Genomic DNA, 54123 nt, shown 5'->3' on the forward strand with positions numbered 1-54123 from the left:
CATGGTATCTTCCAGGCTCAGCCCCTCATCGTCGATCTTACTTAACTTGTCGAAGCTCTTGTCGAGCATCTCCTGAAACATACCGGTATCGGAGATGGCATCCTGCATGGAGTGGCCGAGCTCGTTGGCCATGGCTGCAAGGTTGAGCTTCATCGCCTCCATCTGCTGTTCGTCCTGCGCAGCCAGATATTGGTGATAAAGGCGCTCGCAGGTAGTGAGGGAGCAGGTTCCCTGCAGTTTGATGGCTTGATCGATCGCCTGGTTGAGTTCGGGCATGCTGGCCGAGACATAGTTGTACCAGAGGTGGTAGTTGTCCGGCGTAGTTGGGATTTGGTACTTGATCATCAGGGGAACTGCCTGCTTGAGATAGGCGGCAGATTGGGCAAATGTGTCCTTACTCATGAGTTCTGTGTCTCATCATGCCAGCGAACTGAAGATAGTATGACAGAGAGATTGGCCAAAAGGCAGCCGATGGATGCCATTCGCCCCCCCCTCCGATATAATGGCACCGTTACCACCTACCCTAAGGCCTGCTTATGTCTCAAAAAGATCCTTTCCTCGAACGCGAGGCCGAAAAATACGATAACCCCATCGCCAGTCGCGAGTTGATCTTGGAACTCATCAAGGGCCATGAAAAGCCCATGTCCCGTGAAGAGTTGGCCAAGGTCCTCAAGCTGAAAGATGAAGAGCCGTTGGAAGCCTTGCGTCGTCGTCTGCGCGCCATGGAGCGTGATGGACAACTGGTATTCACTCGCAACCAATGTTATGCCCTGCCGGATCGCCTGAATCTGGTCAAAGGTTATGTAATCGGCCACAAGGATGGCTTCGGTTTTCTGCGTCCGGAAGGTGGTGGTCCGGATCTGTATCTGAACAACCGAGAGATGCAACGCCTGATACATGGCGATTACGTGCTGGTTCAGCCGACCGAGATCGACCGCAAGGGTCGTCAGGAAGCGCGTCTGGTGCGCCTGCTCAAGTCCCGTGAGGCAGACATTGTCGGCCGTTACTTCGTCGAGAATGGCGTTGGTTTCGTGGTGCCGGATGACAGCCGTATCGGCCAGGACATCATCATCCCGGAAGGGGAAAACAAAGGGGCTCGCCAGAGCCAGGTCGTGGTTGTGCGCATCAATCAACGCGCCACCTCCCGCATCAATGCCGTCGGCACCGTACTGGAAGTGCTGGGCGAGAACATGGCGCCGGGCATGGAGATCGAAATTGCCCTGCGTACCCACGGTATCCCGCACACTTGGCCGGAAGAGGTGACCAAAGAGGTTGCCGGTCTCGGCGAACAGGTGCCGGAGAAAGCCAAAGAGGGCCGCATCGACCTGCGCGCCCTGCCGCTGGTGACCATCGACGGCGAAGATGCCCGCGACTTCGATGACGCCGTCTTCTGTGAAGCCAAACGCGGTGGCGGCTGGCGCCTGTGGGTTGCCATTGCTGACGTCTCCGCTTACGTGAAGCCCGGCACGGCGCTGGATGCCGAAGCGTATCAGCGCGGCAACTCCGTCTACTTCCCCGAGTTCGTGGTGCCCATGCTGCCGGAGGTGCTCTCCAACGGCCTCTGCTCGCTCAACCCGCAGGTTGACCGTCTCTGCATGGTGTGCGAGATGACCATCTCCGCCGCTGGCCGCATGTCCGGCTACAAGTTCTACGAAGCGGTAATGAACTCTCACGCCCGTTTGACCTACACCAAGGTTGCCGCGATCCTCGATGGCGATCCCAAGCTGCGCCAGCAGTATGATCCGCTGGTGGGCCATATCGAGGAGCTCAACAACCTCTACAAGGCGCTCAAGCATGCCCGTCATCAGCGCGGTGCGGTGGAGTTCGAGAGCGAAGAGACCCGCTTCATCTTCAACGCCCAGCGCAAGATCGACCGCATCGTGCCACTGGTGCGCAACGACGCCCACAAGATCATAGAAGAGTGCATGATCCAGGCGAACGTGGCCGCGGCCCGTTATATCGAGAAGAACGAAGCGTCTGCCCTGTTCCGGGTCCATGACCGTCCGGGCGAAGAGCGTCTGACCGGTTTCCGCGATTTCCTGGCCGAACTGGGTCTGGAGCTCAAGGGCGGTCTCGAGCCCGAGCCGAAAGACTTTGCCGAGCTGGCTGTCAAGTTTGAGGGGCGACCTGATGCGGAGCTGCTCTCCACCATGCTGCTGCGCTCCATGCGTCAGGCCATCTATCAGGCCGACAACATCGGTCACTTCGGTCTGGCGTTGAAGTCCTACGCGCACTTCACCTCGCCAATCCGTCGCTACCCCGACCTCATCCTGCACCGCGCCATCAAGTACCAGACTGCCAAGGAGCAACAGGGCAACCTGCGCCACAAGTGGACCCCGAGCGGTGGTTATCACTACCAGCTGGAAGAAGTGGACCCGATGGGCGAGCACTGCTCCATGACCGAGCGCCGTGCCGACGATGCCACTCGCGACGTAGCTGACTGGCTCAAGTGCGAGTACATGCTGGATCACGTGGGTGACGAGTTTGACGGCGTCATCGCCAGCGTCACCGGCTTTGGCTTCTTCGTCCGTCTGGCGGAGATCCACATCGATGGTCTGGTGCACGTCAGCACCCTCACCAACGACTACTACCAGTTTGATCCCCTGCACATGCAGCTGATCGGCGAGAACTTCCGCCGGCGTTACCGTCTGGGCGACAAGGTGCGGGTCAAGGTGATGGGCGTCAATCTGGACGATCGCAAGATCGACTTCGTGATGGTGGAAGAGCCCCTCAAGATCACCGGCAAGAACGCCAAAGAGATGGCGCGCAAGCAGGCCGAGATCAAGAAAGAGAAGGCCAAGAGCGCCCAGCGCCACGAAAAACGTAAAGAGGGCAATGATCACGGCAAATCCGACAAGGGTGGCCGTGCCAAACCGAGCAACAGACGACCGAGCAAAAAAGCGCGCGATAAGGCCAAGGGGTAAGCCCTTCGGCAATGGCCTGTGGCCGGCGACTTGGGGCTAGGCTGTAACGGGCTGATGCCTCGGGTTATCTTCACCAGTGCCCGATACTCCTGAGATGAAAAAAATCCGAACCCTGTTACCGGGGTTCGGATTTTTTATGGTCAGCGAAAAGGGAGGGGCTCAGCCCTTCGGTGGAGATCGGCCTCGTGCCTATGGCGAGGGGCATACTCCCTGCGCGATGGCCACGCTATTGGCTGCTACGCGGCGCTCAGAAAGGTGGGTTTCCTATTTTTCTTACTTTGACTTGTTATATTCTTAGCCTCTTATTGTAGAGGCAATTGTGTCTCAATTACCACATCTCCATTTTCCCTAAACACTTTAAAAATTAATGATTTTTCGAGAATTTCAACATACCCAACTGCATTATTTGCATAGAACTTACAATCGGTTTCTGAAATTGGTTTGGTAAGTGAAAAGCCAGATGCACCATGTATGGATTTATCAAATCTTACATCGCTCTCGAACCATCTAATACTATTCATTAAAAAGCTTGTCGGCCAGAATAAAGACCCAGACACAAGTTGATGTATCGTTGTGCTTTGATCTTGATATTTTAGACTTGCTGAAAAATGCGAATGAATATCCCCTGACAAGAAAATGACGTTTTTAATGTCTTTGCTTATAATGTAATTCAATATTCGCTCTCGTTGGTTGGGGGCTTTTTTCCAGTTGTCAGCCTTGCTTGACTCTGAATGATTATCAGCCAAAAATGTTACAGAACTTGCCACCAATTTCACTCGATAATCAGAAGCTAAAAACCTTTTTAGTTCTTCTTCTTGCTCTGAAGAAATTAATCCTATATGCCCTCTCTCTTTTCTGGTATCCATAAGAAATAGCCCTACATCGTCAAACTCTACGCTAGCATAATGCCTTACGGGAACTTGGTTGTTAGACTGTCCCTTTACGAATGAAACACCTACCTGATCACTAGGCACTGTATCATATATGGGGCCATGAGATGCTTGATAAGAGTAAAAAGCGTTAATTCCGTTTATAAGTCGGTCCTTATTTTTGTTTAGCCAATGCAATCTTGAGTCGTCATAATCATCAGCTCCGTGTTTAAAGCCATCTTCTATTTCATGGTCATCCATAACCATGTAGTTTGGTACCACGGGCAATAGATTTTTAACATGCTCATTGCAAAAAAAATCTTCGTATAGTTTAGTGAAGTCGTCTTTTGATGAGTTGTTTGGTGTGGCCCATAATAACTTATCGTTATAAACTTGATCTCCCAGCCAAAGCATCATGTCCAATGGATTTTCTTGGTGTATTTTGTGAGCAGCTTTTAAAACCTTTCCAACACGACTATCATCATTGTTTCTTAAACAAGATCCGAAACAAAATCTAAATTGTTCAGATTTTTGGGTGCGAAAGCTATGAGTTTTAACTTCTTCCCAATTATCTAGGTCTCCTATTTCGTCTTCTGAGTAATCGGAAGCGTAAGCCATTTGATACTCATACTTGGTGTTTGATTCTAGATCAGTCAATTCGATAACACCTGTATAGTAAAAGTTCTTATTGAATCTAAACTGCATTGCTTTCTGCCAATTGCCACCACTTTTCCTAATCCTGATCCATCCGCAATTTGGCTTGTCGATATTATTGCACTCCTGAATTCCACACATAATTCTTGCAGTTGATGTTTTAACTAAGCCCAAAACGGGGCCAATCCTTGGGTTATTTAAATTCATTTTTTATCTCCAAGTTCCTAGAGAAATATAACGCTTCAATCAGCCGCCGCCAAAGGCGGTCAGCTGCATTGACTTGTTAGGTGTGACTGGCCACTTCTCTAGGTAAGCGTCCATTTTAAAGTTTTGTACACTGATTTTCACTAAACCCTCTGCTTCGCGCAATTGATTGTGGTCATGAAGAAATGCAACAAAATCCATTAAGGCGTTCCCTAAAAGTTTCAGCCTTGTCAGACAAAAATTACTTTTTGCATCTGACATGGCGCCATACAACAACTCTTCTAACCGCGAAACAGCGTCGGAAGAATCTCTGATACTAGTATATTTTCTTTTGAACTCTTGAAACACAATGCAGCCTATTTCTCCATCATCGGATCTCATCAAATATTGACCAATTTCAGATTGCATTAATTGAAAAACCGGCTTGTCTGTGGATATCTGAGTTTCAGAAAATTCCTGTAGCGACGTTTCAGCTAGCATACGTTCTACTCTTTTAAGATGATAATAGAATAGCTTGGTTTTCTCATCGTCATTAAATTCAAGCAACCTTACTCTCTCTTTCAGTATTTCTACCCAGCATAAGTAACGCGAAATAAAATACATTGTTCCAAGGAGGTAATGTTGCTTGGTCATTGGCCAGGCCCCGTACATTGGTTTTAAATCATCCTTCGCCTCAAGAACTTTGTTTTTTGACTTTGCTTGACGTTCGCATAAGTGCCAAAGCCTGTCTTGTGCATCTTCAGCCGACATCATTACAACTCTTGAATATTTGTTGACTGTAGCTTTTATTGAGGATGCTTCCTGAATTAGTAGTTTGTGGTCTTCAAGATCCTTTTTTAACCGATTATCTAGAAGTCCTTTGCCGAGGTATCCAAGAATAGCAACGGCCGTTGCTGTTCCGCCGAGTGATGTGAGAAATATCTCTAGAAAACCCATGCTGCTTTTCCTTACTTCACCTAACAGTGATTAGATAGAAGGCGGCACTAATCCGATAGCAGAGCCTTCCATATAACTCCGATCTGCCCTGATTTTTGCCATGAAAAAAATCAAATTAAATCAAAATATTACCAATCTACCTCTGATACTTGAATGTATTCGCTTGACCTTCTCTTTTTACTCTACCATTACCACTGTATAAAAAAACAGTTAAGGAGCCAACGATGGAGAGCACCACCAAACCCCGCCTGCGTGAACAGGTCAGGACAGCGATGCGTTTGCATCACTACAGCATCCGTACTGAAAAGTCCTACTGGTACTGGATCCGCAATTTCATACGTTTTAATCAACTGTGAAATTGGGACAGCTACCGTTTTGCTTCACTCGCTTATCCACTCCATCAGGCAAGGCTACCGCCCCTGAATTCCAGCCTTCAGTCTGCTGCTTTTTACCTGCGTGGTTTCGCTGGCCTGGCTCATAGGTGACTCCGACGAGGCTGTTGCTAAACGACTATATTAGCGTGTGATGCAGGAGAGGATCTCGGGATGTGGTGATTTTTTGAGCAAGCCCAATAAATTAATCATCTTGAGCTGTGTTGCAGTCGAACATCCACGACGAAAGGGCTGAAATTGGGACTGCGACCGTTTTGTGCACCGCGTAGCGAGCCCACTTCGTCACTGCTGGGCCGGGTCAGGTTCGCCATCAAGGATGATGGCGCAGCCGGATCAAGAGGCCTGTCATAGTTTCGCAGCTTAGCCGAGCAGCTTCCTTCTCCCTAGATGCCGGTCTCTCTGGTATGATGCGCCATCATTTAGCGACCGGTGACGAGACCTGCATCATGGTGGTCAGGCTGCCGGTACGGCCATTTTTCTTCGGGGCGCATTTATGCGACCCGACCTACGGATCTTGAACATGAGTACTGAACTGATCTACGGCATTCACGCTGTCACCGCGCTGCTGGAGCGCACCCCGGAGCGTTTCATCGAGGTATGGGCGCTGAAGGGGCGGGATGACGACCGGCTACAACCCCTGCTGACCGAGCTGGAGTCCCTCGGCCTCAAGGTGCAGAGCGTGAACCGCAAGACCCTTGATGACAAAGCGGAAGGCAACAATCACCAGGGCATCATGGCACGGGTGAAAGAGGCGCCGAAGTTGGCCGAGCACGATCTGGCCAGCCTGCTGGATGAGTTGGCGGCACAACAGAACCAGCCCTTCCTGCTGGTGCTGGATGGCGTGACCGATCCGCACAATCTCGGCGCCTGCCTGCGCAGCGCCGATGCTGCCGGGGCTCATGCTGTCATCGTGCCGCGGGACAAGGCTACGGGTCTCACCCCGATCGTGCGCAAGGTTGCCTGTGGCGCGGCCGAAGTGGTGCCGCTCATTCAGGTCACCAACCTGGCCCGCACCCTGCGCGAATTGCAGGAGCGCGGCGTCTGGATTGTCGGCACCGCTGGCGAGGCCGATCACGACCTCTATCAGGCCAAACTGACCGGCCCGATGGCGCTGGTGATGGGTGCCGAAGGTAAAGGTATGCGTCGCCTGACCCGCGAACATTGCGACGAGCTGGTGAGCATCCCGATGGCAGGGGCTGTATCCAGCCTCAACGTCTCGGTGGCAACCGGCGTTTGCCTGTTTGAAGCCGTGCGTCAGCGTCGCGGTTAATCATGCTGACTGACAGACCCCCCTTCGATTGGGCGCAGGTCGCAGATAAAGAGGAGGCCGCGCGCCTCCTCTCTTTTGCCCGCCCGCTGACCCTCAGCCCGAAAAGCTGCCTCTGGCACGCCGGCGACAGCCCGGATCTGCTGGTCAGGGTGGAGCAGGGGCTGCTGCGGGCCAAGCTGGTGCTGGAGGATGGCCGCGAGTACATCAAGGAGTTCTACTGGGAGGGGGACGAGTTTCTCGACTTCCACCACCTGCTTAGTGGCGAGCCAGCCCGCTACAGCGTGGAGGCGCTGGAACTCTGCCATCTGCAGCTGTTCAGTCTGGTCGACTTGCGCCAGCTGCCCGGTTGGCCGCGCTGGTATCAGCACCTGCTGGAGGTGCAGCTGCGCATCAAGGAGGAGAAGGAGCAGTTGCTGCTGACCGGCAGCCCGCAGGCGCGTTATCAGCACTTTCTCGACAGCTTTCCCGCACTCGATGCCAGAGTGCCGGATCACCAGATCGCCGCCTATCTCGGCATTACTCCCATCAGCCTGAGCCGCATTCGCAAACGGCTGAAAGAACTTAACAAAGGTTAATGCAGGGCGCTGGCGCCACGATTATGCTGGCAGGCCGAACTGATAAGGAGTTGCCGATGAACTGGATCCTGAAACCCTGGTCTGAACTGACCACTGACGAGTTGTATGAGTTGCTGGCGCTGCGGGCCGAGGTGTTCGTGGTGGAGCAGACCTGCCCCTTTCAGGATCTGGACGGGCTCGATCGCCGCGAAGGGGTCTTGCACCTGCTCGGATATCAGGGCGATCTGCTGGCCGCCTATGCGCGGATCATGGCGCCCGGCATCGGCGATGAGAGCGGTGCCGCCATCGGTCGGGTGGTGACCTCACCCAAGGCGCGTGGCGGTGGTCTCGGTCACCAGCTGATCGGCGAGGCGGTCAAGGCGTGTGAGGCGCGCTGGCCGACTCACAGTATCTGGCTGGGGGCGCAGGCTCATCTGCAAGGCTTCTACGGCCAACACGGTTTTGTGGCGGAAGGGGAAGGCTATCTCGAAGATGATATCCCCCATATGGGGATGCGCAGAGTGGTGGCATAACCACTCGTCAGAGTGATTCAGAATGCAGAAGGGCCATCCCGCGGGATGGCCCTTCTCTTTATCGCCAGGCGATCACTTCTTCTTTTTCTTCTTGGCGGACTTCTTCTTGTCGACCGGCTTTTTCTTCTTCACCGGTACCCGCGCCTCTTTGTGTTTCGGGCGCAGCTCGTCGATCACCCGGCGCTTGAGGCGCTCCTCGGTGTAGCGTTCGATCTTGGCGACCATCGCCATGTCGTGGGCCTCCACCAGGCTGATGGCGCATCCACGGTTGCCAGCGCGGCCGGTACGGCCAATCCGGTGGACGTAAACGTCGGCGCCGTAGGGCATGTCGTAGTTGATGACATGGCTGACGTTCGGCAGGTCGATGCCGCGGGCGGCGACGTCGGTGGCGATCAGGAAGGGCACTTCCCCTTCGTGGAACTTGCGGATCGACTCGATACGCTTGCTCTGCTCCATTTCGCCACGGATCCAGGCGCAGGAGATACCTGCAGCCTGCAGCTGGCCGGAGAGCTCCGCCAGACGCTCGCGGGTCTTGACGAAGATGATGGCTTTCTGGGTTTCCGGATCTTTCAGGATATGGGTCAGCAGCGCCAGCTTGTGGGCGGCGTCATCAGCCAGATGGATCCACTGGGTGATGGGGCGACGTTCGCTGCGGGGCGGTTCGGCGTGCAGCTCCACCGGATCCTTGAGGATCTCGTTGGCGAACTTCTCAAGGCCGGCCCCTTCCAGGGTGGCGGAGAAGAGCATGGTGTGCTTGCGGTAGCGCGCTTCGGCCACGATGCGGTTCACATCCTTGATAAAGCCCATGTCCAGCATGCGGTCCGCTTCATCCAGCACCAGCACTTCGATGTCGTGGCTCTCGAATTCCTCTTTCTCGATGTACTCGAGCAGACGGCCCGGGGTGGCGACCACGATGTCGGTGGTCTTGGTCAGGGCAGGCAGCTGCTCTTCATGGCTGACGCCGCCGATGATGGTCTCGATGCTGAGGTTGGTGTGAGCCGCCAGCGCTTTGGCGTGGGCAGTTACCTGCAACGCCAGCTCGCGGGTCGGGGTCAGGATCAGCATGCGGCAGGGGCCCGGCTTGCGGCGTGGGAAGTCCAGCAGGTGCTGGAGTGCCGGCAGCAGGAAAGAGGCGGTCTTGCCGGTACCGGTCGGAGCGGATGCCAGAATATCGCGGCCGTCCAGGGCTGGCTCCAGCACCATCTGCTGGATGGTGGTGGGGCGGGTGAATCCCATCTCGGCCAAGGCCCGGTTGAGGACTGGGTGCAGGTCGAAATCATCAAAGGACTGGCTCATGGCAATACTCGGTCATTAAGGAAACGGCAGATTATAGGCGATTATCTCGTCGGCTCCTATTGGTGAGTGTGTCTTAGCCGCTATAATCGCCCACCATTTTTGCAGATGACGGGGGCCAGATGGGACGTAGTCGCGGATTTACCTTCAAACAGTTCCATATCAATCACGATCGCTGCGCCATGAAGGTGGGCACCGATGGCATTTTGCTCGGGGCCTGGGCGCCGGTCGAACAGGCGCGTCGAGTGCTCGATATCGGCACCGGCAGCGGCCTGATCGCCCTGATGCTGGCCCAGCGCAGCAGATCTGACTGCCGTCTTGATGCGGTCGAGCTGGATATTAATGCGGCCAGCCAGGCGCGGGAGAATGCGGCGTCCTCTCCTTGGGCAGATCGGGTGACCATCATAGAGAGTGCCATTCAGGATTATCAGGCCGCCCCTTACGATCTTGTCGTCTCCAACCCTCCCTATTTCGTGGCAGGCCAGTCATTTAGCGATCCGGCGCGGGCGTTGGCCCGCCATACCGGCGCCCTCGACAGCCCCGCATTACTGGCGGCCTGCAATCGTTTGTTGAGCCCGAACGGGCAGGTGGCGCTGGTGCTGCCGACGGCGGTTGCCGATGAAATTTTATGCATTTCGGCGAATTATGATCTGCATGGCATTTGTTATACAGCTGTTATCACCAGAGAGGGTAAAGAGGCAAATCGTGTTTTATTGCTACTTGGCAGAGGATTAAACAGGTGTGAGAGGGGTGAAATTGTGATCCATTCTGCTGATGGGGCCTATTCCGACAGATATATCCAACTGACCAACCCCTTCTATTTGAAGATGTAAATTTCGTCTTGAACTATTTTTTCACGCCATTATGCTGGTTCCAGATCGAGCGCCCGCTCCAGACCAGCTAAAACCACTGGTTGCGATGAAAAAACATGCGGGGCTCTTTTTTTATACCCCCTGAACACACCCGGTCAGCGACCGATAAAAACTATAACAAGCAATAATTTACAAGACAGACGAGGTTGAACTTGACGAAATCACTCACATTGTCCGATGTACTCGGATTAGGGTTTATGACCTTCGCCTTCTACTTGGGCGCCGGTAACATCATTTTCCCGCCGTTGGCCGGTTACATGGCTGGTGAGCACCTCTCCCTGGCGATGTTTGGCTTCCTGGTCACTGCCGTGGGCCTGCCTCTGGTAACCATTCTGGCCGTGGCGAAAGCCGGTAACGGTTGGGCTGGCATGACCAAACTGCTGCCTGCCGGTGTTGCGACTGCGCTGGCCGTTGCCATCTATATCATCATAGGCCCGGCCTTTGCCGCGCCCCGTACCGGTCTGGTTGCCTACGAAATGGGCCTCAAGCCGTTCATCGGTGATATGGGGCAAGCGGGTCTGGCGGCCTATACCGTGATCTTCTTTGGTGTGGCCATTCTGGTCTCCATGAACCAGGGCAAGCTGATGGACGCCATCGGCAAATACCTGACTCCGGTACTGATGCTGCTGCTGCTGACTCTGGCGGTCGGGGTATTCGTAGCGCCGCAAGGCGCCATGCCTGACGCGTCCGGTGACTATCAGAACAGCCCCTTCGTGAAAGGGATCCTGGAAGGTTACAACACCATGGACACCCTGGCGTCCCTGATGTTTGGCGCCCTGATCGTCGATCTGCTGCGCCAGAAAGGCATCAACGATTACAAGAGCCAGTTCAAGTATCTGGCCATTGCCGGCCTCATCTCTGCCGTTGGTCTGAGCGTGGTGTACGTCTCCCTGTTCCAGCTGGGTAACACGGCAGCCGGTGTGGCGACGGATGTCAGCAATGGTGGCGCCATCGTCAACGCCTACGTACTGAGCCTGTTTGGTCAGCCGGGTCAGTTCATTCTGGCGGCCATCATCACTCTGGCGTGTTTTACCACTGCAGTCGGTCTGATCTCCGCCTGTTCCGATTTCTTCCACAATCTGACCGGCATGGCTTACAAGAAGCTGGTGGTGTTGCTGGGCGTTATCTGTGCCGTGGTGGCCAACGTGGGCCTGAGCCAGCTGATCAGCCTCTCCATTCCGGTGCTGGTTGCCATCTATCCGGTTGCCGTGGCGCTGGTGCTGGTCACCTTCCTGAAGGGTTACTTCGGCCGTCCCCGTCTGGTGTTCCGTGGCGTGTTGATGGTTGCCTTCCTGTTCGGGTGCCTGGATGGTCTGGGTGCTGCCGGCATGAAGATGGATGCGTTTGCCTTCCTGCCGCTGTTCGACAAGGGCCTCGCCTGGCTGATGCCGACCCTGCTGGCCTGCGTAGTTGGCGTGATGGTGCGTCCGACACAGATGGCTGCCGAAGCTGCCTGATCACGCCCGATGTGATATTGCCAAGAGCCTGCCCCGTGCAGGCTCTTTTGCTTTCCGTCACTCTGCATTGTGTTTTGCCGGGTTGTGATGGTCACTGCCGGTGACGCTTGCCTGTTCCGCGCTTTTGCTGCCTGTTCTCGCCTCTTTGCTCAATCTCTCTTTACATCATTTTGAGAATGGCAAACTTGTTGGTAATTAATTCTATTTGTTCAAATTGTTTCAATATATTAATTTGATATTGAGATTTGATTCCTTTTATTTATGCTGAGTGCGCAATTCTTGTCCGGTATCCGTACGAGAGAGAAGCAAGAGACATTGTTACCGGTTATCTGCCAGGCAGTGGGTGCAATCAATAACAAGCTGATAAGGCAGATGAGGTTGGGTTTGACGAAATCATTGAAGTTGTCCGACGTATTCGGACTGGGGTTTATGACGTTTGCCTTCTATCTGGGGGCTGGCAATATCATTTTTCCGCCGCTTGCGGGTTTTATGGCTGGTGAGCATCTGCTGGCCGCCATGTGCGGCTTTTTGCTAACGGCAGTGGGCTTGCCGCTGATCACCCTGATTGCGGTTGCCAAGGGGAGTTCGGGGGGCCGCGCGAGTGGCTGGACCGGAATGACCCGCTATCTGCCCGCCGGGGCGGCGACGGCGCTGGCCATCGCCATCTATATCATCATGGGGCCCGCCTTTGCCATTCCCCGCACCGGTCTGGTCGCGTACGAGATGGGGCTCAAGCCCTGGCTCGGCGATGCCGGTCATGAGGGGCTGCTGATCTACACCCTGAGTTTCTTTGCGCTGGTGATCATGGTGGCGCTCGATCGGGGCAAACTGCTCGATGCGGTTGGCAAGTACCTGACTCCCGCCCTGATGGCGATGCTGCTCATTCTGGCGGTCGGGGTCTTTATCGCGCCACAGGGTACCATGCCCGATGCCAGCGGTGACTACATCAGCGCTCCGCTCACCAAGGGGATGCTGGAGGGGTATAACACCATGGATACCCTGGCATCCCTGATGTTTGGCGCACTGATCATCGGGTTGCTGCGCCAGAAGGGGATCGAGGACTATCGCAGCCAGTTCAAATACCTCACCATTGCGGGCCTGATCTCGGCGGTCGGGTTGTCGGCGGTCTATCTCTCTCTTTTCCAGCTTGGCAACAGTGCCGGCGGAGTAGCGAGCGACATCAGCAACGGCGGTGCCATCGTCAATGCCTACGTCCTGAGCCTGTTTGGTCAGCCTGGGCAGCTTATTTTGGCGGCCATCATCACTCTGGCCTGTTTTACCAGTGCAGTAGGCCTACTCTGTGCCGGAGCCGATTATTTCCAAGGTTTGACTGGCTGGGCTTACCACAAGTGGGTGATGCTGCTGGGGGCACTCTGCGCGCTGGTGGCCAATGTGGGGCTGAGTGAGCTTATCAGTCTCTCCATCCCGGTGCTGGTAGCCATCTACCCGGTTGCCATTGCACTGGTGCTGGTGACCTTCCTCAAAGGGTGGTTTGCCCAGCCACGGCTGGCGTTTCGTGGCGTGCTGCTGGTCGCCTTCCTGTTTGGCTGTCTGGACGGACTGGGCGCTGCTGGTATGGCTATGGACGGCTTTGCCTTCCTGCCGCTGTTCGACAAGGGACTTGCCTGGCTGCTGCCAACTCTGCTGGCCTGCATCGTTGGCATCTTGATGCGACCAAACGGAAAGCTGGCTGCCGAAGCGGCTTGATTCAGGATCAACGAGATAGCAAAGAGGCCAGCATCTGCTGGCCTCTTCTGTTTCTGCCGGTTCCGTTACCGGATCAGATTTGCGGGCCTGCTGGCTTGGGTTTGCCATCCAGACCATACCAGTGGGTTTCTACCCGTCCGGCATGCCACTCGAAGGTGCCCCAGGGCTGTTTGGTTTCCCAGCGCGGGAAGTTGATGAGAACCCGGTTATCTTCGTACTTGTAGAGGGAGGTGCTGATCTGAATGTCCGACAGGATCAACAGTAGTGCCCAGCAGATGAAAATCCATTTCAATGCTTTCCACATAGGATTACTCGAAGCAAATTTCGATAGTGGCGCGACCGAAATCGGATTCGAACGGCATCATTATCTTGGTGCCATCGGCCCTGTGGGTGATGGTGTGGTTGGGGCCGGAGACGATGATGGGGGTCGCCATGTCAAACTCGTAGCCCTTCTCGCCCAGCATCCGCTTGGCACCGCCGGTCACCATGTTGGTGATTTCACCGACCATGTCGGTCACCTCTTCATTGATGGAGGCGGGAGCTTCCCCCAGCATGCGACGCATGATCTCCAGCGCCAGCCCCTTCTCGAAGCTGATGGAGAGGGAGCCGCGGGTCTGCGGGCCGACCATGCCGATCAGACCGGAGACGTCGCCGCGCGCCAGCTCATCCATCTTGCGTTTCGGTTTGCCCGGTTTTAGTTCCAGCTGTGCCATGGTCGAGAGCACATTGAGCAGAGATAGCAGGAACGGATTTACAAAATCAGCCTTCATGATGACTTCCTACAGTGGGCGTACAGCGAGCACATTGGCCATGTGCCTCTATTGTCTTATTGGTAATCGTAAAGCCATGCAAGTGGGCCTGCTCGGAAAACGCGCTATCTATTGCACTATCGTGAAGTTCGACCACATCCCCGCACTCGTCGCAGATCAGCAGCTGCATCGGGTGAGCGTGATCGAAGTGGCAGCAGAAGATAAACGCGTTGAGCGATTCCACTTTGTGAGCAAAGCCCTGTTCGAGCAAAAAATCGAGTGCCCGATAGACGGTTGGCGGCTTGGCATTGGCTTCGGTTTGTTGCAGCTGGGCCAACAAATCATAGGCGCTGATGGCGTTGCCGTGTGCCGCCAGCAGGCGAAATACCTGACGTCGGGTCGGGGTGAAGCGGATCCCTCGCTGTATACAGAGTCGCTCGGCTCGTTGTAAAAGTTGGTCTTGATTCATGATCGCGCAGATACCCTTTCTATTAGCCGGATACTATCACAGGGCCTCGCATGGCGCGGCGACAAAATTCATTTTCTGGGGCTGCTTCACGTTGTGATAAAATCCGCCCCTTTCTTTAGCCAACCCGGATGATTTTTATGCAGGCGCAGCGTTTTTCCATCGCCCCCATGCTGGACTGGACTGATCGGCATTGCCGTTACTTTCATCGACTGATGAGTCGCCAGACCTTGCTCTATACCGAAATGGTGACCACCGGTGCCATCATCCACGGCAAGGGGGATTATCTGGGTTACAGCGAGCAGGAGCATCCCATCTCCCTGCAGCTGGGGGGCAGCAATCCGGCCGATCTGGCGCGCTGTGCCAAGCTGGCCGAGGAGCGCGGCTATGACGAGGTGAACATCAACGTCGGCTGCCCCTCCGATCGGGTGCAAAACGGTCGCTTTGGCGCCTGCCTGATGGGCGAACCGGCGCTGGTGGCGGACTGCGTCAAGGCAATGCGCGATGTGGTCGATATTCCGGTGACGGTGAAGACCCGTATCGGCATCGACGATCAGGACTCCTACGAATTTCTGCAGACCTTTATCGAACAGGTGCGCGATGCCGGTTGCGATACCTTTATCGTCCATGCCCGCAAGGCGTGGCTGAGCGGCCTAAGCCCCAAGGAGAACCGCGAGATCCCGCCCCTCGATTATCCCCGCGTCTATCGGGTCAAGCAGGATTACCCGGAGCTGACCATTGCCCTCAACGGCGGCGTCACCTCCATGGAGCAGGCTCTCGAGCACCTGCAACACGTCGATGGCGTCATGATGGGGCGTGAAGCCTATCAGAACCCCTACATTCTGGCGCAGGTGGACAATCTGGTGTTCGGCCAGAACAACGCCGTGCCGAGCCGCCACGAGGTGGTGCGGATGATGCTGCCCTATATCGAGCAGGAGCTGGCCAAGGGCAACTACCTCTCCCATATGACCCGCCACATGCTGGGGCTGTTCCAGAACATGCAGGGGGCTCGCGCCTGGCGCCGTCACCTGAGCGAGAACGCCTACAAACCGGGCGCCGGTATTCAGGTGGTGCTGGATGCCATGGCCAAGGTGCCGGAGTTTGCCAGCAGCGAGACGGCCGAATAAGCCGCTTTGTCAGGGCAAGAACCACAAAAAGCGCGTCAATCGACGCGCTTTTGGTTTTTCTGGTCAGGGTCACCCTGATGTGTTGTCAGAAGCCGTACTGTAGTCGTGTATCTCTCCGGGGCGCGGAGTAAAACGTGGATCGCCATCTTTGTATTCACGAACAAGCTGCATGGTCTTGCAGAAGCTGGCCTGCTTGTCGTACTCCTGCCGGGCAAGATCGATGGCCCGCTCGGCCCGGCGCCGCTCCATCTTGTCAGACTTGCGATCGCTGAACTGTTGCTGCTGATGCAGCATCCAGCCGACAAACTCTTGCTGGCATTGGGATTCGCGATTGGCCTGCGCAGGCAGGGTCCACAACAACGAGAGCAGTATCAGGTAGCGCATGACTGAGTGGAGATTGAAGATTAATTGAACAGAAGGGGCGGCATTTTAGGCTGGAAATCATGGTGTGAACAGTATCAATAGCGAGGCCCTGCGGGGCCTCGCATCGTTGTGGCCGGTGTCAGTGTTTGATCAGATAGAGCTGGCGGCTGTAGGCCACATCCTCCGGGTTGTTGATGGGGTAGCCCTTGAGCCATGGCTTGATGAGTCGGGCATTGGTGTACTGGTAGATGGGGGCGATGGGGGCCTGATCCAGCAGGATCGCTTCCGCCTCGCCAAACAGCTTGCTGCGGCTGGCGGCATCCTGAGTGCTGGCCGCCTCTACCAGCAGCTGGTCATAACGGGCATTGGCAAAGCCTGCCATATTGCCGCTGTGACGGGAGCCCCACAGGCCGAGGAACGCTGAAGGGTCGTTGTAATCGGCGACCCAGGATGAGCGGATCACCTCGAACTGACCGCTCTGGCGGCTGTCGAGATAGGTTTTCCACTCCTGATTGGTCAGCTCGACCTCGGCGCCCAGCTTCTGCTTCCACATGCTGGCAATCGCCAGTGCCATCTTCTTGTGAATTTCCGCGGTGTTGTAGAGCAGGGTCAGCTTGAGCGGCTTGTCCGGGCCGTAACCGGCTTCCTTGAGCAGGGCCTTGGCCTTGCTGTCCAGCTCCGGCTGGCTGCTGGTGGAGAGCAGGTTGGCGGTTGGGGTAAAGCTGGCGGTCACATCCGGAGTGAAGTGATAAGCCGGTTTCTCGCCGGTACCGAGCACTTTGTCGGCGATCAGGGCGCGGTCGATGGTGTAGGAGAGCGCCTTGCGCACCCGCACATCGTTCAGTGGCGCCTCACGGGTATTGAAAGCGTAGTAGTAGGTACCGAGCTGATCCGGGGTGTAGACCTCATTCGGGATCTGTAGCTTCAGCTTGTCGTACTGATCCTTGGGGAAGGATTCGGTGATATGCAGATCGCCCGCCAGATAGCGGTTGGTGGCCGCGCTCTCCTGATTGATAGGCATGAAGATCACCTTGGTCAATACGGTATGGGCCCGATCCCAGTAATAAGGGTTGGGGGTCAGCTCCAGCTTCTCGTTGACCACCCGGTTGTTCAGCACAAAGGCACCGTTGCCCACCAGTTTGCCGGGGTGGGTCCACAGGTTGCCGTACTGCTCGATGCTGGCTTGATGGAGCGGCGACAGGCTGGGGTGGCTCAGCAGGTTCAGGAAGTAGGGCACCGGCTGGGAGAGGGTCACCTGCAGGGTGTGATCATCGAGGGCCTTGACCCCCAGCTCGCTGGCAGGCAATTTGCCAGCGACTATCTCGTCCACCTTGTCGAAACGGGCCAGTTGGGCAAACCAAGCGAAGGTGGCCGCCTCTTTCGGGTCGACCAGCTTGCGCCAGCCGTAGACGAAGTCGCCGGCCTTGACCGGATCGCCGTTGGACCAGCGCGCATCCGGGCGCAGATGGAAGGTAAAGAACTGGTTGCCCTTGTTCTCCCAGCTGGCCGCCACCCCGGCAACCGGTTTGCCATCCGGCCCCTGGGTCAACAGCCCCTCGAACAGATCCCGCAGTACCTGCAACTCCGGCAGGCCGACCAGCTTGAGCGGGCTCAGGCTCGCAGGTTCATCCTTGAGGTGGCGAACGACAATCTGCTCGGCGGCGAGTTGTGTTCCGGCGGGAATATCGGCAGCCTGGACAGCAGCACAGCCCAGCAGGGCCAGCAAGGGGGTCCATCCTTTCATGGGTCGGATCCTTCAAATAGTGTGAAGCGGGGAGAAAACTCGGCGAGAAAATATCGCCGACAGATGGGAAATCATGATATCCCGTTTGCTGGTCTGACCGCCAGCATTCGACTCTCACTCCCAATCGGGGTAGAAGAGCGTTCCCGGCGTCTGTGCAGTTCAATGTGGTGAGGAGTGTCAAACGATGAAAGCATGGTTATTGCTGGCCTGTGTGTTGAGCCAGGGTGCCTGGGCGTTGGCCCCGTGCCAGAGCGACACGGCGGTGGGCAACTGGTGCGAGATCGGCATCGATGCCTTGCACCCGACTCAGGGGGGCGTCGGCCAGATCCAGGTCGATGAGACCCAGGCCACATTGGCGGGCATGAGCGCAAAGCAGCTCGACAAGTTGATGAAAAAGAAAGAGATCCCCGTGGTGATTGCGCCGGATGGCAGCTACTGGCTGGTGGACAGACACCATCTCACCAAGGCGCTGTGGCAACAAGGAGTCAAGGATGCGCGGGTCAAGGTGATTGGCCGCCTGCAGGACAAAGCCAACTTCTGGAGTCAGATGCAGAACAACCACTGGGCCTGGCTCAAGGATGAGAAGGGACAGCCGCTGACCCCGGAGCAGTTACCGACCAGTATCGACAAGCTGCCTGATTATCCCTATCGCACCCTCGCCGGACTGCTGCAGAATGCGGGCTACTTTCGCAAGGACAAACAGGTCTATTTCGTCGAGTTTGCCTGGGCCAGCTGGCTCGGCAAGCAGATGCAGTGGATGCCGGTGGACAGCGCCAATCTGGCGGCCCGCCTGCAACAGGCCAAACGGCTCGCCTGCGGCAGCGATGCCAAAGAGCTACCCGGTTATCCCGGCAAGCAGTGCAGCCTCAACCAGTCCAAAAGCGCGCAATGAGTGGATGTGCGATGCCGGCACCCTGAGCATGCCGGAGATAAAAGAGGGCGACCCCGGGGTCGCCCTTATGCTGTCAGCTACTGGTTAGCGGTGGTCACTCATGGCGCTCCGCCCAGCGGACAGCCGCCTGCTCAAGCAGGGCGACGTCACCTTGCTGGATCAGCGGTAGCAGATCGTTGACCTGTTGATCCGGCCAATCCCACCAGGCGAGGGCCTGTAGCCGGGCAATCTCCTCCTCGCCAAAGCGCATCCGCACCACCCTGGCCGGGGTGCCCGCCACCATGGCATAGGACGGCACATCCTGATTGACCAGCGAACGGGCGGCGATGATGGCGCCGTCGCCGATGGTGACGCCAGGCATGATCATCGCCTCCATGCCGATCCAGACATCGTTGCCGATGCGGGTATCGCCAGCGGGGCGGTAGCTGCGCTTGAGCGCCGCCAGATCGGCGAACGGATAGGTGCTGATGAAGGACGTGTTGTGGGTGTGGTTGCCGCCCATGATGATCTTTACCCCGGCGGCAATCTGCACATAGTCGCCGATATGGAGCCGGTCGATATGCCAGAGCGGCTCCCAGCCGGTTTCCGGGCTGCGGCTGAAGGGATCGCCATGGAGGTAGCGCACTGCCACCTCTTCGAAGGGACCATCCCAGGCACCCGAGTAGTAGCTGTGCTGCCCCTTTAGGCAGATATTGGGGTTGGTCACCGTCAGGTGCAGGTATTCGACCTGCGACCAGTGTTGGCAGGTGTTCATGTTGGTACTCCTTTGCTGAATGGATCGGATGGGTTGCGTTCGCTTGAGCGCAGCTAATAGATCCAGACCAGCATGCGGGGCACGCAGAGCAGGGAGCAGCCCAGCATCTGCGGGAGTCGTGGTCGCATTGTGGGGCTCCAAAGAAGGGGGGCAAGGGCGCGATCATAAAGTCGGGCGCCGGGTTTGCCAAGGTTGCGCAGAGATCCTGCACTAACCCTCTGGTTGATATTTATTCTCAATTAGCCATGATAACACTCCCACCATGACGGATTCGGGAGAGCGAGATGACACCGCAAAGTTGGCAACGATACATGCTGGAGGCGGAGCGTGCCTGGCAGGCCGGTTCGCTGGGTGCAGCGATCTGCTTTTATCAGCAGGCGCTGGGGGATGTTTACGAGATGACCCAGGTGGAGTTGACCGAACTGGCCACCATGCGAGTCGCCACCTGCCACCGGCTGGCCGACTTCTGGCGGGCGATGGATGAGCCGACTTACGAGCTGCGCTACCTGAAGCTCGCCTCCGAGCTGGTGACGGCGCTGGTGCCACAATGCCCCAACCGGGAGTGCGAGGCACTGATCAGCGAGTTGGGTTGCTGTCGCGGCGCCCTGCTCGCCTTTCTCAAGCGTCACCCCAATCCGGAAATTGCCCGGCTGATCCAGCTGCAGGACAAGGTGCAGGGCTGCGAGCTGATCGGCCGTTTTCGACTCAACTGACTGGCGTTGAGCGGCAGCTCAGCTCCGCCGTTTGAGTGTCTGGGCGATCCGTTGTTGCGCCTCTTCCCCTTGCAGTGCCTGGGCGAAGGCGCGCGCCTCCAGATCGATGACAAAGTGCACCGCCTGTTTAAGCTCCTGTTTCAGCAGCGCCTTGCTCTTTTGTAGCGCTCTGGGCGGTTTGGCCGCCAGCTTCAGCCCCTGCTCGCGGGCAAAGGAGAGCACTCCATCGGCCGCCACCACCTTGTTGGCCAGCCCGAGACGTAGCGCTTCCTCGGCATCCATCGCCTCGGCCAGCAGCAACAGCTCGGCCGCCTTGAGGTGTCCCACTAGACGTGGCAGCAGCAGGCTGGAGGCGAACTCCGGCACCAGTCCCAACTCGACGAAAGGAAGCTGCAAGCGGGCATTATCCCCCAGATAGACCAGATCGCAGTGCAGCAGAATGGTGGTGCCAATCCCCACCGCCGGGCCGCCAACAGCGGCGATCACGGGTTTGGGGAAATCGGCCAGGGTGTGGAGGAACTGCAGTATGGGGTCGTCGGGTTCCAGCGAGCTCTTGCCCATAAAGTCGGCCAGATCATTGCCCGCGGTAAAGCAATCCTGCTGCCCCTGCAACAGCAGGACATGCACCTCCTCATCGGCTGCCGCCTCTCGCAGCGCTGCCACCAGTTGCTTATAGAGCTCGGTATTGAGGGCGTTGCGCTTGTCGGGGCGGTTGAGGGTCAGGGTGAGCAAGCCATCCTGCTGCTCGGCAATGAGAATGGGGGCCATGTCTAAATCCTTGTTATTGAAAGGTGCAAAAAAGGTTGCCGCTGGGGTAACCTTGGCGCCGTTTAACAACATCATAAAAGGATTTCAACCATGTTTAAACGTGCGTTTTATTCTCTGCTGGTTCTGGGGATGACTGCGCCAGCACTGGCCAAGGTCGAGGCCGTCGACGGCTATGTGCGCCTGTTGCCGCCGGGCTCCCCCAACACTGCCGCCTTTATGGTGCTCAAGAATGACGCCGACCAGCCGGTCAAGCTGGTGGCGGCGGCTTCTGCGGCGGCGGGGCGTGCCGAGCTGCACACTCATCTGCACGAAAATGGTGTGATGAAGATGCGTCAGGTCGAGAATATCGAGATCCCGGCCAAGGGCGAGGCGGTGCTGAAACCGGGCAGCCTGCACATCATGCTGTTTGAGGTGGGTACGCTCTCCGAGCAGACTCCTTTCCCGCTCACCCTCACCATGGACGATGGTCAGAAGCTGGAGCTGTCACTGCCGGTGAAGCCGATTGAGCCGATGGCAGAGATGAAGCATATGAAGCACTGACATTTGTCGTCGTTTGTTCAGGATTGACGCTGGGTATTTTGGCTGCACCGAGTAAAATAGTGCTCTTTTCCATGTATGCAAGAGGAAGTGACGTAATGAAAAAGACGCTGATTGCCGGTTTTGTGCTGGCTCTGTGCAGCCAGAGTGCCATGGCCGCTAATGACTGGCGTTTTGCCGCCGGTGCCGACGTATGGGCAGCCAAGGGCAGTGGTCAGGCTTATGGCACCAGTGCTGATGGCAGCTATGACGACAGCTACAACTGGAACGGCTATCTGCAACTGGAGCACGGCATCATCCTCCTGCCGAACGCCAAGTTTGAAGTCTCCGATTTCAGCACCTCCGGCGGCAACTTCAAGAACGACCTGACCGCCTACGATCTGAGCCTCTACTACCGTCTGTTCAACAACGATCTGTTCAAGATCGATCTGGGTATGACCGGTCGTCACTACGATGGCGAGCAGGTCTACTCCGGCCGCAAGGGTTATGACGAAGATACCCTGATGGCCTATGCCGGCAGTGAAGTGAAGATCCCGGGCACCGGCATCGCCTTCTTCGGCGATCTGCGCACTCACGATGCGGACAACTATGACTACCGTCTGGGTGGTTCCTACAAGTTCTCCTCCATGCCGATCAAGCTGCGCGCCGGTTGGCGTGAAGCCAAGGTCGACTTCGACAACGTTGACCAGCGTATCGATGGCTGGTTCATGGGCGGCGAATTCACTTTCTAATCTGACCGTCAACTGACGACGAAGAGCGATAATGGGCCACATCATAGTGACAGGTGCCGGTTCTGGTCTCGGCCGGGCGCTGACCATCGGGCTGGTTGAGCGGGGCCATCAGGTCTCCATGATGGGGCGCCGTTATCAGCGACTGCAGGAGCAGGAGCAACTGCTCGGCAGCGCGGTGATCGGCATCGCTGCCGATCTGGCGCACCATGAAGAGGTCGATGTCGCCTTCGCTGCTGCGGTGGAGTGGGGCGGCCTGCCCGACATGGTGATCCACTGTGCCGGGGTGGGCGAGTTTGGCCCGGTCGGTGTCTATACCGCCGAGCAGATCCGCCGGGTGGTGGAGAGCAACCTTATCTCCACCATTCTGGTGGCCCAGCAGACGGTGCGGCTTGTCGGTGAGAAAGGCGGAGTGCTGGCCAATGTACTCTCCTCCGCCGCTCAGGTGGGCAAGGCCAACGAGAGTCTCTACTGCGCCTCCAAATGGGGGATGCGCGGCTTTCTGGAGTCGTTGCGCGCCGAGCTGAAAGGCTCGCCACTGCGGCTGGTCAACCTCTACCCGAGCGGGATCCGCAGCGAATTCTGGGATAACTCGGATCACGTGGACCCGAGCGGCTTCATGACCCCGGAAGATGCGGCGGCCTATATGCTCGACGCACTGGAAGCCAGAAGCAGCTGCCACGTGACCGACCTCTTTATCGGTCGCAATCCCTGAGGCTAAGCTAGCCATCCGGTTGCCGTCGTCCGCACACAGAAACAAAAAGCGCGCCAAATGGCGCGCTTTTTTATATCGGGAAGAGGGCGGAATTAACGGCCCAGCTTGGCCTTGAGCATGGCGATGATGTCGCTGATGGCCACTTCCTGCTTCTCGCCGGTGCGGCGGCACTTGTACTCCACCACGCCGTTGTCCAGACCGCGATCGCCGATGACGATGGCGTGCGGGATGCCCAGCAGCTCCATGTCGGCGAACATTACGCCCGGGCGCTCTTTACGGTCGTCGAACAGCACGTCCACACCGGCCGCTTTCAGCTCGGCGTAGAACTGTTGTGCCTGCTCGGCCACGCGCTCGGACTTGTGCATGTTCATCGGCACGATGGCCACTTCGAACGGAGCGATGGCGTCCGGCCAGATGATGCCGTACTGGTCGTTGTTCTGCTCGATGGCGGCAGCCACCAGACGGGAAACCCCGATCCCGTAGCAACCCATCTCCATGGTGACGGATTTGCCAGCTTCGTTCAGCACGCTCGCCTTCATCGCTTCGGAGTACTTGGTACCCAGCTGGAAGATGTGGCCCACTTCGATACCGCGCTTGAGCAGCAGCTTGCCCTGGCCGCACGGGCTCGGGTCGCCTTCCACCACGTTGCGCAGGTCGGCAACTTCGTAGGTAGCGATGTCGCGATCCCAGTTGGCACCGGTCAGGTGGAAGCCGGTTTCGTTGGCGCCGCAGACGAAGTCCGCCAGATGGGCGGCGCTGCGATCGACGATGATGCGACCGGCAAAGCCGACTGGGCCGATGGAACCTGCGTCGCAACCGGCGGCAGCTTTAATCTGCTCGTCGTTGGCGAAGGTCAGCGGGTTGGCCACGCCAGCCAGTTTCTCTGCCTTGATTTCGTTCAGTTCGTGGTCGCCACGCAGTACCAGTGCGATGACGGCCTGCTTGCCGTGCTCATCTTCCTCTGCCAGTACCAGCAGGGTCTTGGCGATGGCGGTCGGAGCCACGTTCAGGAAAGCGGCCACTTCGTCAATGGTGTGGACGTTCGGGGTGGCAACCTTGGTCAGGGCTGAGGTGGCGGCAGCGCGCTCACCAGCCGGTGCCAGCGCTTCGGCCATCTCGATGTTGGCGGCGTAATCGGAGCTGTCGGAGAAGGCGATCAAGTCTTCACCGCTCTCGGCCAGCACCTGGAATTCGTGGGAACCGGTACCACCGATGGAGCCGGTATCGGCCTGCACCGGACGGAAGTTCAGGCCCATGCGGGTGAACGCCTTGCAGTAGGCGGCGTGCATCTTCTCGTAGGTATCGACCAGAGATTCCTTGTCGATGTGGAAGGAGTAGGCATCCTTCATCAGGAATTCACGGCCACGCATCACACCGAAACGGGGACGCACTTCGTCGCGGAACTTGGTCTGGATCTGGTAGAGGTTGAGCGGCAGCTGCTTGTAGCTGTTCACTTCGTAACGCACCAGCGCGGTGATCACCTCTTCGTGGGTCGGGCCCAGTACGAAGGGACGGTTGTGACGGTCGGTCAGACGGCACAGTTCGGGACCGTAGTCATCCCAGCGGCCGGATTCCTGCCACAGCTCGGCGGGTTGTACCACCGGCATGGAGACTTCGACGGCACCAGCATTGTTCATCTCTTCGCGAACAATGTTCTCGATTTTCTTCAGTACCCGCAGACCGGTTGGCAACCAGGCATACATGCCGGAGGCCAGTTTACGGATCATCCCGGCGCGCAGCATCAGCTGGTGGCTGACAACTTCAGCGTCGGAGGGGGTTTCCTTGAGAGTGGAAAGCAGATATTGGCTGGTACGCATCGCGGTAGACCTTAGCTAGAACGGGCGCGGGGCCCAGGATAATTTCAAGGGCGGAATTTTAACAGGCTGGGCGTTGCGGCCCAAGGGCTAAATTTGCCGCAGCCCGAAAGGTGACCACGCCCGGCAGATAGCCTGGGGTAATGACCATTGCAACAAGCAGGCTTTTTATGCCTGCAATTTGGCCGGATCTCCGCTAAACTCTGCCACCTTTTCTCGATGGGCATGGCTCTGCCGCGTTCATCACCCCCCATTTTTAGTACTTTTGGAGCCGCTCATGCCGTTAGTGGGACATCAACACCAGATCGAGATCCTGGAACTGACCGACAAAGGAGATGGCAAAGGACGCCTGTTCGATCGCCCCCTGTTTGTCGAAGGTCTGCTGCCCGGTGAGCAGGCGCTGGTGGAGCTGACCGAGGTCAAGCCGAACTATCTGCACGGCAAGGTCGCCGAGCTGCTCCAGCCCTCTGCCGATCGGGTTGCCGATTTCTGCCCCAACACCGAGTGCGGTGGCTGTCAGGTGCGCCCGCTGGCCTATCCGGCCCAGCTCAAGCTCAAGCAGGCACTGGTGCAAAGCGCACTGGAGCAGGCCGGGCTGGGTGACACCCCGGTCAAGGATATCCTTGGCATGGAAAGCCCGTTCGCCTATCGCAACAAGGCGCAATATGCGGTGCGTGGCTGCGACGCCGGTGCCGAGATCGGTTTTTATCGCAAGCACTCCCACGATCTCATCACCGCCGATGACTGTGCGGTGCAGGATCCGCTGCACGTGGAGCTCAACGCCCGGGTACGCAACTGGATGCGCGCGCATGACATCGCCGCCTATGACGAAGTAAACCACAGCGGCTGCGTGCGCAACCTGATGACCCGCAAGGGCTTCAAGAGCGGCGAGCTGATGGTAGTGCTGGTGACCCTGGGTGAGGCGCTGCCGTTCGAAGCCGAGCTGCTGGCTGTCCTGAGCGATTTGCCGGTCACTACCCTGGTGCAGAACATCAACGATGAGCGCACCAACCGCATTCTGGGCGCGACCAACCGGGTGCTGCTCGGCGAAGGGGTGATCCGCGACAAGATCCACGAACTCGAGTTCGAGATCTCGCCGCTCTCCTTCTTCCAGAACAACCCGACCCAGACCGATGTGCTCTACTCCAGCGCCCTCGAGTATGCCGAGCTGACCGGCAACGAGACGGTGTTCGACATCTATTGCGGTATCGGCACCATCTCCCTGTTCCTGGCTGGCAAGGCCGCCAAGGTCGTCGGGATCGAGTCGGTGGAGAGCGCCATCAGCGATGCTCGCCGCAACGCCGCCCTCAACGGCATCGAGCACACCGAATTCCACGTCGGCAAGGCCGAGCAGCTGATGCCCGAACTGCACGCCCAAGGCGTGACCGCTGACGTGGTGGTGATGGATCCGCCCCGCAAAGGCTGTGACAAGGCGGTGCTGCAGACCCTGGTCGCCATGGCGCCCCGTCGTCTGGTCTATGTCTCCTGCAACCCGCAGACCCTGGCCCGCGATCTTGCCTGGCTGGTCAAGCAAGGCTTCGTGCTGGACGAGGTGCAGCCGGTCGATATGTTCCCGCACTCCATGCATGTGGAAGCGGTTGCCCGCCTGAGCCTGCCTGCCAAGGCATAAGTCGTCCCCGACTCTTGCCCATAACAAAACGACGCCAGCTGGCGTCGTTTTTTCTATCTGATGCTCGCAGGTTGATGTGCTCAACCCTGCTTGCGCACCTCGGTGGCAATCTGGTCGAGCAGCTGTTGCCAGCCCTGACCCAGCTCGTTCACCAGCGCGTTGTAGCCATCGGCCGGCAGCACCCGCTCCTGACGGAAGGGGGCATCGCGCAGCACGGTGCCATCCTCCGCCAGCAGGCGCCAGCGCCCGCTCAGCACGGCGCTGCCGTCATGACGGCCCTGAAAGCGCTCCACCAGAATGGTCAGTACCGGCCCCTTGCGGGCGCCATCCTGCCGTACCACCCAGCCCGGCAGGCGGGTGGAGAGGCCATTGAGGGTGAGCTGGTTGAGCTGATCGTCCAGCGCACCGGCCCAGCGATGGTACTCGGTGAAGTGCAGCTCTTGCCCTTCCAGCTGATAGACCAGACTGATCCGGTCGAGCTGGCTGGCCAGCGCCACCGGGCGCAGCACCAACTGGTGCTGCGGTTGGGCCGGGGCCGTCACGGGTTGCTGACTATCGGCATCGAGCGAGTAGTAGTGCAGGCTTGGTTGGCTGCTGCAACCCGCCAGCAGGCCCAGTAGGGCCAGCGTCAGGATCTCTTTTTTCATTGTTTGCCTCGCTTGGGCTCAGGGTCCGATGGATGCGCGCGATCGAAGATCAGCGAGCTGGGCTGCTCGTTGAGGGAGTGCACCAGCGGCTGCAGTTCGCGCATCAACTGATTGAGGGTCTGCACCGACTGGCGCAGGTCCTGATTGGTCTGCGACTGGGCATCATAGGCCTGCAAGGTCTCCTGCAACTGCTTGAGGCTCTCGTTGAGCGAGGCGGGCAGCTGCTGGGTGGAATCCTTGGCAGTGAGCTTGTTCAGGTTGGCGCTGACTGCACTGATGTTCTTCAGGGTGCCATCCAGGGTGGTGAGTGACCCGTTGACCTTGGTCAGGGTGGTTGCCATGTCCATGTCGACAAACTTGTCGAGGATGAGGTTCACCTTGCGCTCGATCTGATCCAGCCCGCCCTGAACGGTGGGGAATACCTGATAACCGGCCAGCTTGGCCTGCTCGAAGCGCGGCGCGTCCGGATAGAAGTTGAGGTCGATGATCTTGCCGCCGGTCAGCAGGCTCGAGGTCTTGAGGCTGGCACGCAACCCCTCCTTGAACTGCTTGCCGAACAGGGCACGCCACTGATCCTTCTCCGCCTTGGCATAGCGGTGGGAGAGGCGCTGCACCTCGATGCGGGCCAGCACCGGGATCTGGCGGCTCTTGAAGATCTGCACGCCCTTGTCCTCGATGAGGTAGGGGGCGGAGATGACGGTACCGACCCGAATGCCGCGATACTGCACCGCCGCGCCCGGGTGCAGGCCACCCACGTTGTCATCGAACAGGAAGACGTAGTCGATGAACTGATCCAGACTACCGGCCAGCACGCTCGCCTCATCCTGGAACAGGGTGAACCCTTCCATCTGTTTGACCGGTTCGCCAGGCGCCCAGCCGGGTGGCAGACCCATGGTGATGCCGCCATCGATTAGGCTCTCCAGCGAATCCATCTTCACCTTCATCCCCTCGCTGCTCATGGAGACCTCGAAGCCCGGGGTCATCCAGAAGCGGGAGTTGCTGCTCACCAGAATGTCATAGGGGGCGTGGATGAAGATTTGATACTGCATCTCGCTCTTTTCCGGTAGGAACTTCGCCTCTTCCACCTGACCTATGGTGAAGCCCTGATAGTTGATGGGGGAGCCTTCCCCCAGCGCGCGAGTGTCGCGACTGCTGAGGGTGAGACGCAGCCCCTTGGCATCGAGGGAGGCGAGCGGCGGTTTGTCGAGCATGGCGTATTCGTCCCGCGCCCGACCTTTCTTGCCGGGGGCGAGCTCGATATAGGCGCCGGAGAGCAGGGTGCTCAGACCCGATACCCCTTCACGGCCCACTCTGGGCTTGACCACCCAGAACTGGCTGTCACCGCGCAGCATGCCGGAGGCGGCATTGGTCAGCCGTCCTTTCAGCACCGCATGGCTGTAGTCATCGCTCAGCTCGACGGCCTCGATGCGGCCGACGTCCACTTCGCGGGAGCGGATCACCGTCTTGCCAGCGACTATGCCCTCGGCAGTGGCGACTGTCAGGGTGAAACTGGGGCCCTGGGAGTACCAGTGCTGGAACAGCATCCAGAGACCGATGAACAGCGCCAGCAGGGGCACCATCCAGATTGCGGCGGCAGAGCTCAGAAAGTCAGAGCCCGGTTTCCACCTTTTTTTACGCTCACTCACGTTCGCGTTCTCCTTGTTGTAAATCCCAGATCAGGCGGGAGTCGAAACTCATGGCGGCGACCATGGTGATCAGCACCACACCTGCAAATGCGACGGCCGCAGGGCCGGGATAGATGGTCATCAGATTGTCGAGCCGGATCAGGCCCGCCAGAATGGCCACCACGAAGACGTCGATCATCGACCAGCGTCCGACAAATTCGGTCATGCGATAGAGTTTGAGCTTGCCGAGGGGGGAGGTGACATTGCCGCGCTGCACCATATAGCAAAGCCAGAATAGCGCCAGTATTTTCACCAGCGGCACCACCACGCTGGCGAAAAAGATCACCGCCGCTATGGGGTAGGAGCCCATGGCCCAGAGCAGCACCACACCGCCGAGGATGGTGGAGGGGCTGTCATCACCGAGGAACACTGTATCCATGATGGGATAGACGTTGGCCGGAATGTAGAGAATGGCGGAGGTAAACAGCAGCGCCCAGGTACGGTTCAGGCCGCCCGGCTTGCGCGCATGCAGCTTGCCGCCGCAGCGGGAGCAGCTGTGGCTGCCCACCTCGCTCAGAGCGCCACAGATATGGCAGCCCACCAGACCTGATTCCAGCGCGCCCGCCTCCGGGTCGATATCCCGCGCCTCGGTAGGGCCGAACAGCCGCTGCCACAGCCACATCTGATCCAGTGAGGAGATCATCTTGATGAGCAGCACGGTGTAACCGACGAAAGCCCAGAATGACAGCCCCATCTTGATGTCGGCCATCCCCATCAGCTTAACCAGCGAGATGAGCACCCCCACCAGAAAGACATCCACCATCAGCCAGGGTTTGATCCGGCAGAGCAGACGGCCGAGGGAGCGCAGGGCATTGCTGTGCAGATCTTTATCGACCCGCCACAGCACCAGCATGATGGAGCCCATATAGACCAGCGGCAGGCCGATCAGGGTCAGGCTCAGTACCGCGCCGAGAAACAGATAGCCCTCATCCACCAGGGTGGTGATGCTCTGCAAAAAGGTCATCTCCTGGCCCACCCCTTTGGCCGAGAAAGACATAAAGGTAAAGGCATTGGCGAGCACGAACATGATAAGTGCCGCGAACCCGTAGGAGATCGGCCGCAACTCCTGCTGTGGCAGGTGGCGACTCAGGGTGTGTCCGCAACGGGGGCAGCAGCTGGCCTGTCCCACCTCGAGCGGTGTGGCCGGTATCAGCAGGTCACACTCTTCGCAGGCAGTGGCATCATGGACATAGGTGGTGTGGTGTTGGTGTGAAACCGGATGCAAGATAAAACCCCAGATAAGGCCCATGGTGGAGCCAGAGCTGGCGATTATCGCAGTTGTGCTGGTCAGCGACCAGCCCCCGGAGGCCGCTATTGCTGGCGGGAGTGAGAATGACTTTGACAAGCCAGTGCCCATTTAGCACAATCAAACGCCACTTTTTTTCCGCGGGACAATAATTTATGACAACTGAATCCCCAAGCTACTCCACGATTGAGCAAGCCTTCTCCCTCGGGAACGGGCAAGATTCTGCCCTCAACTGGTTGCGCAAGAACCGCAGTCAGGTCGCTATCTTTCTGGTGAGCGGCATCAAGCTGGAAGGCACCATCAGCGGGTTTGACCAGTACAGCGTGCTGCTGACCGATGCACACGGCAACCAGCAGCTGGTCTACAAGGCCAAGATCTCCACCATCGCCATGCACACCGGCCGTCCGCAGGTGAACATCCAGCGTGCTCGCAAGCCGCGTGTCTCCATGGCGCCGCGCCCCCATGGTGCGCCGGGTCGGTATGACGACAATCAGGGCGGCGGCAACAACGAGTAATCGTCTGCCCCGCACTCCCCGTTGACGCGCCCTGCGTCAGCGGCTGACGGAAACTGCTCTCATTTTCATTCATGTCCCGTATGAGAGTCGGTTTCGGTTATCGCCCCTTGCAGGGCGATATTTTTTTACGCACTACGCGGTTATGCCGACCGGTTGACCCTCTTTGACCATGCAGGTCTGCATCCCCGCCGCCTCTCCGGCCTGTACCCCGATACCGGTATCTTCAAACACCAGACAGCCTGATGGCGCGACCCCCAACTTGCTGGCGACCAGCAGGAAGGTGTCCGGATTGGGCTTGTGCAGCTCCACATCGTCGGCCGTGACCACCACGGAGAAATAGCGATCCAGCCCGGTATTGCGCAGCACCGCTTCGGCGTTGACACGAGGCGAGCCGGTGCCGATCCCCATCGGGATGACGCCATGATAGCGCTCGACCAGCGCCTGCATGGCCGGAAACACGGTCGCCTTGTGCAGGTTGGCCACATAGTGGGCGGTCTTGCAGCGGGTGACTTCGAGCGGATCGAGGGGGATCTGCTGCTCCTGTGCGACCAGCAGGGCGATCTTGCGGCTCGGCATGCCACCCAGCTCATAGAACCAGTCGGCATCGAAGTGAAAGCCAAACTCGCGGGCTGTGTGCTCCCAGGCGGCGAGGTGCAGCGGCATGGAGTCGACCAGGGTGCCATCAAGGTCAAAGACCAGGCCTTGGAATCCGGAAAGAGTCATGGTGCGGGGTCTGTCTCTGAAAAAAGGGAGCCCATTCTAGCCAGTGGCTCCCCGCCTCGCCATCACCTAGCAGGTGAGAAACGCTTGCCCCCACATTTGCGCCTGAAAATAGACGGGGGTGAGTCTGGTCGGGTCGAGCTGGTATTTCGGTGCCAGCTGCTCCAGCAGGGCCCAGTTGCCCTGTTCGTAGGTCCTGACCAGCTGGAACAGGTGGAACAACGGCCCTTCGTGCCGCTCGATGGCTCGTTTTACGTTGTTGGGCAGGTGGGCCTTCAGCGACTCCGATAGCAGGGAACCATCGAGTACCAGCCCTACCAGAAAAGCCCAGCTTGCTTCGCGTTTGTCTAGGGCGGTGAGGGCGATAAGTTCACAGAAGCGACCGCGAGCGATGGCCATCCGGGTAGAGGCCTCCGGCATATGCTGGCTTACCCTGGCTAGGCCGTTGATCAGCACAAACTTGCGGATCTCCTGCTCTCCCAGATAGGAGAGGGCGCGGGAAACCGAGGTGATGGGGGCTGCATGATCGAAGCCGGGGGCGTTGACATAGGTGAGTAGCTGGCCCGGGAGCAAGGCATCCTGCTCCAGCAGGCGGGCCACCTGGGCAAAGGAGAACTCCTCGTGGCAGATGAGCTGGAGGATCTGCTGCACAAGTGCCATGTCGGGCTGGGTGGCACGCTGATTGACCAGCTCGGGGCGGGCGAGAAAACCACCGGCAAAGAAGTCGACTCCGGCCTCTCGCAGCGGGAGAAAGTCTTCCCAGGTTTCGATATCGAGGGCCATCCGCTTGTGTTCGGTGGGCTGGCAGATCCCCTCTTCGCCCATCCAGAATACCAGCAGACGGCTGGCACCGAGCCAGCGTGGCTCACGGCTGACCCCGTGTACGGCAAGCCGGCGTCGACTGTCTCGCCACTGTTCCAGCACCGGAAAGGAAGCTGGTAGCCGTTCGCTGGAGGCTTCGACCAGCGGGATCGCATCCTGATCAAACAGCAGGGGGCGCTGTTCATCGAGCTGTTCGTGGGTGAAGGGCACCAGATATTGGCGCCCTTGTGCCAGCAGGCGGCAATGTTGTGCCAGCGAGGGCCACTCGTCCGGTGAGCCGAGCAGATAATCGATGCCGTAGGCCACCAGGGCCATGCGGCGATTGAAGATGGGATAACGACGCAACAGCATGGGATCACCGATAGGCCAGAGTGCGCGCCCGTCCTTGAGACTTGGCGTGGTAGAGCGCCTGATCGGCCTGTTCGGTCAGACTCTGCCATGCCTCGTTCAGGGAGGGAACCAGATAGCTAAAGCCTATGCTAACCGTAATGAAATCAGCAACCCGCGAGGCGGGATGGGGCAGTTTTAATCGGGTTAGGCCATCATGGATCCTCTCGGCCAGTTGTTCGGCCTCACCGGGTTGGGGGGCGCAGAGCAGAATGACGAACTCCTCGCCACCGTAACGGGCGACCAGATTGGTGCAGCGCCGCTCTGCATCCCGCAGCACATGGGCCACCTGTTGCAGGCAGAGATCCCCCTTGGCATGGCCGAAGTGGTCGTTGTAGGCCTTGAACTCGTCCACATCGATCATCAATACCGCCAGCGGATTTTGGGTGCGCCGTGCCCACTCCCATTCCCGTTGCATGGTGATGTCCCACTGGCGCCGATTGGCGATACCAGTCAGAGGATCTTCCAGCGAGAGCAGGGAGAGGCGGTGATTGGCCTCCTCCAGCGCCCGATTGGTTTCGGCCAGTTGTATCGTGCGTTCGGCAACCCGCTCCTCCAGCTGGCGATTGAGCCGCTCCAGCTGCTCCTGGGTGCGCTGGCGGATCAGTAACTGTGACAGGATGGCGGCGTACTGTTTGAAAATCTCGCTCTGATAAGCCTTGAGTGGTCGGTGACAGAGCAGGTTGTCGGCGGCGATCCAGCCGATGGGAGTGGTGCCATCCCACAGCGAGACCATGGCGTTCCAGCCACGACCTACCTGCTGTTTCTCGTAGTAGAGGGGGGTATCTTCCAGCACCAGCACGTAGTCCTTGCGCCTGAGCGCCTCCTGCACCGTGGGGTGCTCCGGAATGGGACTGACAAAGTCATGTTCGTCTACCAGCTCTCCCTCTTCGCTGGTGCCCCAGGTGCCGCGCATGGTCTTGCCATCGGGTTCGATCAGGAAGATGGCAACCCGATCGAACTGCAGCTCTTTGCGGGCCAGCAGCACGGCATCCCGCAGCAGATCGTTCTCGCTGCGACTGCGGGAGAGGGTAACGCTTACCATGTGCAGCGCCTGCAACATGGTGAGGAAGGAGCCCTGCAGTGCCTGACTCTGTACCAGATCGGTCTGGGTATGGAGCCGCTGGTCCCGCTCCTGATTGACCTGGCTGGAGAGCAGGTGATTGCTGAGCTCGGCCGTCAGATAGTGAATAAGGAGCTGGATACCCTGACGCTGGTGGGAGGAGAGGCGATCGATGCGGCGGCGGGTCTCCAGATAGATGACCCCTTCCAGGTTCATATGGCGTTTGAGGGGGAAGCAGGCGCGTAGTCGTTGCTGGGCTGGTTCGACATTCTCACCAGAGTCCGGCGGCTGGTAGATCTGCTCGATCACCAGTTGCCCCTTGTCCATCGCCTTGTCGATCAGGTGGTGGGGCAGGGTCAATTGACCGAGATGGGCGAGATCAAGCGTGGTCAGCCCCTGATCGAGCTGAAAGCTGTAGAGCTGCGGTTCGGGGGCTTTCAGCCAGAGGTAGAGGCGTTCGGCATCGGTCTTTTCACGGATGGTGGCGAGGCTCACTTCGCATAACTGAGCGAAGTTGGTGAAGTGTTCCGGGTCCCATTCCTGCATACCAATATCCCTTGGATTGTACCCAAGCGAGTATAGACATATTTCTCCTTGATTAATATGTCAGAAAGGAGAGGCAGCGCACATAACGGTTGCTTTCAGCCCTGCTGGTGGAGACATTCACTGCGTTCTCTGCCAATCGTGGATAGAACTGTGTGCCATAACGGTATATATGGCAGCTTGTAGGGCGGGATGCCGGGCAAAAAAGAGCCCGCACGATGGCGGGCTCTCGGGCAGATTAGATGATTCTGCGCGGCTTATTCTGCCTTGGGGGCAGCCTCAGCGGGCGTTTCACTGCTATCGGCTGGCGCACTCTCGGTCGCCGGGGCTTCCGGTGCCGGACCCGGTACCAGATCTACCGCCGGTTTGGCGATGAGAGAGCGGGTCTCTTCCACCGCTTCGGTCAGCTTCACCTCGATGATCTGGCCGAGCTCGTAGACCACTTCGGTCTTGTCCAGATAGACGCGACCGTTGTCCCAGTTGCACTCCAGTCGATCCTTGTTGTCGAGAATATGGCGGGCAGGCAGGAAGACTACGGCGCCGTTCTCCTGCAGACGCAGCTTGAGACCGGCACGCATCACGTCGATGATCTCGGCGTTGAATACCTGATCGGTGCCAGCCGCTGCTTTCAGGTAGCGAACATAGAGCCAGTCACCGATGTCACGCTCCACCATGCGGTGCAGACGGCGGCAGGCGGTCAGATGCTCGGTGAGCTCGGTGCTCGGGCGCTCACCCGGGGTCTTGCCGGCGATAACCGCTTTGAGCAGACGATGGTTGACCATATCGCCGTATTTACGGATCGGGGAGGTCCAGGTGGCGTAGGCATCCAGACCCAAGCCGTAATGGGCGCCCGGTTCGGAGGACATCAGCGCATAGCTCTGGAAGCGGCGGATCTTGCCATCCAGCCAGCGGGTGTCGAGGTTGTCGATCCAGCGGCGCAGGGCGCAGAAGCCGGAGAGGCTGGCGATCTCGTCGCGCTCGAACGGGGCTTCGGCACTCTTCAGCAGGTCGATAGCGCCGTCGAGGGACTCTTCGTCAAAGCCGGTGTGAACGTTGAAGATGCCGTAACCGACGCTCTTGCCCAGCACGCGACCGGCGCAGATGTTGGCGGCGATCATCGACTCTTCCACCATGCGGTTGGCGATGCGGCGCGGCTCGACGTGGATGGCCAGCACTTCGCCATTCTCGCCCAGCTCGAAGTCGTAGTCGGGACGATCCGGGAATACCAGCGCATGCTCGGTGCGCCACGCGATGCGTGCTTCGGTCATCGCCTTCATCAGCGGCAGCTGGGCCAGTACGCCTGCGTCGATAGACAGCTCTTTGCCATGCTCGGCCCAGTCGGAGACGTCGTCATAGTTGAGACGGGCGTGGGAGCAGATGCGGGCGGCGAAGAACTCGGTCTCCTCCAGCAGCAGACCATCTTCGGCGATCAGCAGACGGGCGCACAGGGTGTTGCGCTCCTCGCCCTCTTTCAGGGAGCAAAGCTCGTCGGAGAGGGTGCGCGGGATCATCGGCACGTTGCGGCCCGGCATGTAGACGGTAAAGGCGCGCTGGGCGGCCTCTTTGTCCAGCTCGCTCCCCTCGGCCACATAGGCGGTCGGGTCAGCGATGGCGACCAGCAGCTCCCAGCCGTTCTCCAGCTTGGTGATGGCCAGCGCATCGTCCATATCCTTGGTCTTGGCACCGTCGATGGTGAAGAAGGGGACAGCGGTCAGATCGCGACGGGGCAGCTCTTCCTCTTCGATCACCTTCCACTCCGGCAAATCAGCCGGCTCGACCTGGGCCAGATTGTGGCGCGCCAGCACCACCCACCAGGGCACATTGTGATCTTCCTGGGCGGCGATCTTCTGGATAATCTCGGCAGAAAAGTTGCCGTCGACCAGCGCATGGCGCTTGAGAGTAGCCACCACCCAGTCACCTTCCTTGAACTCTTTCTCATCCAGGCCCTTCTTGACGCGGGCCTTGATGGCATCCTTGATCAGCGGATGGTCGGCCACCACGTTGAGGCGGTCACGGAACATCTTGACCCGTGCCACGAAGCGAGTGACGGACTGCTCCAGCAGGGTATCCGGCTCGGCCACTTCCTTATCTTTTTCGGTGCGGATCAGGGCGGTCACCCGGTCACCATGCATCACCTTCTTCATGTAGGGAGGCGGCACGAAATAGCTGGTCTTCTCATCGACTTCCAGAAAGCCGAAGCCCCGATCAGAGGCGCGGATCACACCCTCTTTCTTCGGGATGTTTTCGCGGATTTGTTGCTTGAGCTGGGCCAGCAGCGGATTGTCTTGGAACATAAGTGAGGAACCTGAAGTGAAAACCTGGGTGGAGACCTGATGAAGGATCGCCCAGCACTATACGTTTTTAGCCCTGCAAAGCCAAGGTGAATGGCCTGCTCAGCGTGGTTTCAACTGCGATCTGGCATGGTCGATAAGGCGTTGGGAGAGCTGCTTGTGTACCCCCTTTTCCAGTACCCAGCGGTGCCAGTAGAGGCGTTCCGTCAGGACGTGGTCGGGACTGAGGTTGAGTAGTGACCCGCCAGCCAGCTGGCCTCTTATTTGCAATTCGGGGATGAGACAATAGGCCAGCCCCTGTTCTGCCATGGCGACGAAGGCCTCTGACGAGTGGACCGTATGGCAGGGATAACCGCCCGGCTCCAGCCCGAAGTGTTCTCTCATAAAGCTCACATGCATGTCATCGCGCTGATCGAACGCCACCGCCGGTGCCTTGGCCAGCGCCTCACGGGTCAGGCCGCGAGGGAAGTGGCGGGCAACGAAGGCGGGGCTGGCGGTAAGCAGATAGTTCATCTCACCGAGCTCGTCGACGCAGCAACCCGCCAGCGGCTGGGGATGCAGGCTGACCGCACCAAAGGCCTGACCCTCGCGGACCTTGTCGAGGGTGCGGCTCTCGTCATCGACCAGCAGGTTGAGCTCGATGGGGTGCTGTCTCAACAAGGGGGCAATGGCGGGCAGAAACCAGGTGGCCAGGCTGTCGGCGTTCACAGCGATACTGATCCGGATTGGCCCCTGCGGCTCATCGGGGGCCAGTTCCCCCGCCAGTTCGAGCTCGAGCTGGTGTACCTGCCGATAGTGGGCCAGTAGTTTCTGGCCGAGTGGCGTGGCCTGCAGCGGCTGGCTGCGAATGAGCAGCGGCTCGGCAAACTGTTGCTCCAACTGCTTGATCCGCTGGGAGATGGCCGACTGGGTGATATGGAGCGACTTGGCCGCTCGATCGAAGTTCTGCTCCTGCAGTACCGCATCCAGCGCCCGCAGCAGTTTGTAGTCCAGCTCTTTCATCTTCTCCCCCTTCCGTTGCCCAAGGGCTGACTCTACGTCACTCGGCAGGGGACAACAATGGGCGGCGGAAGGGGCGTTGCGCTGTGATATCTGACAGTGGTGCTCTGTCTTGTAAGGAAGGCATACTGCTAGAGACCGCAGGGGGCAGCCCTGCGGGGTCATAGCGATACAGCGATACGTTTATCCCGGGCCTGTTTTCCCGGGATTTTTTATATCTGGGCCGCTAACTCATGCGAGCGATAGGTGGCAGTTTGATAGTGTCCGATAAGTGGCTGCGAGACCGCCTGCGCGAAGCGCTCATCCAGATGGAAGCGGATGCCAACGCCCCTTACCGCCCCCAGATCCACCGCCTGGCGATGGCCGAGGCGCTCGATGGGCAGGCCGAGGCGGCGGAAGATGCGCTCTACCGGCAGGCTGACGACAGCGACCAGCTCCCGGATCCCGTGAGCATGGGCGAAGGCATAGACTTCGCGAAAGATAACGCAGGTGAGCTCGCTGACGCCATTGACCATCCGCGGAGCACGGCTGGCATCGATGGCTAGACGGGTCAGTTCCCAGACATCGGGGGTGCGTGGTGCACTTTCACCGGCAAGGGCGGTGGGGAAGATGGTGGGCAGCATATAGGCATCGGCACAGTTGAGCAGGCGAATACAGCCGCACAGCCCTTGTTTATCCTCGATCAGCACCCAATGGGTGTCTGGCGTATCAAAGCTGTCACGCTCGAGTCCCCGATGGGACTCTACATCCCAGCCGAGCCGGTCGGAAAAGACGCGATTTCGAAAGCGATAGAGTTCCTCCTCTACCTCATTTCGTGGATGCTCTCTCAATTTTCCTTTGAAAACCAACATTATGGGCCCTCTGTCTTGCTATTCGCCGTTATAATCACATGTCTGGCCAAGGGGGCTTTCATATGAAAAGAGACCAACTGCTTGAGTATCTCGAACATTTCACTTCGGTGACGGATGGCAACCGTCTGGCCGAGCTGATCGGTCACTTCACGCTCGGGATGGGCTACGACTACTACCGCTTCGCGCTGATCCTGCCGATGTCGATGCAAAGACCCAAGGTGGTGCTGTTCAATCACTGCCCTGACTCCTGGGTGCAGGCCTACACCGAAAACAACATGCTGGCATGTGATCCGGTGATCCAGCTGGCGCGCAAGCAGACTCTGCCCATCTACTGGAATCGCCTCGATGAGCGAGCCAGTTTTCTGCAAGAGGGAAGCATGGATGTGATGGGGCTGGCAGCCGAGTTCGGGCTACGCAATGGCATCTCCTTCCCCCTGCACGGTGCAGCCGGGGAGAACGGGATCCTCTCCTTTATCACGTCCGAGCGGGCCTCGAGCGATCTGCTGCTGGAGTCGTCGCCGATCCTCTCATGGATGTCGAACTACATCTTCGATGCCGCAATCCGGGTGGTGCGTTTCAGCATGATGGACAGTGCGGGCAAAGAGCCCCTGACCGAGCGCGAAACCGAGTGTCTGTTTTGGGCCAGCGAAGGAAAGACCTCCTGCGAGATAGCCTGCATCCTCGGCATCACGGAGCGCACGGTCAATTACCACCTCAATCAGGTCACCCGCAAAACCGGCTCCATGAACCGCTACCAGGCCATTGCCAAGGGGGTGGGGACCGGCTTGCTGTTGCCCAATCTGGAGCAGGTGGTGGTCACCAATTTTCCCCGAGTGTTGCAGTAGTCCGAGTCTCACATGCCACAGATTCTCCTGCTGCTGTATGAGGGTCACAATTGTCAGATCCGGTAATTGACAAGGGATTGAATAGAAAAGCTTCATCATTAGCAAAATGAATGAACCAGTAAATCAATGAATTTCTAAGAGGGAACAGGGCTCGCTATAGTGCCGTTCATTCATCACTTCGAACGGAACTTTCCATGCTGCTGACCACGACCCTGCAAGGCTTCACCATAGGTCTTGCCATGATCATCCCCATCGGCGCCCAGAATGCCTTTGTGCTGAGCAGAGGCATCCATCGCAATCACCATCTGCTGAGCGCCACACTCTGCAGTTTCTGCGACCTCATTCTGATCGCTATAGGGGTATTTGGCGGAGCCAATCTGCTGGCTGCCAGCCCGATTGGCATGATGCTGCTTACCTGGGGCGGCGTGCTGTTTCTCGGCTGGTTTGGTGGCCGTTCCCTGCTCAGTGCCTGGCGCGGTAAGGGGGAGGGACTTGCCGAGTCTGCTCAGCAGATGGGGGCCAAAAGCGTGCTGGCGATGACGCTGGGAGTTACGCTGCTTAATCCCCACGTCTATCTCGATACTTTGATGCTGCTCGGCTCCCTTGGCAGTCAGGTGAGCGAGTCCCTGCGTCCGGCCTTTGCTGCGGGGGCCATGCTGGCCTCGCTGGTGTGGTTTTACTCGCTTGCGCTGGGAGCGGCCGCATTGGCGCCCTGGCTAGCGCGAGGAGGGGTGCAGCGGGGGATCGATCTGCTGGTCGGCATCATCATGCTGAGTCTGGCTATTCAACTGGCCATAGGAAGTTGAGGAAGTTAAGGCGGCAGGAATGAGCGACCGGTAACAAAAAGATGCCACTCGCAGGGAGTGGCATCTTCGCTATTGGAGGGGGTCAGACTCGGAACTGGGAGAGCAGGCGCTGTTGCAGCAGGCTGGCTTGATGGAGCGAGGAGGCGAGCTGCAGGCACTCCTGCGCCTCCTGTTCGCCGGTTCTGGCTTGCAGACTGATGCCGGAGACCTTGTCAGAGGAGTGGCTCAGGGTGTGTGACAGTTGACCTGTGGCTACGGCCACCTGCTGCACCATGTCGGCCAGCTGGTCGATGGCGCCTTCCACCTTGAACAGGATCTGCTTGGTGTTCTCGGAGTCCTGCATGCCGGACTCCACCGTCTTGAGGTTGCGCTGCATCATCAGGTAGGCGCTCTCGGTCTGCTGCTGGATGCTGCTGATCACCTGGCTGATCTCGGCGCTTGATGTTGCCGTGCGATTGGCCAGGGTGCGCACCTCGTCCGCGACCACAGCAAAGCCACGTCCCATCTCCCCCGCGCGGGCTGCTTCGATAGCCGCATTGAGGGCCAGCAGGTTGGTCTGCTCCGAGATTCCGCTGATGGTGGAGATGATCTGGCCGATCTGGCCCGCCTGCTCCTTGAGGGCGTTGATGGCGATGGCGCACTCGCCCACCTCCTGCACCACCCGCTGCATGCCCGCACTGGCAGAGGCGACATATTGGCTACTTTCGGTGGTTAGCTGGCGCACCTCGTTGGCATTGTGGGCCGCCATGCTGCAGTTGTCGGAGATACCGGTGGCGACTTGCACCATCTGTTCACTGTCGTGGTGCAGGGCCAGCGCATGTTCGGCTGTCTGGCGGCTGCTCTGGCTGATCGCCTCCACCCGGTTGACCGAGGTGTGAACGTGTTCGCTGATGTGCCGGTTGTTGTCCATGGTGGAGCTGATCATCTTCTGCAATTTCTCGATGAAGCGATCCACGCTGTTGGCCAGCGAGCCTATCTCGTCATCCCGCTGCAGGTTAATGCGGGCGTTGAGGTCTCCCTCGCCGGCGGCGATGTCCTGCATTCGCTTGTCCACTTGCAGCAGCGGGGTGACCAGCTTGCGGGTCAGCCAGAAGCCGCAGAGGGTGACCATGACCAGGCTCAGCAGCAGGCCACCCAGCAAAAGGGTTCGGGTCTGGCTGATGATGCCGTTGAGCTGGACTACCTGATCCTCGACGGTGGCATCACCGCTCGCCTCGATGGCAACCAGTTGTTGCTGTAGCTGGTCGGCACTGGCCTCATAGAGAGCCTGCTGGGCCTGATAGCTGCCGAGCGCATTGACCCACTGTCCCATCAGCTGCTGATGTCGGGCTAACAGGGCTCGATACTCTGCTGACAGTGTCTTGCCGGCAAATTCCCCGGTTCCCTCGATATCGAACAGCCCGGTGCCGAGCATGCTGTCGACTGCTTCGTGGTAGAAATCGGTCGCCTCTTTCAACTCGGCCTTGATCGCATCTGTGACTCCTTGTCTGCGCATCTTCTCCAGCGCATAGAGTTGGCGCAAAAAGCCTATGTTGGATTCCATCCCCCCGTCGGCCGCTTCCCAACGAGTGGAGAGGCCGCTGTTCCAACTGATGGTCTGGTCGGGGGATTGGGTCAGCGCCTCGACCGCGCCATCGCCGATCACCTCCAGCTGGATCGAGAGGCGAGCCATCAGATCGGCGTTGTGATGCAGGGCCTGATCCACCTCTGTATAGGCGTGATAGAGCGCCAGCAGCTTCTCTTGTTGCTGTTGATAGTCCTGCTTGTGCTGTTCCATGGTGGCAAGGGCTGCACGATCAATGAGCTGCCCCTGGCTGACCCGGGCCAGCGCGTCATCGGTCGCCGCCTTGGCAGCATCGAGTTCGGCGCGATTGAGCGGGGTTCCGTTTTGCATCTTCTGAATCTGTAGCTGTTGGTTGCCCAGCTCTATGGAGCCCTCCATGGCACCGTCGGCGGTCTGCCAGGCGCTTCCCAACACATAGGTGAGCAGGCCGGCCAGCCGCTGGCTGCCATACCAGCCCACGACCCCCATCCCCAGCGTGCAGCCGAGCAAGATGGCAAGACCCAGATTGGCGGTGGAAACAATTTTCATATGATGGCCTTCCTTGGTATCTGCATTGGCATCAATTTCGGTTCCGAACGGATTTAGTGTAGTGGCTCATGCCCAGTCGGAGTCCGGTACGGTGCAGAAACATCCCGTACACGCAGGCTGAACCAGATCAAGCATGGTGGCCAATTTGCGAAAAAGCTTCTCCGGATACCAGGGGGTTGCTGCCCTATGCTGGATACTTATCCAGTTATTCTTTATGCTATGAGCCAATTTGCGAATAGCTGTATTGGTGAGGAGAGAGCCGTGATTGGTCGCTTGAGAGGCATTGTCATTGAGAAGCAGCCCCCCGAGGTCTTGCTGGAAGTAGGCGGGGTTGGTTACGAGGTTCATATGCCGATGAGCTGCTTCTATGATTTGCCGGAGATCGGCAAGGAGGCGACCATCCACACTCACTTCGTGGTGCGGGAAGATGCCCAACTACTCTACGGTTTCAACCACAAGCAGGAGCGTGCGTTGTTTCGCGAGCTGATCAAGACCAACGGGGTCGGCCCCAAGCTGGCGCTGGCCATTCTCTCCGGCATGACTGCCAGCCAGTTTGTCATCTGCGTCGAGCGCGAAGAGATTAGCTCTCTGGTCAAACTGCCGGGGGTCGGCAAGAAGACCGCCGAGCGTCTGGTGGTGGAGATGAAGGATCGCCTCAAGGGCTGGGTCAGTCACGACCTCTTCTCCCCGGCCATGGTCACCCTGCCAGCCAGTGAGCCAGAATTGCGGGCACCGGATGTGACCGAAGAGGCGGCCAGTGCGCTGGTGGCCCTCGGTTACAAGCCGCAGCAGGCGAGCCAGATTGTCAGCAAGATCGCCAAAGAGGGGATGTCGGTGGAAGATATCATCCGTGAATCCCTGCGTAGCCTGGTATGAGGTAGTTGATGATTGAAGCAGACCGCCTCATTTCGGCCAGTGCTGCCCGTGAGGATGACATTATTGACCGGGCTATCCGCCCCAAGAAGCTGGCTGACTACACCGGTCAGGATACCGTCTGCGAACAGATGGAGATCTTTATCGAAGCGGCCCGTCAGCGGGGAGAGGCGCTCGATCACCTGCTGATCTTCGGTCCGCCGGGTCTGGGCAAGACCACCCTCGCCAACATCGTCGCCAACGAGATGGGGGTCAATATCAAGACCACCTCCGGCCCGGTGCTGGAGAAAGCGGGGGATCTGGCGGCGCTGCTCACCAACCTCGAACCGAACGATGTGCTGTTCATCGACGAGATCCATCGCCTCAGCCCGGTGGTGGAGGAGGTGCTCTATCCGGCGATGGAGGATTACCAGCTCGACATCATGATCGGGGAGGGGCCAGCGGCTCGTTCCATCAAGCTGGATCTGCCTCCCTTTACCCTGATTGGCGCCACCACCCGGGCTGGTTCACTCACCAGCCCGCTGCGGGATCGCTTCGGCATCGTCCAGCGGTTGGAGTTCTACAACGTCAAGGATCTGACCGATATCGTCTCCCGCAGTGCCCGTTGTCTGGGGCTAGATATGACGGAAGATGGTGCCATTGAGGTCGCTCGTCGCTCTCGTGGTACGCCGCGGATTGCTAACCGTTTGTTAAGACGAGTGCGTGACTTCGCCCAGGTCAAATCCGATGGCCGGATCGATGGCCCCATCGCAGCCCGCGCCATGGACATGCTGGATGTCGATAACGAAGGTTTTGACTTCATGGACCGCAAGTTATTGTTGGCTGTGATAGACAAGTTTATGGGGGGCCCGGTAGGTCTCGATAATCTGGCCGCCGCGATCGGGGAAGAGAAAGATACTATCGAAGATGTGCTTGAGCCTTATCTGATCCAGCAAGGGTATCTGCAACGTACACCCAGAGGACGGATTGCGACCACACGAGCCTACGCTCATTTCGGTCTTCAGCGACCAGATGAGAAGTAAAAACAGTCGTTTGAACAAAAAACCGCCGTCAAAGGCGGTTTTTTGTTATTCGGGCAAAAAAAAAGCCCACGGCGGATGCGGTGGGCAAAGACAATTCAGGATGGATGTTCACAGACAGTGAGTGCGTCTGGACACAGACCGGAAAATAAACAGGTGAGCCGTCGCGAGCTCTCAGAGTCGGTTCAGTTGATAGAGCTGAACAAAGGAAAGCTTGTAGTAACGGATGGTTTTAGCAACAAACTTTTTCATCTTCGATTCCAATAGACAGGTTCAAATTGATGGTCGAATACGTACCGTGAACCCGGATTAACCGGCCTGTATCCAAGGGTATGCCCTCACTGCGAGGCGCATTGTAGGAGCTCGTATCGGCCCGGGCAAACAAGAAAAATTGCAACCTTCAAATTAGTTTATCTAATGTAGTGATTGATGAAATTGGTTCGCATGAGTATGCATTGTTTGTAGTTTTAAATTGAGTTTTCGAATCAGTTCGCCTGACCTGGATAACATGGAAAAAGGCGCGTCATCGACACTTTTCAAATTAAATGGGGTGGCCGGATGTTAAATTCTTAAATTGATTTAAATCAATATTTTACGCATTGCCATCTTTTGTGATCTGGCTCGCTTCAATAATCGTGAAATAGATTAAACATGGCTTTGAAAGCCATGTATGACGGGTCCTTTTACATTGATTTCAATCAAATAAAGGTGATATAAAAACCCGGTCATAATGAGCGAGAATAAATTGAAGCTGATTGTTTTTTAATTGTTAAACATTAGCTTTGTTTGTGTTTTCGCGTTGCCTTGTTGTTAATATTGGTGGTTACTGAAAGTGTTTTGTTGTGATGCGTCTCAACGGGGCCCATTCGATAACCCCCAACGGAAGCTTTGTCCTTAAAACTTAAAATAGCCGTGCCAATAATCGGTGAGGAAACATCATGATTGCTGAGCATGTGGTAGACCTATCGCGGTTCCAGTTCGCTGCGACGGCCCTTTATCACTTTTTGTTTGTACCCCTGACGCTGGGAATGGCCTTTCTCCTGGCGATCATGGAATCCGTCTATGTGATGACCAACAACACCATCTACCGGGACATGACCAAATTCTGGGGTAAGTTGTTTGGTATCAACTTTGCCTTGGGGGTCACCACTGGTCTGGCCATGGAGTTTCAGTTCGGGACGAACTGGGCTTACTACTCCCATTATGTCGGCGATATCTTTGGGGCCCCGCTGGCTATCGAAGGGCTGATGGCCTTCTTCCTGGAGTCCACCTTCGTCGGTATGTTCTTCTTTGGTTGGGATCGTCTGAGCAAGCATCAGCATCTGGCTGCCACCTGGTTGATGGCGCTGGGTACCAACCTTTCAGCCCTCTGGATCCTGGTCGCCAACGGCTGGATGCAGAACCCGGTCGGTGCCGAGTTCAACTTCGAATCCATGCGGATGGAGATGATGAGCTTCGCTGACGTGGTGCTCAACCCGGTTGCTCAGGTCAAGTTCGTCCACACTGTGGCGGCTGGTTATACTTGTGGCGCCATGTTTGTGCTGGGTATCTCCTCCTACTACCTGCTGAAGAATCGTGATGTGGCGTTTGCCCGTCGCTCCTTCGCCATTGCCGCTGCGTTCGGTATGGCTTCCATCGTGTCCGTGCTGATCCTCGGTGACGAATCCGGTTACGAGACCGGTGAAGTGCAGAAGGTGAAACTGGCCGCTATCGAAGCTGAGTGGGAAACTGAACCTGCTCCGGCCGCCTTTACCCTGTTCGGTATTCCGAATCAGGAAGAGATGCGTACCGACTACGCCATCAAGATCCCCTATGCACTGGGCATTATCGCGACCCGTTCTCTGGACGGTCAGGTCACCGGTCTGAAGGATCTGAAGAGCGAGCACGAACTGCGCGTTCGTAACGGTATGACCGCTTACGACTTGCTGACCAAGCTGCAATCCGGTGACAAGTCTGACGAGACCCGCGCTCGCTTCGACGAAGTGAAGCAGGATCTGGGCTACGGTCTGCTGCTCAAGCGCTACACCAGCAACGTGACCGATGCTACCGACGAGCAGATCAAGGCCGCCGTGGATGACTCCATCCCGCAGGTACTGCCGCTGTTCTTCGCCTTCCGCATCATGGTTGCCGTCGGCATGCTGATGCTGGTGCTGATTGGTATGGCCTTCTATGACAGTGCCCGTCACCAGATCGGCAAGCGCAAGTGGCTGCTCAAGGGTCTGCTGTGGGGTATCCCGCTGCCGTGGATCGCTATCGAAGCTGGCTGGTTTGTTGCTGAATATGGTCGCCAACCGTGGACCATTGCAGAGGTGTTGCCGACTTCCCTCTCTGCATCCAACCTGCCTGCAGCCGAGATCTGGTTCTCTCTGATCGGTATCTGCCTGTTCTATACCGTACTTCTGGTTATCGAGATGTACCTGATGTTCAAGTATGCCCGTCTTGGCCCCAGCAGCCTGAAGACTGGCAAGTATCACTTTGAACAGATCAAGGCATAAGGAGAGCGACCATGTTTGATTACGAAACTCTGCGTGTCATCTGGTGGGCTCTGGTCGGCGTACTGCTGATCGGTTTTGCCATCACTGACGGCTTCGACATGGGGGTAGGCGCACTGCTCCCGTTCGTTGGCAAGAAAGATGTCGAGCGCCGCGTGATGCTCAACACCATGGGACCGCACTGGGAAGGTAACCAGGTTTGGCTGGTCACTGCCGGTGGTGCCTTGTTCGCCGCCTGGCCGATGGTGTATGCCGCGACCTTCTCCGGCTTCTACATCGCCATGATCCTGACCTTGATGGCGCTGTTCCTGCGTCCGGTCGGTTTCAAGTACCGCTCGCTGCGTGCTGATGCCAAATGGCGCAGCAACTGGGACTGGGCCTTGTTCGCCGGTAGCGCCGTACCGCCCATCGTCTTTGGTGTGGCCTTTGGCAACCTGCTGCAAGGCGTTCCGTTCGAGTTTAACCAGTTCATGATGTTGACCTATCACGGCAACTTCTTCGGCCTGCTTAACCCGTTCGGCATTCTGGCTGGTCTGGTGAGCCTGTTCATGCTGCTCACCCAGGGCGCAACCTGGTTGATGATGAAGACCGACGGGGAAGTGCTGGCACGTTCCCGTACTGCCGCCATGATCTGCTCACTGCTGACTCTGGTGCTGTTTGCTGCCGCGGGTTGGTGGGTAAGCGGTATGGAAGGGTATGTCATCGTCAAGGCTGCCGCGACTGACGCAGTATCCAACCCGATGAACAAGGAAGTTGTCCTGCAGGCTGGTGCCTGGATGAACAACTACACCCTCTATCCGTGGATGGTGGCTGCCCCTGTACTGGGCCTGGCCATGAGCCTGCTGACTGCGCTGTTTGCCCGCATGAACATCGGCTGGCTGGCGTTTACCAGCTCCTCGCTGGCGATTGCCGGGGTCATCCTCACTGCCGGTTTCTCCATGTTCCCGTTCGTGATGCCCTCAAGCCTTGAGCCGTCACTGAGCCTGACCATGTGGGATGCTACCGCCTCTTTCAACACCTTGCAGGTGATGACTGTGGCTGCAGCGATCTTCGTACCGATTGTGCTGGGTTACACCATCTGGACTTACATCAAGATGTTTGGCCGGGTAACCAACAAGCACATCGAAGATAACCAACAATCTCTCTATTAAGAGGTGCGCTGACAATGTGGTATTTCACCTGGATCCTGGGGCTGTTGCTGGCCTGTGCATTTGGCATTATCAATGCGCTGTGGCTGGAACACACCGAGAACATGGATCGTCAGATCGATGAAAACAAGTGATCGACTCGCCAGGCTGGCCGCTCCACTGGAGCGGCAGCCGTGGCAGGGGTTGATGTTACTCGCGGCGGCCTTGTTGGCCGTCGCTATTTTACAGGCCCCCAATCTGATCGCGGCCAACACCAGCGAGCATCGTCTCTGGCTTGCTCCCTGGCTGATGTGGGCCGTCTGTTGTGGCGTACTTAACGGGCTTGGCTTTCATCTGAAAAGCCTGCCCGGACGTGTGCTGTTCAACCCCTGGCTCGCCTGGCCCAGTTTGTTGTATGGCCTCTGGCTGACACATTCATATTTCCTTTCATAAAAAACGGTGGGAGGCAGGATTTCCCTGTCTCCCCCTGCTTCTTTCCTATTCAGCCCTGCGCTATGATAGCCCCCCATCTGACTGTCGAATGGATCACAGATTGTTATGGGGGAAGTCTTTGAGTTTCCGGTACGTGTCTACTACGAAGACACCGATGCCGGGGGCATCGTCTACAACGCCAATTATCTCAAGTTTATGGAACGTGCTCGCACCGAGTTTCTTCGTGCCAAAGGGGTCGAACAGGACGTCTGGCTGCAGGAGGGATATGCCTTCGTGGTGAGCCGAACTGAGATCGATTTCCGCTCGGCGGCCCGTTTTAATGAACTATTGAATGTATTAACGCAAGTGATTGAAGTGAAACGCGCATCCCTGCGTTTTTCGCAGCAGATCCTGGCGGCTGATGGACGACTCGTCACCCAGGCTTTGGTACAGATAGCCTGTGTAAGTCATCCGCAAATGAAACCTGTAGCTATACCTGAAAAAATCAAGGGAGTGCTGTTAAGTGCACGCTGAAATTTCGTTTATTGGCCTGTTTTGGCAAGCCAGCCTGTTGGTAAAACTGGTCATGATCACCCTGATGAGCATGTCTATTGTCTCCTGGGCGCTGATTATCCAGCGTTCCAAGGCGATCAAGGCGGCCAATCTCGCATCGGAACAGTTTGAAGATCGCTTCTGGTCAGGGGTCGATCTCAATCGCCTCTATCAGGAGTCCTCTTCCCGCCGCGATGATATCGAAGGCATGGAAGATATCTTCTACTCCGGCTTCAAGGAGTATGCCCGCCTGCTCAAGGCCGGGGCCCGTGGTCAGGATGCGGTGATGGATGGTACCTACCGTGCCATGCGCGTCTCCCTCTCCCGTGCGGTGGATGATCTGGAATCCAACCTGCCGGTGCTGGCGACCATCGGCTCCATCAGCCCCTACATCGGTCTGTTCGGTACCGTATGGGGGATCATGAACGCCTTTATCGCCCTGGGTCAGGTGCAGCAGGCCACCCTGCAGATGGTGGCACCGGGTATCGCGGAAGCGCTGATTGCGACCGCCATGGGTCTGTTTGCCGCTATCCCGGCGGTAATCTTCTACAACCGCTTCTCCAACAAGGTCGAGCGGCTGGAGAACGCCTACGCCAACTTCATGGACGAGTTCACCACCATTCTGAACCGTCAAATTGCTCAGCAGCAGGGTGATCAGTAATGCAAACCTATCAGCGGATCCGGCGCAAGAAGGTGGCCGAGATCAACGTGGTTCCCTATATCGACGTCATGCTGGTGCTGCTTATCATCTTTATGGCGGTCACGCCGGTGATCACGCAAGGGGTCAAGGTGGATCTGCCGCAGGCTGAGTCCGAGCAGTTGCCGGAAGATGCCAAGCCGCCCTTCATCGTCAGCGTCAATACCGAAGGCGAGTATGTCATCAAGGCTGGCGAAGCCGATGACGAGCCGGTGCCAAGTGGCACGCCAGAGGCGATGCAGCAATACATCACCGAAAAAGCCATGGGCTATCTGGCGATCAACCAGAATGCCCCCGTGGTGGTCGCGGGTGACAAGGCCGTGCGCTACGAAGAGGTGATCCTGTTGATGGTGGCCCTCAAGAATGCGGGTGTGCCTCAGGTTGGCCTGATGACAGATCCGGTGAACTAACGGAGATGGATGTGAAGCGTGGTATTTCCGGTTATCTCATCGCGTCGTTTCTGCTGCACCTGATCATCGGCATCATCCTGTTTGTCGGGCTCGATTTCAGCAAACCGAAACGACCCGAATCGAAGGGGCAGATCGTCAATGCCGTCATGCTTGATGAGAACTTCCTCAACGAGCAGGCCAAGCAGATCCAGCAGCAGAAAGCTCAGCCCAAGCCGCAGAAGGTAGAGAAAGAGAAGGATAAGGAAGATACGGATCTTGCCAAACGCGAACTAGCCCAGCAGCAGGAACGGCTGCGTATTGCCGAGGCCAAGCGGAAAGAAGCAGAAGAGGCGACCCGCAAGGCCGAGGCTGAGAAGCAGAAAAAAGTTGCCGAGCAGAAGCGGGCTGAAGAGAAGGCGCAGAAAGCCGAGGAGGCCCGCAAGCTGGAAGAGCAGAAGGCCAAGAAGGCGGAAGCCGAGCGCAAGGCTGCTGAAGAGGCCAAGGCACTGGCGCTGAAGAAAAAGAAAGAGCTCGAGAAAAAACAGGCGGAAGAGAAGGCTAAAGCCGAGGAGGCCAAAGCCAAGAAAGCGGAAGCTGACAAGAAGGCCAAGGCTGAGGCAGAGAAGAAAGCCAAGGCAGAGGCTGAGAAAAAAGCCAAAGCCGAGGCTGAGAAGAAGGCCAAGGAAGAGGCAGCCAAAAAGGCAAAAGCTGACGCAGAGAAGAAAGCCAAGGCTGAAGCCGAGAAGCAGGCCAAGATCGCGGCAGAACGCAAACGCAAAGCGGCCGAGGAGGCCAGACTGCAAAAAGAGATGGAAGCCATGATGCAGCAGCAGCTGGCGGCTGAAGCCAATGCCCGCAGCCAGGCTGCCTCTGCAGCGGCACAAGGTGAGGTCGACAAGTATGCGGCGCTCATCAAGGCCACTGTTGAGCGGTATATGATTTTGGATCCCACCATGCGGGGCAAAACATGTACTATCGGCGTACGTCTTGCGAGCAGTGGCTTTGTCATATCGGTAGATAACGGCCAGGGTGACCCGGCGGTTTGTCGTTCCGGTAAGGCGGCTGTTCTGAAAGCCAATCAACTGCCTGTGCCCAAGGATCCTGCGGCATTCGAGATGTTGAAGGAATTTAACCTGAAGTTAGAACCGAGTATCTAAGCGTGATAAAACGAGGTTGCCTGCCTCCGGTTGGCAACCTCTCGCCGAGAAAGGAATTTAACCTCTCATCTATATTGGAACCGAGTATTTAAGCCATGATCAGAAAAGTATTTTTTGCTTTGGTTGGCTGTTTGTTGCTGGGCCAGAGTGCCCAGGCGGCCCTGGACATCGTCATCACCGGCGGTATTGATAGCGCACGCCCCATCGCCGTCGCCCCCTTCAAGTGGGAAGGCAACGGGCAGTTGCCGCAGGACATCGCGGAAGTGGTCTCCAACGACCTGATGCGCAGCGGCAAGTTCAAGCCGCTGGCCCGTGGCCAGATGCCGCAAACCCCGAGCAGCAGCAGCGAGATCAACTTCGCTCCCTGGGCCTCCCAAGGAGTTGAAGCCGTGGTGGTGGGTTCCATTTCGGCAGTCGGTGACGGCACCTACAAGGTCAACTTCGAGCTGGTCGATGTGCTGAAAGGCCAGCTGGCCAAGGCACAAGGTGGCGAGAGCAACGGTTACATCCTGGATAGCCGTATGGCGACCATCCCGGGTGCCCAGATGCGCCAGTTTGCCCACCGTATCTCCGACATCGTCTATGAACGTCTGACTGGCGAGCGCGGTGCCTTCCTGACCCGTCTGGCTTACGTCTCCGTACAGCAGGGTACCCAGTTCCCGTACCAGCTGCGTATTTCTGACTACGACGGTTACAACGAGAAGACCCTGCTGCGCTCCCGCGAGCCCTTGATGTCTCCGGCCTGGTCGCCGGATGGCAGCAAGCTGGCCTACGTGAGCTTCGAGAACCAGAAGTCCGAAATCTACGTGCAGGATATCTACACCCAGCAGCGCAGCCTGATCACCAGTTTCCGCGGTATCAACGGGGCGCCGGAGTGGTCTCCGGATGGTCGTCGTCTGGCTATCGTTCTCTCCAAAGATGGTTCACCGAACCTCTATGTGGTTGATGTCGCTAGCAAGCAGCTGACCCGCGTCACAACCAGCCGTGTGATCGACACTGAACCCTCCTGGATGCCGGATGGGCAAAATTTGTTGTTCACCTCTGAACGTGGTGGCAAACCCCAGATTTATAGCGTAAATTTGGCGACTGGTATGACTCGCCGGATGACTTGGGAAGGTGAATCCAACCAGGGTGCATCCATCACTCCTGATGGCAAAATCATGGTGATGGTGACCCGTGTTCAGGGACAGTATCGTATTGCCCGTCAGGACATGGAAAACAATGCCCTGTTGGTCCTTACCCAGAGTGCTCTGGATGAGTCGCCAAGTGTGGCTCCCAATGGCAGCATGATCATTTATGCCACCATCTATCAGGGTCGTAAGAGTCTCGCGTTGGTGTCGACTGATGGTCGCTTCAAGGCTGTGCTTCCGACCAGTAGCGGTGAAATTCGTGCACCAGCTTGGTCGCCCTTCTTGAATTGATAAAAATCCAATTGTTTTTTGTTTTGTTATAAAGGTTTAAGGAAATAGCATGCAACTCAATAAACTGCTCAAGGGTTTGGCCATCGCACTGCCACTGTTCACCCTGGCCGCTTGTAGTTCTTCTTCTGATTCCGACGCCGCTGGCGCTGAATCAGGTATGACCGACGGCATGGGCGGTGTACAAACCGGCGGCGCCAACGGCATGTTGTCCCCGGAAGAGCAGATGCGTCAGAAGTTCGAAGCACTGCAGCGTGACAACGTGATCTACTTCCCGTTCGACGGTTACGATATCCAGGGTCAGTACGCTGATCTGCTGGATGCCCACGCCAGCTACCTGCGCGAGCGCCCGAGCGTGAAAGTCCTGATCGAAGGTCACGCCGATGAGCGCGGTACTCCGGAGTACAACATCGCCCTGGGCGAGCGTCGTGCCAAGGCTGTTGCCAAGTATCTGCAAACCCTGGGTGTGCAGGCCGAGCAGCTCTCCATCGTCAGCTATGGCGAAGAGAAGCCGCTGGATCTGTCCCACACCGAGGATGCCTTTGCCAAAAACCGCCGCGCGGTTCTGGTTTACTAAGGTTTGAACCGAACGAAGTTCGTTTATATGCAAGCGGCCATTTCGATGGCCGTTTTATTTGCACTAAACGCCAAGGTTTGATCCGAATGAAATCTGCATATGCGAGCGACGATGGCGCTGGCCGTTTTATCTGTACTAAACGCTAAGGTTTGATCCGAATGAAATCTGTGTACAAGCAAGCTGTCGTTGCGCTGGCCGTAATGGTTGCTCTGAATGCGCAAGCTGCGGCACCGGTCAGCGATCTGGGCGGTGACTCAAGTGGTGGGGTTGTCCTTAGCGGCAACAATGGCGCCATCGTGCCCACCGGTAGCCTGGAAGATCGGGTTGCCCTGCTGGAGCGCACCCTCAATGCCCGTCTGCGACTGCAAGCTGAATTGCAGCAACAGGTCGACTCCCTGCAAGGGGAGGTTTCCGAGCTGCGTGGTCAGCTGGAGCAGCAGACCTACCAGATGGAACAGTCGCAAGAGCGCCAGCGTCAGCTCTATCAGGAGCTCGACAAGGTTGCCAGCAGCCAGCAGGCTGCACCGGCCGCCGCGGCCCCTGCTGCTGCCGCTACACCGGCTGCTGCGGCCAATTACTCAACCAATCAGGATGAGAATCAGGCCTACGACGCAGCGGTCAACATGGTGCTCAAAGAGAAGAACTATGACAAAGCCATTCCGGCTTTCCAGGGCTTCATCAAGCAGTACCCCAATTCGGGCTATGTTCCCAATGCACACTACTGGCTCGGCCAGTTGCTGTTCAACAAGGGTGACAGAGCCGGTGCCTCGGCCCAGTTCTCGACCGTGGCCAACAAATACAGCAAATCCCCCAAGCGAGCCGATGCGCTGCTGAAGCTGGGTATGCTGGCGCAGCTGGATGGCAAGAAGGCGGAAGCCAAATCCTTCTATGAGCAGGTGATCAAGGGCTATCCCAACACCTCGCCAGCCCAGTTGGCCAAACAGAGTCTGGCCAAGCTGTAACATTGCTGTATGTCACTGTTTTCGTAACGCTACTGTAAAAACAGCCTGCATTTGTACGCACAGTGAGCAAACGGATTTAAATTACGAATTTTCTGTTGCACCGGAAATTTAAATCCGTAATATAGGCCGCCGTCAGAGCCGAAGCAGTAATGCAGTCGGAACTGGTCGTGGTGAGGGTCGTTAGCTCAGTCGGTAGAGCAGTTGACTTTTAATCAATTGGTCGCTGGTTCGAATCCAGCACGACCCACCAT

Annotated in this window: 53 protein-coding genes and 1 tRNA gene (1 of these 54 running past the window's edge); 32 read left to right on the top strand and 22 right to left on the bottom strand. The window is 57.7% G+C overall.

Annotated elements, in window-relative coordinates; translation table 11 throughout:
* Positions 1-402, bottom strand: the 5' portion of a protein-coding gene (locus tag G5315_RS11360; protein WP_047434508.1) for a GGDEF domain-containing protein. Its footprint begins 621 nt before the window's first position; the window shows 402 of its 1023 coding nt (coding positions 1-402); its start codon is at positions 400-402; the stop codon falls past the left edge of the window.
* 134 nt (positions 403-536) lie between these two features.
* Between G5315_RS11360 and rnr the strand changes: the two genes are divergently transcribed.
* The gene (rnr, locus tag G5315_RS11365) at positions 537-2924 is read left to right on the top strand and encodes a ribonuclease R (protein ID WP_421333065.1); all 2388 of its coding nucleotides are present in this window, start codon (positions 537-539) and stop codon (positions 2922-2924) included.
* A gap of 302 nt (positions 2925-3226) precedes the next feature.
* On the opposite strand, the gene G5315_RS11370 is transcribed toward rnr, so the two are convergent.
* The gene (locus G5315_RS11370; RefSeq protein ID WP_227341425.1) at positions 3227-4654 is read right to left on the bottom strand and encodes an alkaline phosphatase D family protein; all 1428 of its coding nucleotides are present in this window, start codon (positions 4652-4654) and stop codon (positions 3227-3229) included.
* Between the two features lie 39 nt (positions 4655-4693).
* Positions 4694-5587 carry a hypothetical protein gene (locus G5315_RS11375; protein WP_421333066.1) on the bottom strand — a complete coding sequence of 298 codons (894 nt, stop codon included), beginning with the start codon at positions 5585-5587 and terminating at the stop codon, positions 4694-4696.
* Positions 5588-5811: 224 nt separating this feature from the next.
* On the opposite strand from G5315_RS11375, the gene G5315_RS11380 reads away from it, so the two are divergent.
* The 4 genes from G5315_RS11380 to G5315_RS11395 all read left to right on the top strand — a co-directional run bounded on the left by G5315_RS11380 (position 5812) and on the right by G5315_RS11395 (position 8336).
* Entirely contained in the window at positions 5812-5943 is a 132-nt protein-coding gene (locus G5315_RS11380; RefSeq protein WP_371139903.1) for a phage integrase N-terminal SAM-like domain-containing protein, read from the top strand.
* A gap of 556 nt (positions 5944-6499) precedes the next feature.
* Entirely contained in the window at positions 6500-7249 is a 750-nt protein-coding gene (gene rlmB, locus G5315_RS11385; protein ID WP_069530024.1) for a 23S rRNA (guanosine(2251)-2'-O)-methyltransferase RlmB, read from the top strand.
* 2 nt (positions 7250-7251) lie between these two features.
* A complete protein-coding gene (locus G5315_RS11390) occupies positions 7252-7824 on the top strand; it encodes a Crp/Fnr family transcriptional regulator (RefSeq protein ID WP_421333067.1) in 573 nt (190 codons plus the stop codon).
* A gap of 56 nt (positions 7825-7880) precedes the next feature.
* On the top strand, positions 7881-8336 hold the full coding sequence (locus G5315_RS11395) for a GNAT family N-acetyltransferase (RefSeq protein ID WP_144714974.1): 456 nt from the start codon (positions 7881-7883) through the stop codon (positions 8334-8336).
* Between the two features lie 72 nt (positions 8337-8408).
* Here G5315_RS11395 and srmB read toward each other — a convergent pair whose 3' ends face one another.
* Positions 8409-9632 (bottom strand): ATP-dependent RNA helicase SrmB, encoded by a 1224-nt coding sequence (srmB, locus tag G5315_RS11400; protein ID WP_421333068.1) that lies wholly within the window; start codon positions 9630-9632, stop codon positions 8409-8411.
* A 119-nt stretch (positions 9633-9751) separates the two neighbouring features.
* Here srmB and G5315_RS11405 point away from each other — a divergent pair, with 119 nt between their 5' ends.
* From G5315_RS11405 to brnQ (G5315_RS11415), 3 genes are all read left to right on the top strand, one after another.
* Positions 9752-10462: a tRNA1(Val) (adenine(37)-N6)-methyltransferase gene (locus G5315_RS11405; RefSeq protein ID WP_421333069.1), complete on the top strand. Its 711-nt coding sequence runs from the start codon at positions 9752-9754 to the stop codon at positions 10460-10462.
* A 191-nt stretch (positions 10463-10653) separates the two neighbouring features.
* Positions 10654-11958: a branched-chain amino acid transport system II carrier protein gene (gene brnQ / locus G5315_RS11410; RefSeq protein ID WP_266135400.1), complete on the top strand. Its 1305-nt coding sequence runs from the start codon at positions 10654-10656 to the stop codon at positions 11956-11958.
* A 429-nt stretch (positions 11959-12387) separates the two neighbouring features.
* Entirely contained in the window at positions 12388-13665 is a 1278-nt protein-coding gene (gene brnQ / locus G5315_RS11415; protein ID WP_421236121.1) for a branched-chain amino acid transport system II carrier protein, read from the top strand.
* Between the two features lie 73 nt (positions 13666-13738).
* Here the strand turns inward: brnQ (G5315_RS11415) and G5315_RS11420 are convergent, their stop codons facing one another.
* Genes G5315_RS11420 through zur form a run of 3 tightly spaced genes read right to left on the bottom strand, consistent with a single transcriptional unit; the run spans position 13739 to position 14883 of the window.
* Positions 13739-13969 carry a hypothetical protein gene (locus G5315_RS11420; RefSeq protein ID WP_160882368.1) on the bottom strand — a complete coding sequence of 77 codons (231 nt, stop codon included), beginning with the start codon at positions 13967-13969 and terminating at the stop codon, positions 13739-13741.
* Between the two features lie 4 nt (positions 13970-13973).
* The gene (locus G5315_RS11425; RefSeq protein ID WP_005343179.1) at positions 13974-14435 is read right to left on the bottom strand and encodes a chemotaxis protein CheX; all 462 of its coding nucleotides are present in this window, start codon (positions 14433-14435) and stop codon (positions 13974-13976) included.
* On the bottom strand, positions 14425-14883 hold the full coding sequence (gene zur, locus G5315_RS11430; RefSeq protein WP_160882369.1) for a zinc uptake transcriptional repressor Zur: 459 nt from the start codon (positions 14881-14883) through the stop codon (positions 14425-14427). Before zur ends, G5315_RS11425 begins: the two co-directional genes overlap by 11 nt.
* Positions 14884-15020: 137 nt before the next feature.
* On the opposite strand from zur, the gene dusA reads away from it, so the two are divergent.
* Positions 15021-16007, top strand: coding sequence for a tRNA dihydrouridine(20/20a) synthase DusA (dusA, locus tag G5315_RS11435; protein ID WP_421333070.1), 987 nt, complete (start codon positions 15021-15023; stop codon positions 16005-16007).
* Between the two features lie 69 nt (positions 16008-16076).
* On the opposite strand, the gene G5315_RS11440 is transcribed toward dusA, so the two are convergent.
* Positions 16077-16391, bottom strand: a complete 315-nt coding sequence (locus tag G5315_RS11440) for a hypothetical protein (protein WP_421230976.1) — start codon at positions 16389-16391, stop codon at positions 16077-16079.
* Positions 16392-16509: 118 nt separating this feature from the next.
* Complete coding sequence (locus tag G5315_RS11445; protein WP_421333071.1) at positions 16510-18114, bottom strand: peptide ABC transporter substrate-binding protein; 1605 nt, start codon at positions 18112-18114, stop codon at positions 16510-16512.
* Positions 18115-18298: 184 nt separating this feature from the next.
* Here G5315_RS11445 and G5315_RS11450 point away from each other — a divergent pair, with 184 nt between their 5' ends.
* Positions 18299-19006 carry a ParB-like protein gene (locus G5315_RS11450; protein ID WP_139436982.1) on the top strand — a complete coding sequence of 236 codons (708 nt, stop codon included), beginning with the start codon at positions 18299-18301 and terminating at the stop codon, positions 19004-19006.
* Between the two features lie 94 nt (positions 19007-19100).
* Here G5315_RS11450 and G5315_RS11455 read toward each other — a convergent pair whose 3' ends face one another.
* Complete coding sequence (locus G5315_RS11455; protein ID WP_421263394.1) at positions 19101-19760, bottom strand: CatB-related O-acetyltransferase; 660 nt, start codon at positions 19758-19760, stop codon at positions 19101-19103.
* Between the two features lie 284 nt (positions 19761-20044).
* Between G5315_RS11455 and G5315_RS11460 the strand changes: the two genes are divergently transcribed.
* The gene (locus G5315_RS11460; RefSeq protein WP_005335785.1) at positions 20045-20473 is read left to right on the top strand and encodes a DUF2753 family protein; all 429 of its coding nucleotides are present in this window, start codon (positions 20045-20047) and stop codon (positions 20471-20473) included.
* Between the two features lie 18 nt (positions 20474-20491).
* On the opposite strand, the gene G5315_RS11465 is transcribed toward G5315_RS11460, so the two are convergent.
* A complete protein-coding gene (locus tag G5315_RS11465; RefSeq protein WP_421333072.1) occupies positions 20492-21241 on the bottom strand; it encodes an enoyl-CoA hydratase-related protein in 750 nt (249 codons plus the stop codon).
* 90 nt (positions 21242-21331) lie between these two features.
* Here G5315_RS11465 and G5315_RS11470 point away from each other — a divergent pair, with 90 nt between their 5' ends.
* The 3 genes from G5315_RS11470 (at position 21332) to G5315_RS11480 (ending at position 23221) form a co-directional block, all read left to right on the top strand.
* Entirely contained in the window at positions 21332-21781 is a 450-nt protein-coding gene (locus tag G5315_RS11470) for a copper chaperone PCu(A)C (RefSeq protein WP_058059691.1), read from the top strand.
* A 95-nt stretch (positions 21782-21876) separates the two neighbouring features.
* The gene (locus tag G5315_RS11475; RefSeq protein ID WP_421333073.1) at positions 21877-22509 is read left to right on the top strand and encodes a TIGR04219 family outer membrane beta-barrel protein; all 633 of its coding nucleotides are present in this window, start codon (positions 21877-21879) and stop codon (positions 22507-22509) included.
* Positions 22510-22540: 31 nt separating this feature from the next.
* The gene (locus G5315_RS11480; RefSeq protein WP_139461080.1) at positions 22541-23221 is read left to right on the top strand and encodes an SDR family oxidoreductase; all 681 of its coding nucleotides are present in this window, start codon (positions 22541-22543) and stop codon (positions 23219-23221) included.
* A 92-nt stretch (positions 23222-23313) separates the two neighbouring features.
* On the opposite strand, the gene G5315_RS11485 is transcribed toward G5315_RS11480, so the two are convergent.
* A complete protein-coding gene (locus G5315_RS11485; protein WP_158112726.1) occupies positions 23314-25038 on the bottom strand; it encodes a proline--tRNA ligase in 1725 nt (574 codons plus the stop codon).
* Between the two features lie 274 nt (positions 25039-25312).
* Between G5315_RS11485 and rlmD the strand changes: the two genes are divergently transcribed.
* Positions 25313-26665, top strand: coding sequence for a 23S rRNA (uracil(1939)-C(5))-methyltransferase RlmD (rlmD, locus tag G5315_RS11490; RefSeq protein ID WP_421333074.1), 1353 nt, complete (start codon positions 25313-25315; stop codon positions 26663-26665).
* A gap of 80 nt (positions 26666-26745) precedes the next feature.
* On the opposite strand, the gene G5315_RS11495 is transcribed toward rlmD, so the two are convergent.
* The 3 genes from G5315_RS11495 to G5315_RS11505 are packed head-to-tail and all read right to left on the bottom strand — an operon-like array spanning position 26746 to position 30222.
* Positions 26746-27312, bottom strand: a complete 567-nt coding sequence (locus G5315_RS11495; protein ID WP_158112728.1) for a PqiC family protein — start codon at positions 27310-27312, stop codon at positions 26746-26748.
* Positions 27309-28958 (bottom strand): intermembrane transport protein PqiB, encoded by a 1650-nt coding sequence (gene pqiB, locus G5315_RS11500; protein WP_005335774.1) that lies wholly within the window; start codon positions 28956-28958, stop codon positions 27309-27311. The genes G5315_RS11495 and pqiB overlap by 4 nt, the downstream gene beginning before the upstream one ends.
* Positions 28951-30222, bottom strand: coding sequence for a paraquat-inducible protein A (locus G5315_RS11505; protein ID WP_040066978.1), 1272 nt, complete (start codon positions 30220-30222; stop codon positions 28951-28953). The genes pqiB and G5315_RS11505 overlap by 8 nt, the downstream gene beginning before the upstream one ends.
* A gap of 176 nt (positions 30223-30398) precedes the next feature.
* Between G5315_RS11505 and hfq the strand changes: the two genes are divergently transcribed.
* Positions 30399-30758, top strand: coding sequence for an RNA chaperone Hfq (gene hfq / locus G5315_RS11510; protein WP_005335772.1), 360 nt, complete (start codon positions 30399-30401; stop codon positions 30756-30758).
* Between the two features lie 132 nt (positions 30759-30890).
* On the opposite strand, the gene G5315_RS11515 is transcribed toward hfq, so the two are convergent.
* The 6 genes from G5315_RS11515 to G5315_RS11540 all read right to left on the bottom strand — a co-directional run bounded on the left by G5315_RS11515 (position 30891) and on the right by G5315_RS11540 (position 38434).
* Complete coding sequence (locus tag G5315_RS11515) at positions 30891-31481, bottom strand: HAD family hydrolase (RefSeq protein WP_201998107.1); 591 nt, start codon at positions 31479-31481, stop codon at positions 30891-30893.
* Positions 31482-31547: 66 nt separating this feature from the next.
* A complete protein-coding gene (locus tag G5315_RS11520) occupies positions 31548-32651 on the bottom strand; it encodes an EAL and HDOD domain-containing protein (protein WP_421263397.1) in 1104 nt (367 codons plus the stop codon).
* 4 nt (positions 32652-32655) lie between these two features.
* Complete coding sequence (locus tag G5315_RS11525; RefSeq protein ID WP_421333075.1) at positions 32656-34296, bottom strand: diguanylate cyclase domain-containing protein; 1641 nt, start codon at positions 34294-34296, stop codon at positions 32656-32658.
* 254 nt (positions 34297-34550) lie between these two features.
* Positions 34551-36587: an exoribonuclease II gene (locus G5315_RS11530; RefSeq protein ID WP_421333076.1), complete on the bottom strand. Its 2037-nt coding sequence runs from the start codon at positions 36585-36587 to the stop codon at positions 34551-34553.
* Positions 36588-36686: 99 nt separating this feature from the next.
* A complete protein-coding gene (locus G5315_RS11535) occupies positions 36687-37586 on the bottom strand; it encodes a LysR family transcriptional regulator ArgP (protein WP_421316014.1) in 900 nt (299 codons plus the stop codon).
* Between the two features lie 209 nt (positions 37587-37795).
* On the bottom strand, positions 37796-38434 hold the full coding sequence (locus tag G5315_RS11540; RefSeq protein WP_421333077.1) for an acyl-homoserine-lactone synthase: 639 nt from the start codon (positions 38432-38434) through the stop codon (positions 37796-37798).
* A 62-nt stretch (positions 38435-38496) separates the two neighbouring features.
* Between G5315_RS11540 and G5315_RS11545 the strand changes: the two genes are divergently transcribed.
* Both G5315_RS11545 and lysE read left to right on the top strand, forming a co-directional pair.
* Positions 38497-39279, top strand: a complete 783-nt coding sequence (locus tag G5315_RS11545) for a LuxR family transcriptional regulator (RefSeq protein WP_216952064.1) — start codon at positions 38497-38499, stop codon at positions 39277-39279.
* A gap of 194 nt (positions 39280-39473) precedes the next feature.
* Positions 39474-40085: an L-lysine exporter gene (gene lysE, locus G5315_RS11550; protein ID WP_216952063.1), complete on the top strand. Its 612-nt coding sequence runs from the start codon at positions 39474-39476 to the stop codon at positions 40083-40085.
* A gap of 82 nt (positions 40086-40167) precedes the next feature.
* On the opposite strand, the gene G5315_RS11555 is transcribed toward lysE, so the two are convergent.
* Entirely contained in the window at positions 40168-42177 is a 2010-nt protein-coding gene (locus G5315_RS11555; protein ID WP_421333078.1) for a methyl-accepting chemotaxis protein, read from the bottom strand.
* 261 nt (positions 42178-42438) lie between these two features.
* Between G5315_RS11555 and ruvA the strand changes: the two genes are divergently transcribed.
* From ruvA to G5315_RS11625, 14 genes are all read left to right on the top strand, one after another.
* Positions 42439-43053, top strand: coding sequence for a Holliday junction branch migration protein RuvA (gene ruvA, locus G5315_RS11560; RefSeq protein ID WP_421312956.1), 615 nt, complete (start codon positions 42439-42441; stop codon positions 43051-43053).
* A gap of 8 nt (positions 43054-43061) precedes the next feature.
* The gene (gene ruvB, locus G5315_RS11565) at positions 43062-44072 is read left to right on the top strand and encodes a Holliday junction branch migration DNA helicase RuvB (RefSeq protein WP_005335744.1); all 1011 of its coding nucleotides are present in this window, start codon (positions 43062-43064) and stop codon (positions 44070-44072) included.
* A gap of 935 nt (positions 44073-45007) precedes the next feature.
* Positions 45008-46564 (top strand): cytochrome ubiquinol oxidase subunit I, encoded by a 1557-nt coding sequence (locus tag G5315_RS11570; protein ID WP_005335743.1) that lies wholly within the window; start codon positions 45008-45010, stop codon positions 46562-46564.
* An 11-nt stretch (positions 46565-46575) separates the two neighbouring features.
* Complete coding sequence (gene cydB / locus G5315_RS11575) at positions 46576-47712, top strand: cytochrome d ubiquinol oxidase subunit II (protein ID WP_005335741.1); 1137 nt, start codon at positions 46576-46578, stop codon at positions 47710-47712.
* A 14-nt stretch (positions 47713-47726) separates the two neighbouring features.
* Positions 47727-47843 carry a cytochrome bd-I oxidase subunit CydX gene (gene cydX / locus G5315_RS11580; protein WP_005304933.1) on the top strand — a complete coding sequence of 39 codons (117 nt, stop codon included), beginning with the start codon at positions 47727-47729 and terminating at the stop codon, positions 47841-47843.
* Complete coding sequence (locus tag G5315_RS11585; RefSeq protein ID WP_421333079.1) at positions 47830-48141, top strand: cyd operon YbgE family protein; 312 nt, start codon at positions 47830-47832, stop codon at positions 48139-48141. Before cydX ends, G5315_RS11585 begins: the two co-directional genes overlap by 14 nt.
* Before the next feature lie 105 nt (positions 48142-48246).
* Positions 48247-48654, top strand: coding sequence for a tol-pal system-associated acyl-CoA thioesterase (ybgC, locus tag G5315_RS11590; RefSeq protein ID WP_005343212.1), 408 nt, complete (start codon positions 48247-48249; stop codon positions 48652-48654).
* Position 48655: 1 nt separating this feature from the next.
* Entirely contained in the window at positions 48656-49333 is a 678-nt protein-coding gene (gene tolQ, locus G5315_RS11595) for a protein TolQ (RefSeq protein WP_216954450.1), read from the top strand.
* Positions 49333-49779 (top strand): protein TolR, encoded by a 447-nt coding sequence (gene tolR / locus G5315_RS11600; RefSeq protein ID WP_005335733.1) that lies wholly within the window; start codon positions 49333-49335, stop codon positions 49777-49779. The genes tolQ and tolR overlap by 1 nt, the downstream gene beginning before the upstream one ends.
* A gap of 5 nt (positions 49780-49784) precedes the next feature.
* Positions 49785-50915: a cell envelope integrity protein TolA gene (tolA, locus tag G5315_RS11605; RefSeq protein WP_216979490.1), complete on the top strand. Its 1131-nt coding sequence runs from the start codon at positions 49785-49787 to the stop codon at positions 50913-50915.
* A gap of 95 nt (positions 50916-51010) precedes the next feature.
* Positions 51011-52336, top strand: coding sequence for a Tol-Pal system beta propeller repeat protein TolB (gene tolB, locus G5315_RS11610; RefSeq protein WP_005335728.1), 1326 nt, complete (start codon positions 51011-51013; stop codon positions 52334-52336).
* A gap of 49 nt (positions 52337-52385) precedes the next feature.
* Entirely contained in the window at positions 52386-52910 is a 525-nt protein-coding gene (gene pal / locus G5315_RS11615) for a peptidoglycan-associated lipoprotein Pal (protein ID WP_005313284.1), read from the top strand.
* A gap of 158 nt (positions 52911-53068) precedes the next feature.
* A complete protein-coding gene (ybgF, locus tag G5315_RS11620) occupies positions 53069-53872 on the top strand; it encodes a tol-pal system protein YbgF (protein WP_076492460.1) in 804 nt (267 codons plus the stop codon).
* Between the two features lie 174 nt (positions 53873-54046).
* Positions 54047-54122: transfer RNA gene (locus G5315_RS11625), tRNA-Lys, on the top strand.
* The last annotated feature ends 1 nt before the right edge of the window (position 54123 follow it).

Source organism: Aeromonas sp. 603607 (assembly GCF_049171595.1).
Taxonomy (GTDB): Bacteria; Pseudomonadota; Gammaproteobacteria; order Enterobacterales; family Aeromonadaceae; genus Aeromonas; species Aeromonas veronii.

Coding starts and splice junctions, on each gene's coding strand:
- G5315_RS11570 (WP_005335743.1), top strand. CDS start 45,008: ATGATTGCTGAGCATGTGGTAGACCTATCGCGGTTCCAGTTCGCTGCG.
- G5315_RS11555 (WP_421333078.1), bottom strand. CDS start 42,177: ATGAAAATTGTTTCCACCGCCAATCTGGGTCTTGCCATCTTGCTCGGC.
- ybgC (WP_005343212.1), top strand. CDS start 48,247: ATGGGGGAAGTCTTTGAGTTTCCGGTACGTGTCTACTACGAAGACACC.
- dusA (WP_421333070.1), top strand. CDS start 15,021: ATGCAGGCGCAGCGTTTTTCCATCGCCCCCATGCTGGACTGGACTGAT.
- G5315_RS11535 (WP_421316014.1), bottom strand. CDS start 37,586: ATGAAAGAGCTGGACTACAAACTGCTGCGGGCGCTGGATGCGGTACTG.
- G5315_RS11425 (WP_005343179.1), bottom strand. CDS start 14,435: ATGAAGGCTGATTTTGTAAATCCGTTCCTGCTATCTCTGCTCAATGTG.
- ruvB (WP_005335744.1), top strand. CDS start 43,062: ATGATTGAAGCAGACCGCCTCATTTCGGCCAGTGCTGCCCGTGAGGAT.
- G5315_RS11585 (WP_421333079.1), top strand. CDS start 47,830: ATGAAAACAAGTGATCGACTCGCCAGGCTGGCCGCTCCACTGGAGCGG.
- G5315_RS11440 (WP_421230976.1), bottom strand. CDS start 16,391: ATGCGCTACCTGATACTGCTCTCGTTGTTGTGGACCCTGCCTGCGCAG.
- tolA (WP_216979490.1), top strand. CDS start 49,785: ATGGATGTGAAGCGTGGTATTTCCGGTTATCTCATCGCGTCGTTTCTG.
- ybgF (WP_076492460.1), top strand. CDS start 53,069: ATGAAATCTGTGTACAAGCAAGCTGTCGTTGCGCTGGCCGTAATGGTT.
- tolR (WP_005335733.1), top strand. CDS start 49,333: ATGCAAACCTATCAGCGGATCCGGCGCAAGAAGGTGGCCGAGATCAAC.
- G5315_RS11460 (WP_005335785.1), top strand. CDS start 20,045: ATGACACCGCAAAGTTGGCAACGATACATGCTGGAGGCGGAGCGTGCC.
- G5315_RS11375 (WP_421333066.1), bottom strand. CDS start 5,587: ATGGGTTTTCTAGAGATATTTCTCACATCACTCGGCGGAACAGCAACG.
- G5315_RS11545 (WP_216952064.1), top strand. CDS start 38,497: ATGAAAAGAGACCAACTGCTTGAGTATCTCGAACATTTCACTTCGGTG.
- G5315_RS11465 (WP_421333072.1), bottom strand. CDS start 21,241: ATGGCCCCCATTCTCATTGCCGAGCAGCAGGATGGCTTGCTCACCCTG.
- tolB (WP_005335728.1), top strand. CDS start 51,011: ATGATCAGAAAAGTATTTTTTGCTTTGGTTGGCTGTTTGTTGCTGGGC.
- cydX (WP_005304933.1), top strand. CDS start 47,727: ATGTGGTATTTCACCTGGATCCTGGGGCTGTTGCTGGCCTGTGCATTT.
- G5315_RS11405 (WP_421333069.1), top strand. CDS start 9,752: ATGGGACGTAGTCGCGGATTTACCTTCAAACAGTTCCATATCAATCAC.
- pal (WP_005313284.1), top strand. CDS start 52,386: ATGCAACTCAATAAACTGCTCAAGGGTTTGGCCATCGCACTGCCACTG.
- G5315_RS11495 (WP_158112728.1), bottom strand. CDS start 27,312: ATGAAAAAAGAGATCCTGACGCTGGCCCTACTGGGCCTGCTGGCGGGT.
- G5315_RS11450 (WP_139436982.1), top strand. CDS start 18,299: ATGAAAGCATGGTTATTGCTGGCCTGTGTGTTGAGCCAGGGTGCCTGG.
- G5315_RS11420 (WP_160882368.1), bottom strand. CDS start 13,969: ATGTGGAAAGCATTGAAATGGATTTTCATCTGCTGGGCACTACTGTTG.
- rlmD (WP_421333074.1), top strand. CDS start 25,313: ATGCCGTTAGTGGGACATCAACACCAGATCGAGATCCTGGAACTGACC.
- G5315_RS11395 (WP_144714974.1), top strand. CDS start 7,881: ATGAACTGGATCCTGAAACCCTGGTCTGAACTGACCACTGACGAGTTG.
- G5315_RS11525 (WP_421333075.1), bottom strand. CDS start 34,296: ATGCAGGAATGGGACCCGGAACACTTCACCAACTTCGCTCAGTTATGC.
- rlmB (WP_069530024.1), top strand. CDS start 6,500: ATGAGTACTGAACTGATCTACGGCATTCACGCTGTCACCGCGCTGCTG.
- hfq (WP_005335772.1), top strand. CDS start 30,399: ATGACAACTGAATCCCCAAGCTACTCCACGATTGAGCAAGCCTTCTCC.
- G5315_RS11390 (WP_421333067.1), top strand. CDS start 7,252: ATGCTGACTGACAGACCCCCCTTCGATTGGGCGCAGGTCGCAGATAAA.
- G5315_RS11475 (WP_421333073.1), top strand. CDS start 21,877: ATGAAAAAGACGCTGATTGCCGGTTTTGTGCTGGCTCTGTGCAGCCAG.
- G5315_RS11370 (WP_227341425.1), bottom strand. CDS start 4,654: ATGAATTTAAATAACCCAAGGATTGGCCCCGTTTTGGGCTTAGTTAAA.
- G5315_RS11515 (WP_201998107.1), bottom strand. CDS start 31,481: ATGACTCTTTCCGGATTCCAAGGCCTGGTCTTTGACCTTGATGGCACC.
- brnQ (WP_421236121.1), top strand. CDS start 12,388: ATGACGTTTGCCTTCTATCTGGGGGCTGGCAATATCATTTTTCCGCCG.
- G5315_RS11520 (WP_421263397.1), bottom strand. CDS start 32,651: ATGCTGTTGCGTCGTTATCCCATCTTCAATCGCCGCATGGCCCTGGTG.
- G5315_RS11380 (WP_371139903.1), top strand. CDS start 5,812: ATGGAGAGCACCACCAAACCCCGCCTGCGTGAACAGGTCAGGACAGCG.
- G5315_RS11480 (WP_139461080.1), top strand. CDS start 22,541: ATGGGCCACATCATAGTGACAGGTGCCGGTTCTGGTCTCGGCCGGGCG.
- zur (WP_160882369.1), bottom strand. CDS start 14,883: ATGAATCAAGACCAACTTTTACAACGAGCCGAGCGACTCTGTATACAG.
- G5315_RS11445 (WP_421333071.1), bottom strand. CDS start 18,114: ATGAAAGGATGGACCCCCTTGCTGGCCCTGCTGGGCTGTGCTGCTGTC.
- G5315_RS11455 (WP_421263394.1), bottom strand. CDS start 19,760: ATGAACACCTGCCAACACTGGTCGCAGGTCGAATACCTGCACCTGACG.
- lysE (WP_216952063.1), top strand. CDS start 39,474: ATGCTGCTGACCACGACCCTGCAAGGCTTCACCATAGGTCTTGCCATG.
- srmB (WP_421333068.1), bottom strand. CDS start 9,632: ATGAGCCAGTCCTTTGATGATTTCGACCTGCACCCAGTCCTCAACCGG.
- G5315_RS11485 (WP_158112726.1), bottom strand. CDS start 25,038: ATGCGTACCAGCCAATATCTGCTTTCCACTCTCAAGGAAACCCCCTCC.
- rnr (WP_421333065.1), top strand. CDS start 537: ATGTCTCAAAAAGATCCTTTCCTCGAACGCGAGGCCGAAAAATACGAT.
- G5315_RS11470 (WP_058059691.1), top strand. CDS start 21,332: ATGTTTAAACGTGCGTTTTATTCTCTGCTGGTTCTGGGGATGACTGCG.
- G5315_RS11540 (WP_421333077.1), bottom strand. CDS start 38,434: ATGTTGGTTTTCAAAGGAAAATTGAGAGAGCATCCACGAAATGAGGTA.
- G5315_RS11530 (WP_421333076.1), bottom strand. CDS start 36,587: ATGTTCCAAGACAATCCGCTGCTGGCCCAGCTCAAGCAACAAATCCGC.
- cydB (WP_005335741.1), top strand. CDS start 46,576: ATGTTTGATTACGAAACTCTGCGTGTCATCTGGTGGGCTCTGGTCGGC.